At 71.7% G+C, this 43,573-nt stretch carries 33 protein-coding genes and 1 pseudogene; 23 read left to right on the top strand and 11 right to left on the bottom strand.

The window, feature by feature from the left end; all coding sequences use genetic code 11:
* The coding region (locus tag ADK36_RS39070; RefSeq protein WP_159391252.1) for an ABC transporter ATP-binding protein at positions 1-494 on the bottom strand (494 nt) is incomplete at its 3' end.
* A 261-nt stretch (positions 495-755) separates the two neighbouring features.
* Here ADK36_RS39070 and ADK36_RS39065 point away from each other — a divergent pair.
* Together ADK36_RS39065 and ADK36_RS49255 are read left to right on the top strand one after the other, a co-directional pair.
* Positions 756-1,454: a LuxR C-terminal-related transcriptional regulator gene (locus ADK36_RS39065; protein ID WP_048582863.1), complete on the top strand. Its 699-nt coding sequence runs from the start codon at positions 756-758 to the stop codon at positions 1,452-1,454.
* Positions 1,455-1,751: 297 nt separating this feature from the next.
* Complete coding sequence (locus tag ADK36_RS49255) at positions 1,752-2,504, top strand: hypothetical protein (RefSeq protein WP_053200978.1); 753 nt, start codon at positions 1,752-1,754, stop codon at positions 2,502-2,504.
* 139 nt (positions 2,505-2,643) lie between these two features.
* On the opposite strand, the gene ADK36_RS39055 is transcribed toward ADK36_RS49255, so the two are convergent.
* Complete coding sequence (locus tag ADK36_RS39055) at positions 2,644-3,552, bottom strand: LysR family transcriptional regulator (RefSeq protein WP_053200975.1); 909 nt, start codon at positions 3,550-3,552, stop codon at positions 2,644-2,646.
* Between the two features lie 134 nt (positions 3,553-3,686).
* Between ADK36_RS39055 and ADK36_RS39050 the strand changes: the two genes are divergently transcribed.
* The 3 genes and pseudogenes from ADK36_RS39050 to ADK36_RS47270 all read left to right on the top strand — a co-directional run.
* The gene (locus tag ADK36_RS39050) at positions 3,687-4,826 is read left to right on the top strand and encodes a diaminopropionate ammonia-lyase (protein ID WP_053200982.1); all 1,140 of its coding nucleotides are present in this window, start codon (positions 3,687-3,689) and stop codon (positions 4,824-4,826) included.
* Positions 4,820-5,467 (top strand): LysE family translocator, encoded by a 648-nt coding sequence (locus ADK36_RS39045; protein ID WP_053200973.1) that lies wholly within the window; start codon positions 4,820-4,822, stop codon positions 5,465-5,467. The genes ADK36_RS39050 and ADK36_RS39045 overlap by 7 nt, the downstream gene beginning before the upstream one ends.
* A gap of 133 nt (positions 5,468-5,600) precedes the next feature.
* A pseudogene (locus ADK36_RS47270) lies at positions 5,601-6,515 on the top strand (MFS transporter); the annotation flags it as partial.
* 53 nt (positions 6,516-6,568) lie between these two features.
* Here the strand turns inward: ADK36_RS47270 and ADK36_RS39040 are convergent.
* Positions 6,569-7,492 (bottom strand): LysR family transcriptional regulator, encoded by a 924-nt coding sequence (locus ADK36_RS39040; RefSeq protein WP_053200971.1) that lies wholly within the window; start codon positions 7,490-7,492, stop codon positions 6,569-6,571.
* A gap of 184 nt (positions 7,493-7,676) precedes the next feature.
* Between ADK36_RS39040 and ADK36_RS39035 the strand changes: the two genes are divergently transcribed.
* From ADK36_RS39035 to ADK36_RS39005, 7 genes are read left to right on the top strand one after another with little or no spacing between them, the layout of a single operon-like run.
* Positions 7,677-8,666 (top strand): fumarylacetoacetate hydrolase family protein, encoded by a 990-nt coding sequence (locus tag ADK36_RS39035; RefSeq protein ID WP_048586285.1) that lies wholly within the window; start codon positions 7,677-7,679, stop codon positions 8,664-8,666.
* Entirely contained in the window at positions 8,663-9,625 is a 963-nt protein-coding gene (locus ADK36_RS39030; protein WP_053200969.1) for a cyclase family protein, read from the top strand. The genes ADK36_RS39035 and ADK36_RS39030 overlap by 4 nt, the downstream gene beginning before the upstream one ends.
* Before the next feature lie 57 nt (positions 9,626-9,682).
* The gene (locus ADK36_RS39025; protein WP_048586283.1) at positions 9,683-10,819 is read left to right on the top strand and encodes an FAD-dependent oxidoreductase; all 1,137 of its coding nucleotides are present in this window, start codon (positions 9,683-9,685) and stop codon (positions 10,817-10,819) included.
* Positions 10,816-11,829: an amidohydrolase family protein gene (locus tag ADK36_RS39020; RefSeq protein ID WP_053200967.1), complete on the top strand. Its 1,014-nt coding sequence runs from the start codon at positions 10,816-10,818 to the stop codon at positions 11,827-11,829. The genes ADK36_RS39025 and ADK36_RS39020 overlap by 4 nt, the downstream gene beginning before the upstream one ends.
* A gap of 12 nt (positions 11,830-11,841) precedes the next feature.
* Complete coding sequence (locus ADK36_RS39015) at positions 11,842-12,780, top strand: VOC family protein (RefSeq protein WP_048586281.1); 939 nt, start codon at positions 11,842-11,844, stop codon at positions 12,778-12,780.
* Between the two features lie 13 nt (positions 12,781-12,793).
* Entirely contained in the window at positions 12,794-13,720 is a 927-nt protein-coding gene (locus tag ADK36_RS39010; RefSeq protein WP_053200965.1) for a fumarylacetoacetate hydrolase family protein, read from the top strand.
* Complete coding sequence (locus tag ADK36_RS39005) at positions 13,717-14,460, top strand: SDR family NAD(P)-dependent oxidoreductase (protein WP_053200963.1); 744 nt, start codon at positions 13,717-13,719, stop codon at positions 14,458-14,460. The genes ADK36_RS39010 and ADK36_RS39005 overlap by 4 nt, the downstream gene beginning before the upstream one ends.
* A gap of 57 nt (positions 14,461-14,517) precedes the next feature.
* Here ADK36_RS39005 and ADK36_RS39000 read toward each other — a convergent pair whose 3' ends face one another.
* Positions 14,518-16,989 carry a SpoIIE family protein phosphatase gene (locus ADK36_RS39000; RefSeq protein WP_053200961.1) on the bottom strand — a complete coding sequence of 824 codons (2,472 nt, stop codon included), beginning with the start codon at positions 16,987-16,989 and terminating at the stop codon, positions 14,518-14,520.
* 178 nt (positions 16,990-17,167) lie between these two features.
* Here ADK36_RS39000 and ADK36_RS38995 point away from each other — a divergent pair, with 178 nt between their 5' ends.
* The 3 genes from ADK36_RS38995 to ADK36_RS38985 all read left to right on the top strand — a co-directional run bounded on the left by ADK36_RS38995 (position 17,168) and on the right by ADK36_RS38985 (position 21,312).
* Entirely contained in the window at positions 17,168-19,234 is a 2,067-nt protein-coding gene (locus ADK36_RS38995) for a SpoIIE family protein phosphatase (RefSeq protein WP_048586277.1), read from the top strand.
* Between the two features lie 56 nt (positions 19,235-19,290).
* On the top strand, positions 19,291-20,070 hold the full coding sequence (locus tag ADK36_RS38990; protein ID WP_048586276.1) for an IclR family transcriptional regulator: 780 nt from the start codon (positions 19,291-19,293) through the stop codon (positions 20,068-20,070).
* Between the two features lie 105 nt (positions 20,071-20,175).
* Positions 20,176-21,312: a PP2C family protein-serine/threonine phosphatase gene (locus ADK36_RS38985; protein WP_199830346.1), complete on the top strand. Its 1,137-nt coding sequence runs from the start codon at positions 20,176-20,178 to the stop codon at positions 21,310-21,312.
* On the opposite strand, the gene ADK36_RS38980 is transcribed toward ADK36_RS38985, so the two are convergent.
* Positions 21,304-22,236, bottom strand: a complete 933-nt coding sequence (locus ADK36_RS38980; RefSeq protein ID WP_053200959.1) for a LysR family transcriptional regulator — start codon at positions 22,234-22,236, stop codon at positions 21,304-21,306. The genes ADK36_RS38985 and ADK36_RS38980 overlap by 9 nt on opposite strands.
* Positions 22,237-22,361: 125 nt before the next feature.
* Here ADK36_RS38980 and ADK36_RS38975 point away from each other — a divergent pair, with 125 nt between their 5' ends.
* Together ADK36_RS38975 and ADK36_RS38970 are read left to right on the top strand one after the other, a co-directional pair.
* Complete coding sequence (locus tag ADK36_RS38975) at positions 22,362-23,759, top strand: M20 family metallopeptidase (RefSeq protein WP_053200957.1); 1,398 nt, start codon at positions 22,362-22,364, stop codon at positions 23,757-23,759.
* A gap of 59 nt (positions 23,760-23,818) precedes the next feature.
* Positions 23,819-26,491 carry a SpoIIE family protein phosphatase gene (locus ADK36_RS38970; protein ID WP_048586273.1) on the top strand — a complete coding sequence of 891 codons (2,673 nt, stop codon included), beginning with the start codon at positions 23,819-23,821 and terminating at the stop codon, positions 26,489-26,491.
* A gap of 13 nt (positions 26,492-26,504) precedes the next feature.
* Here the strand turns inward: ADK36_RS38970 and ADK36_RS38965 are convergent, their stop codons facing one another.
* Positions 26,505-28,514 (bottom strand): flavin monoamine oxidase family protein, encoded by a 2,010-nt coding sequence (locus tag ADK36_RS38965; protein ID WP_048586272.1) that lies wholly within the window; start codon positions 28,512-28,514, stop codon positions 26,505-26,507.
* Positions 28,515-28,764: 250 nt separating this feature from the next.
* On the opposite strand from ADK36_RS38965, the gene ADK36_RS38960 reads away from it, so the two are divergent.
* From ADK36_RS38960 to ADK36_RS38945, 4 genes are all read left to right on the top strand, one after another.
* On the top strand, positions 28,765-30,264 hold the full coding sequence (locus tag ADK36_RS38960; RefSeq protein ID WP_048586271.1) for a family 43 glycosylhydrolase: 1,500 nt from the start codon (positions 28,765-28,767) through the stop codon (positions 30,262-30,264).
* 74 nt (positions 30,265-30,338) lie between these two features.
* Positions 30,339-31,748: a family 43 glycosylhydrolase gene (locus tag ADK36_RS38955; RefSeq protein WP_048586292.1), complete on the top strand. Its 1,410-nt coding sequence runs from the start codon at positions 30,339-30,341 to the stop codon at positions 31,746-31,748.
* Positions 31,749-31,827: 79 nt separating this feature from the next.
* A complete protein-coding gene (locus ADK36_RS38950; RefSeq protein WP_053200955.1) occupies positions 31,828-32,268 on the top strand; it encodes an Immediate-early protein 2 in 441 nt (146 codons plus the stop codon).
* Positions 32,269-32,340: 72 nt separating this feature from the next.
* Positions 32,341-33,612, top strand: a complete 1,272-nt coding sequence (locus ADK36_RS38945) for a lanthionine synthetase LanC family protein (protein ID WP_053200954.1) — start codon at positions 32,341-32,343, stop codon at positions 33,610-33,612.
* 62 nt (positions 33,613-33,674) lie between these two features.
* On the opposite strand, the gene ADK36_RS38940 is transcribed toward ADK36_RS38945, so the two are convergent.
* The 5 genes from ADK36_RS38940 to ADK36_RS38920 form a co-directional block, all read right to left on the bottom strand.
* Positions 33,675-34,826, bottom strand: coding sequence for an XdhC family protein (locus ADK36_RS38940; protein ID WP_048586269.1), 1,152 nt, complete (start codon positions 34,824-34,826; stop codon positions 33,675-33,677).
* A 76-nt stretch (positions 34,827-34,902) separates the two neighbouring features.
* On the bottom strand, positions 34,903-36,360 hold the full coding sequence (locus tag ADK36_RS38935; RefSeq protein ID WP_048586268.1) for an NCS2 family permease: 1,458 nt from the start codon (positions 36,358-36,360) through the stop codon (positions 34,903-34,905).
* 242 nt (positions 36,361-36,602) lie between these two features.
* Positions 36,603-38,987 (bottom strand): xanthine dehydrogenase family protein molybdopterin-binding subunit, encoded by a 2,385-nt coding sequence (locus ADK36_RS38930; protein WP_048586267.1) that lies wholly within the window; start codon positions 38,985-38,987, stop codon positions 36,603-36,605.
* A 5-nt stretch (positions 38,988-38,992) separates the two neighbouring features.
* On the bottom strand, positions 38,993-39,577 hold the full coding sequence (locus tag ADK36_RS38925) for a (2Fe-2S)-binding protein (RefSeq protein ID WP_048586266.1): 585 nt from the start codon (positions 39,575-39,577) through the stop codon (positions 38,993-38,995).
* Entirely contained in the window at positions 39,577-40,470 is an 894-nt protein-coding gene (locus tag ADK36_RS38920; protein WP_048586265.1) for an FAD binding domain-containing protein, read from the bottom strand. The genes ADK36_RS38925 and ADK36_RS38920 overlap by 1 nt, the downstream gene beginning before the upstream one ends.
* Positions 40,471-40,855: 385 nt before the next feature.
* Between ADK36_RS38920 and ADK36_RS38915 the strand changes: the two genes are divergently transcribed.
* Positions 40,856-42,532, top strand: a complete 1,677-nt coding sequence (locus ADK36_RS38915) for a PucR family transcriptional regulator (RefSeq protein ID WP_048586264.1) — start codon at positions 40,856-40,858, stop codon at positions 42,530-42,532.
* Between the two features lie 153 nt (positions 42,533-42,685).
* On the top strand, positions 42,686-43,462 hold the full coding sequence (locus tag ADK36_RS38910) for a hypothetical protein (protein WP_053200980.1): 777 nt from the start codon (positions 42,686-42,688) through the stop codon (positions 43,460-43,462).
* Positions 43,463-43,573: the final 111 nt, after the last annotated feature.

Below are 43,573 nucleotides of genomic sequence, written 5' to 3'. Positions count from 1 at the left end.
TCGAGGAAGATGATCCGCGGGCTGCCGACCAGCGTCATGGCGATGTCCAGGCGGCGCTTCATACCGCCGGAGTAGGTCGAGGCGGGCTTCTTCGCCGCCTCCACCAGGTCGAAACGCTCCAGCAACTCGGCCGCGGTGCGCTTGCCTTCACTGCGGGAGAGGTGGTGCAGGTCCGCCATCAGAAGCATGTTCTCCTCGCCGGTGATCAGCCCGTCCACCGCCGAGAACTGCCCGGTGACACCGATCGCGGCACGCACCGCCTGGGCCTCGCCGACGATGTCGTGCCCGGCGATCCGCGCCTGTCCCCCGTCGGCCGAGATGAGGGTGGACAGGATGTTCACCGCCGTGGTCTTGCCCGCGCCGTTCGGCCCGAGCAACGAGAAGATCGTTCCCGCGGGCACCCGGATGTCGATGCCGTCCAGGACGGTCTTGTCCCCGTAGGACTTGCGCAGCCCCATGGCCGCGATCGCGAGTTCGTGGTCCGTCGTCGTCATGCCGCAGAGCGTGCGGCCACGGCGGTTCAGTACGGCTTCAACTCGGTTTCAGCCGCCCGGCGACGTCGCCCGGCGGTGAAACCGCGCCTTCAAACGGGCGGACCGCTGAGCTTCCTCGACAACATCGAACGACAGCTTCGAACGCCATCGGGCCGTTTACCTACCCCGGCTTTACAAGCGCTACGGTAGCGTCGTGAACGAAACCGTTTCGTTCCGCTTGATAGACGGCCCGCCCGGCCCTCCGCCAGGGAGAAGACAGCCATGGTCTCCGTACTCGTGGTCAACGACCAGTCACTCCAGCGCCTCGCCCTGCGCATGCTCCTGGACCCCGAGCCCGATCTGAGCGTGGTCGGGGAAGCGGCGAGCGGGGCCGAGGCGGTCGGGATGAGCGCCACGCTCCGTCCCGACGTCGTCCTGATGGACAGTCACCCCTCCCGGGCGAACGACATCGACACCATCCGACGCCTCGCACGCCCGCACCGCGGGCCCCGGCTCCTCGAACTGGCGGACGCGACCCCGCACACGCCCCGCGTCCTGGTACTCACTCCCGCCGGCCACGAGGGATACGCCTACGCCGCCCTGCGCGCCGGCGCGGACGGATTCCTGCTCGAAGACGCCGCCCCCGAGGAACTCGCCTCGGCCGTCCGCGTCGTCGCCGCCGGGGACGCCGTCATCACCCCGGACCTGACCCGCGCACTCATCGACGCCGTCCGCCAGCAGCGCACCGGCCACCCCCTCCCCCGCACGTCCGACCTCGACGCCCTCACCGGACGCGAGCGCGACGTCCTCACCGCGGTCGCCTCCGGCTGGTCCAACGCCGAGATCGCCGAGCGGCTGTCCATCGCGCCGACCACCGTCAAGACGCACGTCAGCAACATCCTCGGCAAGATCGGCGCGCGCGCCCGTGTCCAGGCGGTGACCTTCGCGTACGAGTCGGGCCTCGTGCGGCCGGCGGCCTGACGCGGGGTGCGGGCCCGGGACACGGAGCCCGGGGGTCACCGTCGGCGCCTGCGGCTCCGCCGCCTCGTCCTCTCGCCGTCTCGCCCCCCGCCCTACCTCGGGCCAACTGGCCTCCTGCGCTACACCATCCGGTGGCTTATAACCGCCGCAGTGTTATTCATATCAGTCTATTTCCTATTCATTCCACTGTCCGGCTCTTGGTGCTGACCCCCCGTCACGAGGCCCTGAACCAAGTCGAGGAGAGTGGAAACAATGACTACATCGCCTAGATGGCGATCAGTTCTGGCGCCAGCCGCCATGGCTGCCGCGCTCGCCGCAGCCGCCCTGGCGAGCACGGGCACCGCCCACGCCCAGGACGACACCACCCCACACCCGCCGTACCCGGCCAAGCCCGCCTACCCGGCGCACGGGACCAAGCCGGCGTATCCGGTGCACCCGGTCAAGCCCGAGCACCCGGTCAAGCCCGAGTACCCGGTCAAGCCCGTCAGGCCCGAGTACCCGGTCAAGCCCGTCAAGCCTGACTACCCCGTCAAGCCCGACTACCCCGTCAAGCCTGAGCACCCGGTCAAGCCGGTCAAGCCCGCGTATCCGGAGAAGCCCGCCTACCCGGTCAAGCCGGTCAAGCCCGCCTACCCGGAAAAGCCCGCGTACCCGGTCAAGCCCGTCAAGCCCGAATACCCCACCAAGCCGGTCAAGCCCGCGTACCCGGAAAAGCCCGCCTACCCGGCCAAGCCCGTCAAGCCCGCATACCCGGAAAAGCCCGCCTACCCGGCCAAGCCCGTCAAGCCCGCATACCCGGAAAAGCCCGCCTACCCCATCAAGCCGGTCAAGCCCGCCTACCCCGAAAAGCCGGCCTACCCGATCAAGCCCGTCAAGCCCGCGTACCCCGCAAAGCCCATCCACCCGGTCAAGCCGATGTACCCGGTCAAGCCCGCCTACCCCGTCAAGCCGATGTACCCGGTCAAGCCCGCCCACCCCGTCAAGCCGGCGTACCCCGAAAAGCCGCACCACCCCAAGCACTCGTCCCACGGGAAGGGGCAGCACGGGTAGTGACGACGACGAGGCGGAGCTGATCCCGGCTCCTTAGGGGACGTCGCACGTCGATGAAAGCCGGGCCCGGGTATCCGGGCCCGGCACACGACTGTCCGGGGCGAGGAAAGGCAAGCCAAGCGTTGGAGGTACGGCGCCCCTAGCGGAGCGCAATCGCTCGGTGGAGTGCCTCCCGGCACGCCAGGATGGCGGGGTGTCGGTCGCGGCCACTGCGTACGACGGTGAAGACGCGGCGGGCGCGCCGGCCCCGGGGGAGTTGTCGTAGGGGGACGGTCGGGGGGCGTCCGTTCCACACGAGGTCGGGGAGGAACGCGGCGGCGTGACCGTGCTCGACCAGGCGGAGGTGGAGCAGGAGATCCGTGGTCTCGAACCGCACGTCGGGTTCGAAGCCGGCGTCGCGGCACAGGGTCATGGCCCAGTGCCGGGCGGCCGTGCCCTCGGGTTCCATCGCCCAGGGGTGGTCCGCCAGTGAGCGCAGGGCCGCCATCGGGGCGTCCGCGTCGGGGCGGGTGGCGCGTGGCGGCAGTGCGAGGTGCAGGGGGTCGTCGAGCAGGTCCTCCTGTTCGAGTCCGGCGGGCCGTGGGTTGGGGTTGCCGGGGTACTCCTCGGCTAGAACCAGGTCGAAGTCACGGGCTTGCAGGGCGGGCAGGGCCGTCTCCGGTTCCAGCTGTGTGACGTGGACGCGCAGATGCGGATGCCGGTCGCGCAGCAGCCCGAGCGCCGTAGGCACCAGTGCCAGGGCCGCCGTCTGGAAAGACGCGATACGCAACGTGCCGGTCAGATCGGTCAGGGACGCGGCGATGTCCGCCTCCGCCCGCTCCAGGCGTTCCAGAATCGCCTCGGTATGGGCGACGAGGATCTCCGCCTGCTCGGTCAGTCGCACCCGTCGCCCTACCGGTTCCAGCAGCCGGGCCCCGACCTCGGCTTCCAGCTGGGAGAGCTGCTGGGAGACGGACGACGGGGCGTAGGACAGGGCGGCGGCGACCGCGGCGAGCGTGCCGCGGTGCTTGAGTTCGCGCAGCAGGCGCAGTCGGTGAAGGTCGAACACCGCCGGACCGTTCCCCTCGCCCGAATCATCAGGAATTCCGATGACTATAGATCGAAAACATTCGCTGGACCGATCGCAGGAGACCGTCGGACCCTGATCATGTGTCCGACAACGACTCCTCCCAGCCGCCTCCCCTGCCGCCCCTGACTTCCCCGCGTCCCCTCCCCTTCGTCGTACGTCCCGCTGCCCGTACCTGGCGATGTGAACCCGCACCCGCCGACGTACGGGACTTTCACTCCGCACTGCCCGACTACTCACCCACCCCGCTGACCGAACTACCGTCACTCGCAACGGAGTTGGGGGTCGGGCGCGCCTTCGTCAAGGACGAGTCGTGCCGTCTGGGGCTGCCCGCGTTCAAGGCGCTCGGAGCATCCTGGGCCGTCCACCGCGCCCTTGCCGAACGGTCAGGAACCGGCGAGGAGCCCGCGCCCACACCCGCACCCGCACCCGCACCGGTCACCCTGGTTACCGCCACCGACGGCAACCACGGCCGGGCGGTGGCCCGCATGGCCCACCTGCTCGGGCAGCGCGCCCATGTCTTCGTCCCGCAAGGTGTGCATCCGCGGGCCGTGGCGGCCATCGTCGCCGAACAGGCCGAGGTCACCGAGGTCCCGGGACCGTACGACGAAGCCGTACGCCAGGCGGCTCGGGCGGCTGCGGCGCCGGACGCCGTTCTGATCCAGGACACCGGGTGGCCTGGGTATGAGCGGATCCCGGGGTGGATCGTCGAGGGCTACTCCACTCTCTGCACCGAGATCGACGAGCAACTGGCGGCGGCCGGAGTCGTCGAGGGGCCCGGCCTCGTCGCCGTACCGGTCGGCGTGGGATCCCTGGCCCAGGCCGTCGTCACCCACTACCGCAGCCGCCCGTCCGGTCGGCCGCCGGCGCTGTTGTCGGTGGAGCCGGAGGCCGCCGCCTGCGTCCTCGAAAGCCTCACCCTGGGCAAGCTCGTCAGCGTCCCCACCGGCGACACCATCATGGCCGGGCTGAACTGCGGCACCCCGTCCAGCGTCGCCTGGCCCCACCTGCACGGCGGGCTGGACGCGGCGGTCGCCGTCACCGACGCCGACAGCGCCCGTGCGGCCGCTCGCCTCGCCGCCCTCGGCGTCTCCTCGGGCCCCTGCGGGGCGGCGGCGCTCGCCGGTTCGCGTGCGGTGCTCAGCGATGTGGGGTCCGCAGAACGCCGTACGGCGTTGGGGCTCGACGCGGCGTCGGTCGTCGTGCTGTTGAACACCGAGGGCACGGCCGCCAACCCGCACTCCCCCACATGCTGACCCACCTCGCGGCAGCCCTCGGTGTCCTCGGCCTGTTGACCGTCATGCCGGGGCCGGACATGGCGGTGGTGACCCGCCGCGCCCTCATGGCCGGGCCGGCGGACGCCCTGCGGACCGTGGGCGGGATCGCGACCGGGCTGCTGGTCTGGGGCGCGTTGACGGCGGCCGGACTCGCGGCCGTACTGGCCGCCTCGCCCGCGGCCTATCTGGCCGTCAGGCTCCTGGGCGCCGGCTATCTGGTGTTCCTGGGAGCACAGGCGCTGTGGCAGAACCGTCATGCCGCAGCCACAGACACGGCCACAGCCAGGGACACGAACACGGACACGGCAACCCGTCGACCTTCCGTCGGCAACCCCTGGCGGACCGGCCTGATCAGCAACGTCCTCAATCCCAAGATCGCCGTCTTCTACACCGGACTGCTCCCCACCCTGGCCCCGCCCCCTCTGCCCACCGCCTGGGCCATGACGCTCCTCGTCCTCCTCCACGCCGCCCTCACGCTCGTCTGGCTCGGCGCTTACGTGCTGCTCCTGTCCAAGGCCGGGCCTCTTCTTCGGACACCACGGGTCCACCGTGCGCTCGGACGGACCACGGGCGTCGCGCTCGTCGGCTTCGGTCTCGTGGTCGTGGCCACTTCCCACTGAGGGCCTCCGGTGCGGTGGTGCATCCACGGCATGGATGAGCTGGATACGGGATTCGGATCGCTCGGAGGATGGTGGCCGGGGGCCGGCCGACTCATAGTCGTGCCTGTTCCCCGACCCTTCCCCTGGAGTCGCCATGCCCGGTTCCGTGTCCCCGACCCCGCCGACCGTCGCGGCCGACGACGCCGCTCCGTCGTCCGTCGCCGTGTCGGGCCCGGCCCATCTGTTGCGCGTCACCCTGCTGATGGCGGGCAGCTGTCTGCCCATCCTGGGCGCCGTACTGATCGCCCCGGTGCTGCCGAAGATGCAGGACCACTTCGCCTCGACGCCGGGCGCCAAGGTGCTCGTTCCGCTGGCGCTGACCGTTCCGGCGCTGTCGCTGGCGCTGCTGGCCCCGTTCGCCGGGGTGATCGTGGACCGGCTGGGCCGCGAGCGGCTGCTGATCGTGGCGACCGTGCTGTACGCCGTGTTCGGCACGGCGCCGCTCTGGCTGGACTCGCTGGGCGCCATCATCGCCGGCCGCGCGCTCGTAGGTGTCACCGAGGCCGCCATCATGACCTGCTGCACCACGCTGATCGGCGACTACTACTCCGGTCACCGGCGGGTGAAGTACCTCGCCCTGCAAACCATGTGCGCCTCCGCGTCGGCCACCGTCTTCTTCGTACTCGGCGGTGCGGTGGGGGCGGCCGGCTGGAAGGCGCCTTTCTGGGTCTATGCCGTGAGCCTGGTCCTCGCTCCGTTGATGGCCTCCGCTCTGCCCGGTCGGGCGGACCGTCCGGCCGGCACGGCCAACGAGCCCCACGAGCCCCACCAGCACCCGACCCACGCGTCCGCCGCCGGGACGCCGTCCGCGGTGGCGAGCCCGGGAGTACGTCGGCCCTTCCCTTGGCGGCAGTTGGCCGGCGTCTGCGCGCTCACCTTCTTCGGGGCGATGGTGTTCTACACGGTCCCGGTCGAGATGGCGTATCTGCTGGACGACCTGGGCGTGGTGAACTCGGGTGTCATCGGCCTGGCCACCGCGCTCGCGAGTGCCGCGACCGTGGCCGGAGCGACTGGCCTGACGGGCAACGCCCCGTGGGGCGCGGGGCGGTGCCGAGATACGGCTCACCGAGGGCCACCACCCTCCTCCATCAGCGTCGCCCCCACCTCCGCCGCCTTCTGCCGCAGCCAGATGTGCGCCGCGTCCTGTGCGTGCAGCGGGTGCCACCACAGCGCCGCCTGCACCGGTACGGCCTCGAAGGGACACGGCAGAACACGCACCGCCGCCGAGCGCACCGCCCGCCGGGCGAGGCGCTCCTGGATCATCGCGACCCGACGGGTCCCCTCGATCATGAACGGCAGCAACTGGAAGGTCTGGACGGAGACCTCCACGTGCGGGCTGATGCCGAGCATGCTCAACTGGCGGGCGGCCGGGGCGTCGTAGGGGCGCTGGTAGACGGCCCAGGGCAGGCGGGCCAGATGGTCGAGGGTGAGTTCGGCGCCCACCTCGGGGTGGTCCTCGGCGATCATGCACAGCCAGCGGTCCTGGTAGAGGTCGACGGCGGGGAAGCCGTCGATGACGCCGTGCGGCATCAGCAGCCCGTCGACGGTGCTCAGCAGGGCGGCGGTGTTCTCCACGACCGTGGGCGCCGGGTGCTGGAAGGTGAGCCGGATGCCGGGTGCCTCGTGGTGCACGGCGCGGGCGAGCGCGGCGCCGAACACGGCCGCGCCGTAGTCCGAGGCGAGCAGGGTGAACTCGCGGGTCTCGGCGGCCGGGTCGAAGTCGGCCTGGCTGGCGAAGACGCGCTCCAGGAGGTCGCAGGCGGTGGCGCTGCGGTCCCGCAACGCGACGCCGAGCGGCGTCAGTTCGTAGGCGTTGCCGGTCCGGGCGAGCAGTTCGTCGTCGAAGTGGCGGCGCAGCCGGGACAGCGCCGCGCTCATCGCCGGCTGGCTCAGTCCGATGCGCTCGCCGGCCCTGGTGACGTTGCGTTCCTCCAGCAGGGCGCGCAGGGCGACGACCAGGTTGAGGTCGAGTCGGGACAGGTTCACGGGGCACCACCTGGCGAGTGAGGGGGGCCACGGCATGGGCCACCCCCGTACATGGACTACCCATGGCGTCGGTTGTCCATGACGTCGACTATCCATGGCGTGGATTCAGCATATACAGAAGATTGATTTCCGTGATTCGAGGATGGGGGTCAGAGTGGACCGCACCCCAGCAGGAGGAAATCTGATGGCAACGCTCGTGCAACCGGCCGGCCCGTTCGCGCTCGGCACGTTCTCCGCCCTGGACGGGGATCGGGATCCGTTTCCCGGTCTGCTGGCCGAGGGCCGGGTGCTCGACCTGAACAGGGCCCTGGACTGGGCCCCGTCCGGTGTGCGGGCCGTACTGGAACGGTGGGAGGGCACACTCCCCCTGTTGCGGGCCCTGGCCGGCGACGACACCCATGACTGGCAGCCGCTGGAGAGACTGCGCGTGCACGCCCCCGTCGAGCCCCGGCAGATCTTCCAGTCCGGGGCCAACTACCGGCAGCACGTGATCGACCTGGAGGTCGCCCACCGCTCTCCCGACGACCCGCGCACGGTCGAGGAGGCGCGAGCCGAGATCGCCGCGGTCATGGACCGGCGGGCCGCCGAGGACCTGCCGTACGTCTTCATCGGCCTGCCCACCACCATCGCCGGGCCGTACGACGACGTCGTCCTCCCCTCCTGGGCCGAACAGCCGGACTGGGAACTGGAGTTGGCGGCCGTCATCGCCAAGCCGGCCTACCGGGTCCCCGTCGAGGAGGCGCTGGAGTGTGTCGCCGGGTACACGATCGCCAACGACCTCACCGACCGCGCCACCGTCTTCCGCCGGGACATGAAGGCCATCGGCACCGACTGGCTGCGCTGCAAGAACGCGCCGGGGTTCACCCCGCTCGGCCCGTGGCTCGTGCCGGCCGAGTCGATCGCCGATCCCGGTGATCTGCGGGTCACCCTCAAGCTCAACGGCGACACCATGCAGGACGAGTCCACCAAGGACATGCTCTTCGGCATCGCGCGGCTGGTGTCGTACATCTCGCAGACGGCCCGGCTTCTGCCGGGCGACCTCGTGTTGACCGGCAGCCCGGCCGGCAACGGCATCCACTGGGGACGGCTGCTGCGCGACGGCGACGTCATGGAGGGGTCGATCACCGGTCTCGGCGTGCAGCGCACCCGCTGTGTGGCGGAGGGCACGGCATGATCCTCGACCGGCACGACCCCGAGGGCTCCGTCGCCGGGGCCGCCAAGGCGTACTCCAACTGGGGGCGCTGGGGCGAGGACGACGTGCTCGGCACCCTGAACTTCCTCGACGAGGGCAAGCGCCGGGAGGGGGCCGCCCTGGTGCGGCGGGGTGTCAGCTTCTCGCTGTCGCAGCGGTTCGACATGGACGGGCCGCAGAAGGGCTGGCGGCGGCGCACCAACCCCGTGCACACGATGCTCGACACGGGCACCGACGCGGCGCTGGGCAACCAGGGCTTCCCGCACGGGATCGGCGGCGCCGACGACGTGATCGCGATGCCGTTGCAGTGCTCCACGCAGTGGGACGGGCTCGGGCACATCTTCGACCACGGCAACGCCTGGAACGGGCGGCCGGCCGAGAAGGTCGTCACCTCCGACGGTGACCTCGTCACCGGCGTCGAGCACATGGCGCCGTACGTCGCCGGACGTGGTGTCCTGCTGGATGTGGGCCGGGTCGTGGGCGGGGACGGCGAGTTGCCCGACGGGTTCGCGATCACCGAGGAGCATCTGACCGCGACCGCCGAGGCCCACGGCGTGGCCGTCGGCCGCGGCGACATCGTCGTCGTACGGACCGGGCAGCTGGCCCGGGTGCGCCGCGGCGGGTGGGGCGAGTACGCGGGCGGGCCCGCGCCGGGGCTGTCGTTCACCACGGCCGGCTGGCTGCACCGGACGGAGATCGCCGCGATCGCCACCGACACCTGGGGGTTCGAGGTGCGGCCCAACGAGTTCGAGAACGCCTTCCAGCCGCTGCACCAGGTCGTCATCCCCAACATGGGGCTGCTGATCGGCGAGATGTGGGATCTGGAGGCGCTCGCCGAGGACTGCGCGGCGGACGGTGTCCACGAGTTCTGGCTGACCGCCGCGCCGCTGCCGATCACGGGGGCGGTCGGCTCCCCCGTCAATCCCCTCGCCGTCAAGTAGCGCACCGCACCCCGCCGCCCGCCGCCGCGCGGCCCGACCTCGGGAGGTTTCCCCGACATGGCTGACAGCCCCTACCCCACCGTCCTCGTCATAGGCGGGGGCGCCTCCGGCAACGCCGTCACCGTCCTGCTGCGCCGTGCCGGCCTGGCCGTCGACCTGATCGAGGCGCGGCCCGACTGGAACGCCACCACCGGCTCCGGCATCACCCTCCAGGGCAATGCCCTGCGGGTGCTGCGCGAACTGGGCGTGTGGGAACAGGTGGAGGGCTCCGGGTACGCCTTCGGCTCGCTGGGTGTGACCGCCCCGGACGGCACCGTCCTGTTCGTCGCCGAGGACATCCGGACCGGCGGGGAGGACCTGCCGGCCACCCTCGGCATGCAGCGGCCCCGGTTGCAGCAGATCCTCATCGACGCGGTGCGCGCCTCCGGCGCCACGGTCCGTCTCGGCGTCACCGCCGAGACGCTGGAGCAGGACGCCGACGGTGTCTCGGTGCGCTTCAGCGACGGCAGTGCGGGCCGCTACGACCTGGTGATCGGCGCCGACGGGCTCAACTCGGCCACCCGCGCCGCGATCGGCATCACCGAGAGGCCCGAGCCGACCGGCATGGCCATCTGGCGCGTCGCCGCTCCGCGGCCGGAGCGTGTCGTACGCACCGACCTGGCCTACGGCGGACCGGCCTATATCGCGGGCTACACCCCGACCGGCGAGAAGAGCATCTACGCGTACGTCGTCGAAGGGTGCCGCGACCGCGCGGCCGTCCGCCCCGCCGACCGCGCCGACGAGATGCGCCGCCTGGCACAGCGGTACGGCGGAGCCTGGCCGGAGATCGCCCGGCACATCACCGACCCGGAGCAGGTCAACTACACCTGGTTCACCCGGATGCTGGTCGAGGGCTCCTGGCACCGCGGCCGGGTCGTGCTCCTCGGTGACGCGGCCCACTGCTGCCCGCCGACCATCGCGCAGGGCGCGGCCATGTCGTTGGAGGACGCCCTCGTTCTCGCCGAGCTGCTCACCGGCGGACGCCCCTGGGGCGACGAGCTGTTCCAGGCGTACTACGACCGCCGCGTCCCCCGGGTGCGGGCCGTCGTCGAGGCGTCCGTGCAGATCGGCCAGTGGCAGCTGGACGGTGTGCGCGACGCCGACGTCCCCGGGCTGATCGGCCGCACGATGAACCTCCTGAAGGAGCTGCCGTGACGGCGCCCACCATCGACGTCCACGCCCACCTCCTGCTCCCGGAGATCGAGGCGGCCGTCGCCGGTCACCCCGGCCTCGCGGAGGCGCGGGACCTCGACGCCCGCCGCAACGGGCAGGCGGCCCTCGCGGTCAACGGGCCCATGGTGGGCGCGCGGGTGCCGAAGCTGACGGACGTCGCCGTGCGGCTGGCGGCGATGGACGAGGCCGGCGTGGACATGCAGCTGGTGAGCCCGTCACCGAACCACTACCACTACTGGGCCGACGCCCGACTGGCCGACAGCATCTGCCGGTTGGCCAACGAGGGCACCGCCGCGCACTGCGCCAAGGCCCCCGACCGGCTGCACGGTCTCGGGCTGGTCCCGCTTCAGCACCCCGAGCTCGCCGTGGCCCTGCTCGACCACGCGCTGGACCAGGGGCTGAGGGGCGTCGAGATCTCCTCGCACGCTCCCGGGCCGGGCGGGACACCGGAGGTCGAGCTGTCCGATCCGCGGCTCGCGCCCTTCTGGGCCCGCGCGGAGGAGACCGGCGCCCTGGTCTTCCTGCATCCGTTCGGCTGCACGCTCGACGAGCGCCTGGACCGGTGGTACCTGTCCAACACCGTCGGCCAGCCCACCGAGAACGCCGTCGCCCTCTCCCACCTGATCTTCTCCGGCGCCCTGGACCGCCATCCGGGCCTGAAGCTGCTCGCCGCGCACGGCGGCGGCTACCTCCCCACCCACATCGGCCGCTCCGACCACGCCTGGCGGGCCCGCCCCGACGCCCGTGCCTGCTCCCGGGAGCCGAGCAGCTACCTGAAGCACCTGTACTTCGACTCCCTCGTCCATGACCCGCACGTCCTGCGGGAGTTGATCCACGTCGTCGGCGCCGACCGTGTCCTGCTCGGCTCCGACTTCCCCTTCGACATGGGCACCGACGACCCGCTGGCCGCCCTGCGCTCAGCGGGCCTTCCCGACCACGACTTCCACGCGGTGCGGGGCGGCAACGCCGCCGCCCTGCTGAACCTCGCCTGAGGAGGAACCCCCATGAGCAACCGCCTGCTCACCCACCTGCGCCACGTCGACCTGGCCGTACCCGACTACGACAAGCAGCTCGACTTCTACGCCGGCGTCTGGGGCCTGACCAAGGTCGCCGAGGACTCCGGCATCTCCTTCCTGGCCGCCGAGGGCAGCCCCGAGCAGTACGTCGTCCGGCTGCGCAAGGCCGACGAGAAGCGCCTCGACCTGGTCTCCTACGGCGCCGGCAGCGCGGCGGACGTGGACGCCCTCGCTGAGCAGCTCCTCTCCCAGGGCGTGCAGTTGATCTCCCAGCCGGGCAAGGTCGACACCCCCGGCGGCGGCTACGGCTTCCGCTTCTTCGACGTCGACGGCCGCACCATCGAGGTCTCGGCGGACGTCGAGGTGCGCCGGCACCGCAAGATCGAGGAGAAGGAGTCGATCCCGGTCAAGCTGTCGCACGTCGTCCTCAACTCGCCGGACCTGGACAAGACCCGCGAGTGGTACGAGACCCACCTCGGCTTCCGCCTCTCCGACACGCTCGGCCATCCGCACATCGGCGACGTCATGCACTTCATGCGGATCAGCAACCAGCACCACTCCATGGCCATCGCCAAGGGCCCGCACACCTCACTGCACCACATCTCCTTCGAGATGCGCGGGATCGACGAGTACATGCGCGGCTCCGGCCGGGTGATGCGCGCCGGCTTCAAGAAGATCTGGGGCCCGGGCCGGCACATGGCGGGCGACAACACCTTCACCTACTTCCTCGACCCGCACGGCAACACCGTCGAATACACCACCGAGCTGGAACTCCTCGACGAGGACACCTGGCACCCCCACGTCTACGACTTCTCCAAGCCCGAGGTCACCGACCAGTGGGGCACCGCCAACCCCATGAACGAACTGGTCACCAAGGAGTCCTTCAACGACCCCGACCGCGGCGTCTTCGTCGCCCCGCCGGTGTAAGGGGCGCCGACCATTGCGCATCGCCACTTACCTGTACGAGGGACGCCGTCGGTGCGGAGTCGTGGAGGGCACCGTCGTACGGGCTCTGCCGGACGGCACCTCACCCCTGAACGCCGCCGGCACCCGCCCCGTGGGGGACACCGTCCCGCTGTCGGACGTACGCCTGCTGCCGCCGCTCCAGCCGCCCACCGTGCGGGACTTCGTCACCTTCGAGGAGCACGTCGAAGGCGTACGGCGGTCCGTGGACGGAGCCGCCGGGGTGCCGGAGCGGTGGTACGCGGCTCCGACCTTCTACTTCGCCAATCCCTACGCGGTGTACGGCCCGCACGACGACATCCCCGTGCCGCCGGGGTCGGCCGTGCTCGACTTCGAGCTGGAGGTCGCCGCCGTGGTCGGCCGCGAGGGCCGCGATCTCACCCCGGAGCAGGCCCGCGACCACATCGTCGGCTACACGATCTTCAACGACTGGTCCGCCCGTGACCTGCAGTCGGCGGAGATGAAGGTGGGCCTGGGCCCCTGCAAGGGCAAGGACACCGCCACCACGCTCGGCCCGTACCTCGTCACCGCCGACGAGCTGGAGCCGTACCGGGACGCCGACGGTTTCCTGCGGCTGGCGCTCACCGCCTCGGTGAACGGCGAGGTGGTCGGCGAGGACCTGCTGTCCAACATGAGCTGGACCTTCGAGGAGATGGTCGCCTACGCCTCGCGCGGCACCTGGGTGCGCCCCGGAGACGTGCTGGGCTCCGGGACCTGCGGCAACGGCGGCTGTCTCGCCGAGCTGTGGGGCGTGCGCGGCCGGCCGGACCCGGCGCCGCTGAAGCCCGGTGACACGGTGACGCTCACCGTGGAGGGCATCGGTTCCGTGTCCAACACCGTGGCCCCGGGGGTGGATCCGGTGCCGGTACCGGCGGGCCGCCGCCGCGGCCGGGAGCGGCCGTGAGCGGCCTGCACCCCGAGCGGCTGCTCGGCAGGGTCGTGGTCGTCACCGGCGCGGCCCGCGGCCAGGGCGCCGCCGAGGCCCGGGCGCTGGCCCGCGAGGGCGCCCGGGTGATCGCCACCGACGTGACGGACGCACCCGGGTGCCGCCGCCTCGACGTCACCAGCGACGCGGAGTGGGCCGGACTCGCCGCAGAGCTCAGTGAGTCGTACGGCCATGTCCACGGCCTGGTCAACAACGCGGGGATCACCTGGCGTGCCCGCCTCGGCGACGTGCGCGCGGACGACTTCGACCGTGTCCACGCCGTCAACGTCACCGGACCGCTGCTCGGCATCCAGCATCTCGCCCCGCTGATGCCTGCGGGCTCGTCCGTCGTCAACGTCGGCTCGACGGCCGCGCTCACCGGCCACTACCCGGTCGCCTACACGGCCAGCAAGTGGGCGCTGCGGGGCCTGTCGAAGGCCGCCGCCCTGGAGCTCGGCCCGCGCGGCATCCGCGTCAACACCGTCCACCCCGGCTACATCGAGACCGAGATGACCGCCTCCGCGGCCCCCGCCTTCCGTGAGGCGAACATCCGCGAGACCCCGCTCGGCCGCACCGGCACCGTGGACGAGATCACCCCGCTCGTGGTGTTCCTGCTCTCCGACGAAGCGTCCTTCATCACCGGCGCCGAGATCGCCGTGGACGGCGGACTGACCGCGCACGGCGGCGTCAAGTCCGTCTCGGACGCGCTGCGTTCGTGAGACGACCGACCGCGGTGCGGACGGGCAGGGGTTGGGCGTCCCCGAGGGGCTGGGTCTTCACGGCATTTCCTGCTCGGCCCAGATGATCTTGCCGACGGTCGTGTAGCGGGCTCCCCAGCGATGGGCGAGCCGGGCCACCAGGAACAGGCCGCGGCCGCCCTCGTCCATGCTGCGGGCGTGGCGGAGCCGGGGGGCGGTGCTGCTGGCGTCGGCGACCTCGCAGGTCAGGCGGGAGTCGCGGATCAGGCGTAGGCGGATGGGGGGTTCGGCGTAGCGGATCGCGTTGGTGACCAGCTCGCTCACGATCAGCTCGGTCGTCATGGCGAGTTCGCCGAGGCCCCAGGACTCCACTTGGCGGGTCGCCCGGGCCCGGAGGTCGGCGACGGCGGCCGGGTCGACGGGCACCTCCCAGGAGACGACGTGCTCGGCGCCCAGGGCATGGGTGCGCGTCAGGAGGAGGGCGATGTCGTCGGGCTGGGGTGCGGGCACGAGCTGCCGGACCACGGACGAGCACAGCAGGTCGAGGTCGAGGTCCCGCCGGGACAGCAGGTCACCGAGCCGGGACATGCCCCGTTCCATGTCGCGGTCGGTCGCCGCGACCAGGCCGTCGGTGTAGAGGCCGAGCAGGCTGTTCTCGGCGAGTTCGATCTCACCGGCCTCGAACGCCATCCCGCCCAGCCCCAGCGGCGGCCCGGCGGGGAGTTCGGGGAAGGAGACCTGGCCGTCGGGCGCGACGACGACCGGGGGCGGGTGTCCGGCGCGGGCCATCGTGCAACGCCTGGTGACCGGGTCGTAGACGGCGTAGAGGCAGGTCGCGCCCAGGAAGCCGGTCGTGCCCTGGTGGGCCGCCTCGGTCGGCTCCTCGCCCGTCTGCTCCGCGCTCAGGCGGAGCACCAGGTCGTCGAGGTGGGCCAGCAGTTCGTCGGGCGGCATCTCCATGTCGGCGAGGGTCTGTACGGCGGTGCGCAGCCGGCCCATGGTCGCCGCCGCGGTGATGCCGTGGCCGACGACGTCGCCGACCACGAGGCCCACCCGGGCGCCGGACAGCGGGATCACGTCGAACCAGTCCCCGCCGACCCCGCCGGTCGGGTCCGCGGGGAGATAGGAGGAGGCCACCTCCAGTGCCGTACCGCCGGTGAGGGCCTGGGGCAGCAGGCTGCGCTGAAGGGTGACCGCCGCCGTGTGTTCCCGGGTGTAGCGGCGGGCGTTGTCGACGCACAGCGCCGCCCGGGCCACCAGTTCCTGGGCGACCAGGACGTCGTCGGGCTGGAACGGGACGGGGTTGAGCGACCGGATGAACGTGGTCAGGCCCAGGACGGTGTTCCGGGCCCGCATCGGCGCGGAGATCAGGGAGTGCAGTCCGAACTCGCGCATGCTGGCCGCCCGCGCGGGCTGTTCGGTGGTCCACAGCTCGTCGGACGGGTCGAGGACCGGGATGAGGATCGGCCCGCCGTCGATGAGGAGACGCGCGCCGTGCGGCGGAGGTACGAAGTCCACCCGCTCCCCGACCCGCGCCACCGCCTCCGGGCAGCCCTCGCGCACCGAACTCATACCGGCCCGGCGCATCACCGGCTTGGCGGGTGCCGGGCCCGCGTCGGTCAGCCATGTCCCGTGCCCCTCGGTGCTGAGCACCGGCTCCAGCAGGTCCACGACGACGAAGTCCGCGAAGCGGGGGACGGTGAAGTCGGCGAGCTCCTGCGCCGTCCACAGCACGTCCAGCGTCGTCCCGATCCGTGTCCCGGCCTCGCTGACCAGCGCCAGCAGCTGGCGGGCGGTCCACCGCTCGGTGACGTCCAGGACCATGTAGCAGACCCCGGTGATCGAGTTGTCGGCGTCGACGAGGGGGAAGAAGGACGTGGAGTAGGCGTGCCGGCGGTGCGGGTCGGCCCAACTCCAGCCCAGGTACTCGTAGTCGGTGACCGGGAGGCCGGTCTCCAGGACCTTGCGCATCAGGCCCTCGATCGTCTCCGCCTGAAGCCCCGGCAGCAGTTCGCTGAGCCGACGGCCGAGGCGCTGCTCGCGGGGGACGCCGCCGAGGCGTTCCAGGGTGTCGTTGAGCCAGACGTAGCGCAGCCCGGTGTCCATCACGGCCATGCCGACCGGGGAGCGGGTCAGGAAGCCGTCGAGGACGGACTGGCCCACCGTCCACTGCTGCCGCCGTTCCCGCGCCGAGATCAGAAAGCACTCGTCCGCGCCGATCCGGAAGGACGCGGAGACCCGCAGGTCGACATCGATCCGGCGGCCGTCACGGTGCCGTACCGGAATGAGGCCGCTCCACCCCACGCCGGCCCGGCAGCGCTCGGCGACCCCGGCCACCCGGACCGGATCGTCCGGCATCGCCAGCAGGCCCGCGGCGGAGGTGCCGACGGTCTCCGACGCCGGACGGCCGAGGAGTTCCTCCGCGGCCCGCGTCCAGCCGAGGACGACACCGCGTCCGGACACCACCGCCGCCGCGTCGCTGGACGCGTCGAAGAACTCGCTCGGTCCGGTGGACGTGGGCGCCCCCGGTCGTTCTCCCGCAGCAGCCATGGGTCCTCACGCAGCGTCCATGGGTCCCGTCCTCTACACGACCATGTTCCTGCTTGTGCGCCCGATCTGCACGGGCCGAAGGCCGTCGGTCCCGTCCGTCACCGTCACTGGGCAAGCCGGTGCGGGCGGAGGGAGCATGGAGGTGCCGGCCCTGCCGGCCGGTGGAGGAGGAGCCGGGATGACAGCTGGATCCTTCGAGTCCGACGGAGGCGGGTACGACCCGGAGCCGCCCCGTCCGACCGGCCTGCTCGATGTGCTGAGCGTGGCGGCGGTGGTCGTCGACGCCGGCGGGCGCGTGGTGTTCTGGACCCCGCAGGCCGAGGAGCTCTTCGGCTACACCGCCGAGGAGGCGCTCGGCACGCACGCGGCGCGGCTGTTCATCAGCCCCGACCAGCTGCCGGCCGTGGTGCAGCTGTTCACGGAGGTGCTGGAGACCGGCCGGAGCTGGGCCGGCACCTTCCCCGTGCGGCACAAGGACGGCAGCACCCGGCTGACGGAGTTCCGCAACATGCGGCTGCTGGACGATCTCGGTGACGTCTACGCCCTGGGCATCGCCGCCGACCACTCCCTGCTCCAGCGCGTCGAGACCGATCTGGCGCTGTGCGAGCGGCTGATCAACCAGTCCCCGATCGGCTTCGCCCTGCTGGACCCGGATCTGCGCTATCTGCTGGTCAACCCGGCGCTGGAGCGGATCGACGCCACCCCGGCCGAGGACCACGTCGGCCGCCGGCTGCGGGAGACCCTGCCGCTGCCCGACATCGACACCATCGAGTCCGCCCTGCGCCAGGTGCTCACCACCGGCACCCCGCTGCTCGACCAGTACCACGTGGGCCGCCCGCCGGCCGACCCCGACAACGAGCACGCCTGGTCGCTGTCCTTCTACCGGCTGGAGGACCCCGGGGGGCGGGTCCTGGGCGCGGCCATCTCGTTCGTCGACGTCACCGAGCGGCACCGCGCGGCCGCCGAGGCCGACCGGGCCCGGCGTCGCCTGGCCCTGATCGCCGACGCCTCCACCCGGGTCGGCACCACCCTGGAGGTGGAGCGGACCGCCCGCGAACTGGCCGACGTCGCCACGCCGGAGCTGGCCGACGTGGTCGCCGTGGACGTCCTGGACTCCGCGCTGGCCTGCCGCCGTATGCGCAAGCCGGACAACGGCCCGGAGCTGTTCCGTGCCCTCGCCCTCAAGGCGGCCTACCCGAGCGTGGCCCTGCGCGCCGCCGACCCGCCCGGTGACCTCGCCGCGTACGACGGGGACCGGCTGGTCACCCTGTGCGTGCACACCGCCCGGCCGGTTCTGGTGCGCCATGTCGGCGAGCGGGATCTGCCGCGCATCGCCCGGGACGACGAGGCCACCTCCTTGCTGGCGCGTGCGGGCGTCCACTCCTATCTCGCCGTGCCGTTGATCGCGCACGGCGAGGTGCTCGGCGCCCTCGACCTCAAGCGGACCCGCAATCCGGTGCCGTTCGACGAGGACGACGTCGTCCTGGCCGGTGAGCTGGCCAGCCGGGCCGCCGTGGCCATCGACAACGCCCGCTGGTTCCAGAGCGTGCGCAACACCGCGCTCACCCTCCAGCGCAGCCTGCTGCCCGACCACCCGCCGCACCACACCGGTCTGGAACTCGCCTCCCGCTACCAGCCCGCCCAGGCCACCAGCGAGGTCGGCGGCGACTGGTACGACGTCATCCCGCTGGACGACGACGAGACCGCGCTGGTCGTCGGCGACGTCATGGGCAACGGCATCGACGCCGCCGCCACGATGGGCCGGCTGCGCACCGCGACCTGCGCCTACGCGGACCTCAACCTCGATCCCGGCACCGTGCTCCAGCACCTGGACAAGATCACCTGCGATCTGGAGCACTACATCGTCACCTGTCTGTACGCGGTGTACGACCCCCGCACCCAGCGGTGCCACATCGCCAACGCCGGACACATGCCGCCCGCCCTGGCCCGCCCCGGCCACCGGCCGGAACTGCTCGACCTGCCCGCCGGTGCCCCGCTCGGCGTCGGCGGCATCCCCTTCCGGACCACGACGGTCGGCCTGGGGCCCGGCGATCTGCTGGTGCTCTACACCGACGGCCTCGTCGAGACCCGGCACCACTCCATCGACGACCGCCTGGACGTCCTCCTCGGCTTCCTCGACGAACCCCGCAGACCGCTGGAGGAGACCTGCGACCTCCTCCTGTACGGCCTGCGCCATCCCGACGACCACGACGACGTGGCGCTGCTCGTCGCCCGGGTGCTGTAGGCCGGGGCCGCCGGTCCCGTCTTGCCCGCGCCGTGCACCCGGCGCACGCTGTTCCTATGGGTGCTGAGCACAGCCCTACGCTCATCGGGTCGGTACAGCGCGCCTTCCGTCTGCTGGAGGCGATGAGCGCACACCAGAACGGCGCGCCGGCCAAGCAGCTGGCGCGGGAGACCGGCCTGCCCCTGGCCACGACGTACCACCTGCTGCGGACGCTGGTCCACGACGGATACGTACGCAAGCTCGACGACGGCGGGTTCATCCTGGGCGACCGCCTGGAGACGCTGCAGACGTCGGGGCAGGCCCAGTCGCTGCTCAGCCGGATCCGCCCCACGCTGGCCGCGCTGCGGGACGAGTTGTCGTCCGCCGCCTACCTCACCTTCTACGAGGAGGGGGAGATCCGGGTCGTCGAGATCGTCGACGGCCCGCGCGCGCCCCGGGTGGATCTGTGGGTGGGGTTCGAGGACGCCGGGCACGCCACGGCGCTGGGCAAGTCCGTCCTGCGCGAGCTGGACGAGGAGTCACGCAAGGACTACCTGTCCCGGCACGCGCTTCCCGACCTCACGCCCAGGACGATCACCGATACCCCGGAGCTGATCCGGCAGCTCGACTCCTCGCCGCTGGCCCCGGCGGTCACGGACATGGAGGAGTACTCCCTCGGCACGGTCTGTGTCGCGGTGCCCGTCTACAGCGGCAGCACACTCGGCTCGCTCGGTGTCTCGCTGCGGGCCGGCCGCCGGGCCCGTGTCGAGGAGACGCGCGCCCGCCTGGAGGAGGTCAGGGCGCGCCTGCTCCCGACCGCGAGCCGCGTGACCAGGGGCCTGTCGCTCACTATCTGAAATCCGTGTCCTTGTCCTGTCCGGGGTCGAACCGGTTTTCTTAGATAAATCGGACATTTCCTGGGCGTATGCCCCCCGCTCACAGGTGAGGACAGCCGACAAGACATGAGCAAGGCCCCGCACCACGGTCGTGACCACTGGTCGAGGCGACTGGTCGCCACCACGCCCGTACTGCCCATCCTGATCGTCGCCGCCATCGTGCTCGTCGATCTCGTCTGTGGGCCGGGAATGACCTGGCTGCCGCTGCTCGCCGTGGGCCCGGCGCTCGCCGCTACCACGAACGGGCCGCGCGGCGTCCTCTGGGTGGGACTGCTCACCGCCGTCCTGGGCGCGATCCTCGGCATCCACGACAACGTCGGGGAGCGCGAGCTGGCGGTGGTGCTGGCCGCACTGATGGCCGTCACCCTGGCGGGGAGCCTGGCCAGCGCGCTGCGCGGGCGGCGCGAGCGGGTGCTCGCGGCGGTCCGTTCCGTCGCCGAGGCCGCCCAGCACGCGCTGCTCCAGCCCGTACCGGCGACGGTGGGGCCGTTCCAGGTGGCCGTCCGCTACAGCGCCGCCGCGGCGGAGGCCCGGATCGGCGGCGACCTCTACGCGCTCGTGTCCACGCCCTACGGGGTCAGGCTGATCGTCGGCGACGTGCGGGGCAAGGGGCTGCCCGCGGTGGGGACCGCGGCTCTGGTGCTGGGTGTCTTCCGTGAGGCCGCCTACGACGAGCCCGACCTGTTGGCCGTCGTCGCGCGGATCGAGCGGAGCCTGGCGCGCAACCTGGGCAGCGACGACTTCGTGACCGCCGTGGTCGCCGGGTACCCCGGGGCCGGGCAGCTGGAGGTCGTCAACTGCGGGCACGCGCCGCCGCTGCTGGTCCGCGACCGTGTCGTCGTACCCGTCGAACCGGACCGCCCGGCGCCGCCCCTCGGTCTGCGCACCCTGTCGGGCGAGAGCCCCGCACTGCAGGTGCTGCCCTTCTCCGACGGGGACCAGCTGCTGCTCTACACCGACGGCGTCACCGAGGCCCGCGACCACGACCGTGAGTTCTATCCGCTCGCCGACGGGCTGGCGCGGCACACGTCCGACGAGCCGGTGCACACCGTGAGCGCGCTCCACGACGAACTGCTGGCCCATGTGGGCGGCCGGCTGCACGACGACGCGGCGCTGTTGCTGCTCCGGATGCCGGACTCGGCCGTGGCGACGGTCCCCCGGGCGGCGTCCGACACCGGGCGCATCGGGTCGTGCTCACCGTAGGTCCGTCGGCCGCCCCGACCGCACCATCGCCACGAGGGACTCCGTGAACCGGGCGGCCGGCCACGGCAGCCGACGACCCACGGCGGTCTGCACCTGAGCCTCGCGCTGCCGGAAGACCGGGTGGTCGACGCGGACATGCCTCACGCCCCCGGTCCCGGTGTCCCGCCCCTGGTCGTCCGGGTCTCCGACCGGATCCCCGACCAGGGCGAGGCCGCCTCCGGCGCGTACGAACTCGTACTGCGGGGCGAGGGAGTCGCAGACCAGGGCGGGGCGGACGGTGAGTCCTTCCAGCCGCACGCCGATGTCGAACAGCTCGCGTTGGCTGGTGCCCGGTGAGGCCAGCGCCAGCGGGTGGGCGCAGAGTTCCGCGAGCCCGACCCGGTCACGGGCGGCCAGCTCGTGACCGAGCGGGACCACGGCGGACACCGGCACCACGACGGCGCACTCCACGCGGACGTCGTGCTGCGGGCCCATCGCGTAGGTGACGGCCACGTCGGCGATCCCCTCGACCACCCGACGCGTCGCCTCCTGGCGGGGGACGACATCGAGGCGGAACGACACCTCGGGGTGCTCGCGCCGGAACCCGGCGATCACGCGGGGCACCAGACGGTGCGCGAACCCCTCCGTGCAGGCGACCGCGACACCGCGCTCCTCGGCGCCGCGCCCCGCCCTCAGCTCCTCGACCAGCGTGGCCGACTCGGCCTCGGCCCGGCGGGCGTGGACCAGCAGCCGTGCGCCGGCGTCGGTCAGGGCCATGCCGCGCGGCCGACGGTCGAACAGCGCCGTCCCGAGTCCCGACTCCAGCTTGGCGATCTGCCGGCTGACCGCCGACGGTGCGACTCCCAGCACCTGGGCGGCGTCGGTCACCGACCCGGCGCGGGCGACCTCCAGGAAGTACGCGAGGTTCACCGGCAGCAGCTGCATCGTCTCTCCAGCCTGAGATCGCGTTGCCGAAAAGGGAACGCGGCCCGTCACAAACGGCAATGGTCGCACGCCGGGATCCGGCCTACGCTGCTGAAGCGAAGCCGTCACCCCTGGAAGGCCGGTCCGTGGTTCCCGAGCAACTGATCCGTAAGGCCGAGGAGTTCGTCGACTCGGGGGGCTTCTTCGCCGAGCTCGCCTCGATGGTCGCGTACGCGACGGAGAGTGCCCGTCCGGAGGGCCGCCTTGCGCTGGACGCATACCTGGCCGAGGTGCTCGCGCCCGCGCTGGCGGGGCTCGGCTGCCGGGTCACCCGGTACGAGAGCGCGGGTTCCGCCGGTCCCTTCCTGCTGGGCACCCGGATCGAGTCACCGGACCTGCCGACCGTGCTGTGCTACGGCCACGCCGATGTCGTGGAGGGCCAGGCGGGCCGGTGGAGCGCGGGGCGTGATCCCTGGACGCTCACCGCGGAGGGCGAGCGCTGGTACGGGCGCGGCGCCGCCGACAACAAGGGGCAGCACCTGGTCAATCTCGCCGCGCTGCGGCTGCTGCTCGCCGAGCAGGGCGCGCTGGGCTTCAACCTGAAGTTCCTGTTCGAGTCGGGCGAGGAGATCGGTTCGCCCGGCCTCGCCGAGTTCGCGGCAACGCACCGCACCGAGCTGCGGGCCGACGTCCTGGTGGCCTCGGACGGACCGCGCGTGGACGCGGAGACGCCGACGCTGTTCCTCGGGACGCGCGGCGGCGTCCAGCTCCTCCTCGACGCCGATCTGCGGCCGGACTCGTACCACTCCGGCAACTGGGGCGGCGTCCTGCGCAACCCCGCCACCACGCTCGCCGGCGCGATCGCCACCCTGGTCGACGGCCACGGCCGGATCCGCGTACCGGCGTTGCTGCCGCCCGCCGTCCCGGACGCCGTCCGTGAGGCGCTCGCCGGGATCGGGGTCGCGGGCAGTCCCGGGGACCCGGTGCCGGACGCGGGCTGGGGCGAGCCCGGCCTGTCCGCCGCCGAGCGGCTCTACGCCTGGAACACCTTGGAAGTCCTCAGCCTGGGCGCGGGCGACGTCGACCACCCCGTCAACGCGATCCCCGGCCGGGCCCGGGCGGTGCTGCAGCTGCGGTACGTCGTCGGCACGGACGCCGGCGGAGCCGCGGAGGCGGTCGCCGCGCACCTCGCCGAGCACGGGTATCCGATGGTCGACGTCCGTCTGCTGGGCAGCTTCGCCGCGAGCCGTACGCCCCTGGACGACCCGTGGGCCGACTGGGCCCGTACGACGCTGGAGCGGGTCGCGGGCCGGCCGGCCGCCGTGCTGCCGAACATCGGCGGCTCACTGCCCAACGCCGTCTTCACGGACGTCCTCGGCCTGCCCACCCTCTGGCTGCCGCACTCCTACCCCGGCTGCCTCCAGCACGCGCCCGACGAACATCTCCTCGCGCCGATCGCCCGCGAGGGCCTCGTCCTGGCGACCGGCTTCTTCCACGCGCTGGGCCGCCCCACGGCCGACCACCCGGTGCCGGCCCGCGCCTGAGGACGCCCCGTCCGGACAACAACCATGCCCAGCCCGCCGAACGGTGTTAGAAAAGAGGCATGGCCGCAGTCCTCGGCCGCCTGCGGTCGCTGGTGAGCGCGCGTACCGTCGCCCGGCAGGTCTTCGTGCTGCAGGCGGCGATCGTCGTGCTCCTCGTCGTCGCCGCGGTGGTCGCCCTGGTGCTCCAGGTGCGCACCGACACCGAGCGGGAGGCCCGCAACCGGTCCCTCGCCGTGGCCGAGTCCTTCGCGCACGCGCCGGGTGTCGTGGACGCCCTCGCGGAACCCGACCCGAGCGTGGTGCTCCAGCCGCGTGCCGAGGCGGCGCGCGAGGCGACCGACGTGGACTTCATCGTCGTGATGAGCACGGCCGGGATCCGCTACACGCACCCCGACCCCGACCAGATCGGCAAGCACTTCGTCGGCACCATCGCACCGGCCGTGGCAGGCGGGGTCGTGCGCGAGACGTACACCGGAACGCTCGGGCCGTCCGTGCGGGCCGTCGTCCCCGTGGAGGACGGCGACGGCCGGGTCGTCGGGCTGGTGGCCGCCGGTGTGACGCTGGCCAGCGTCGGCGGGATCGTGGACGACCAGCTGCCGATGCTGCTCGGCTCGGCGGCGGGCGTGCTCGCCCTCGCCACCGGCGGGACCGCGCTGGTCAGCCGGCGGCTGCTGCGCCAGACGCATGGGCTGGAGCCCGCCGAGATGACCCGGATGTACGAGCACCACGACGCCGTCCTGCACGCCGTACGGGAGGGTGTGCTGATCCTGGACGGCGAGGGACGGCTGGCGCTGGCGAACGACGAGGCGCGCCGGCTGCTCGGGCTGGCCGCGGACGCGGAGGGGCGGCCCTGCCTCGCCCTGGGCATCGGCAGCGACCTCGCCGGGCTGTTCGCCTCCGGGCGGGACGCCACCGACGAGGTGCACCTGGCGCGGGGCCGGCTGCTGGCGGTGAGCCAGCGGTCGACCGCGCGGGACGGCGGGCCGCCCGGCAGCGTGGCGACGCTGCGGGACACCACCGAGCTGCGGACCATGTCCGGCCGGGCGGACGTGGCGCAGGAGCGGCTGAAGCTGCTGTACGACGCGGGGCTGGAGATCGGCACCACCCTCGATGTCACACGCACCTCGCAGGAACTGGCCGACTTCGCGGTGCCGCGGTTCGCCGACTTCGTCTCCGTCGATCTGGCGGATCCGGTGCTGCGCGGCGAGGAGCCGAAGGAGGGCCGTACCGACATGCGCCGGGTCGCCTTCCGGGGCGTACGGGAGGGCAGCCCGCTCTATCCGATCGGCAAGCTGATCCACTTCGCCCCGGACAGCCCGCAGGCCTTCGGCTTCGGCACCGGCGAGTCCGTGCTGGAGCCCGACATGCCCGCCTTCTCCGGCTGGCAGGTCCAGGACCCGGAGAACGCCCGCAGGCTCGTGGCGTTCGGAATCCACGCGATGCTCACGGTCCCGCTGCGCGCCCGTGGCGTGATCATGGGCATGGCCACGTTCTGGCGGGCCGACCGACCCGAGCCCTTCGAGCAGGAGGACATCTCCCTCGCCGAGGAGCTGGTCGCGCGTGCCGCCGTCAGCATCGACAACGCCCGCCGCTACACCCGCGAACACACCCTGTCGGTCACGCTCCAGCGCAGCCTGCTGCCCCGGGCGCTGCCCGACCAGAGCGGCCTCGACGTCGCCTACCGCTATCTGCCCGCGCAGGCGGCGCAGGGCGGCGTCGGCGGGGACTGGTTCGACGTCATCCCGCTGCCGGGCGCGCGGGTGGCGCTGGTCGTGGGGGACGTCGTAGGACACGGGCTGCACGCGGCGGCGACGATGGGACGGCTCCGTACGGCGGTCCACAACTTCTCCACGCTCGACCTCCCGCCCGACGAACTCCTCGGCCATCTGGACGAGCTGGTGGCCCGTATCGACCAGGACGAGGGCGGCGACGGCGAGATCGCGCCGGTCACCGGGGCGACCTGCCTGTACGCCGTGTACGACCCGTCCTCCGGGCTGTGCACCCTCGCCCGCGCCGGCCACCTCGAACCGGCCGTCGTCCACCCCGACGGCGACGTCGAGTTCCCCTCCGTCACCGGCGGCCCGCCGCTGGGGCTGGGCGGCAGCCTGCCCTTCCAGGCGACCGAGCTGCGGCTGTCCGAGGGCAGCGGGCTGGTCCTGTACACGGACGGGCTGGTCGAGGACCAGGGGCGGGACATCGACGAGGGACTGGAACTGCTGCGCAGGGCGCTGGCCGCGGCGCCGCCGACGCACGGCCGGACGCCGGAGGAGACCTGCAAGGCGGTCCTGGCGGCCATGCTGCCGGAGCGGCCGCGCGACGACGTCGCCCTCGTCGTCGCCCGGACCCGGATGCTGGCCGCCGACCGCTCGGCGACCTGGGACTTCCCGGACGACCCCGCCGCCGTGGCCCGGGTGCGCGCCGCCGCCGCCCGGACGCTGGACGCCTGGGGACTGGAGGAGGAGGCGTTCACGACCGAGCTGATCCTCAGCGAGCTGGTCACCAACGCCCTCCGCCACGCCACCGGCCCCATCCGGGTCCGCCTCATCCGCGACCGCGCCCTGATCTGCGAGGTCTCCGACGGCAGCAGCACCGCCCCGCACCTGCGCAGCGCGGCCACGACGGACGAGGGCGGCCGGGGCCTGTTCCTGGTGTCCCAGTTCGCCGAGCGCTGGGGCACGCGGTACACGACGACCGGCAAGGTGATCTGGACGGAACAGCCCCTGGGCGGCTGAGTCCTGCGGCGCCTCAGTCCCCGTGCGCCTCCAGCGCCGCCCGCACCCCTGATTCGAGGGCGCCCTCGATCCACGACGGCTTCACCGAGGTGTGGTCCCCGGCGAAGTACAGCGGCCCCTCAGGGGCGCGGATGGCTTCCAGCAGTTCCGTGTGCTGACCGGGCAGCAGCACGGACGCCTCCCCGTAGGCGTACGGGTCGCGCAGCCAGCTCTGGGTCCGTCCGGCGCCGGTGTAGAAGACCTCGACGCGCTGGCCGTAGACCTGTTGCAGGCCCCGTAGCGCGTGCGGGTATCGGGCGTCCTCGTCGAGGGAGTCCCAGCGGGAGGCGTCGTCGGCCCAGCTGTAGGAGGCGAGGACGACACCGCCCTTGCTGCCGTCGATCGGGTGGGAGGGGTTGATCATGAAGCGGTTGGAGTTGTCCGAGACGGACCCGCCGCCGATGATGTGCGCCGCCTCGGGCTGGTCGCGGGTGGCCCAGCGGTTGGCGGCGTAGTGGGCGCGTTGCGCGTCGCTGATGTGGCCGTCCGGGACGGAGGGGTGGACGCCGAGGAGGCTGCCGTCGGCGGGTGCCTTGCCCTTGCGGTAGTCGTCGTAGAGCCCGGGGCGTACGGCGTCCAGCTCCCGTTTCCAGTCGGCCTCGGTGAACTCCCACCAGCGCAGGCCGAATTCGAGCAGCACCTTGGTGGCGCTGTCGTAGTGCAGCTCGGCCACCGCTCGCCGCTTCTTGTACGACATCAGCGGGCTGACCTGCACCTGCCTGAGCCCCGAGAACGGCACGGTGACGATCGCGAGGTCGCCGGTGAACTGCTCACGCACGACCTTGCCGTCGCGCCCCTCGGAGACGGTGTCGATCCAGACGTGCGGGCCCTTGGCGCCGACGTGGGAGGTGTCGTCGGCGCCGGGACGGCCGGGGGCCCAGTACTCGATGTGCGTCGCGCGCCGGTCCAGGCGCAGAACGTCGGCGACCTGCTTCAGCAGCGCGTCCGGGAGGGTCGCCGTGCCGCCGACCAGCTCCCAGAACGCGGTGTCGGGGCTGATCAGGGACTGGCTGATGAAGCTGTGGATGAAGGAGAGCGGCAGCCGTGAGGTGAGGTTCTCCAGGGTGCCGACCAGGTCGATGGTCCGCTCGTCGAAGCCGGCCTCCTCGGTCAGGAAGCGGTACATCGACCAGTCGCCGTACTTCTGCACGACGCGCGCCCAGCCCTTGACCCGCTCGGGCATCGGCTTGTCGACGCGCTTGCCGTCCGCGCCGACGGTGCTGAACTCGTCGCGTACGGGGTCCAGGGCGCGGCGCAGGATGGTCGAGGAGGGGGTGTCCCAGTAGGTGCGGGGGACGCCGAAGGAGCGGTTGATCTTGCGGGGTGCCTCGGCGTACTCGGAGCGGCGCACGCGGACGCCGTTGACGTGCAGCCAGGCGTTGTTGACGGCCTTGCCCTCGCCGTCGACGTCGACGAGGTGGAACCGGCGGCGTTTGACGCCGAGTTGGTCGATCAGCTGCATCACCAGCGGATGGCTGCCGGGGATGCGCATGGCGCCGGCCTCCGCGTACTGGGCCGGGTCGGCGAACGCCTGCGCCGCCTGCTCGTGGCCGCCGGTGCGGAACGTCTTGATACGGCCGCCGACGCGGTTGCCGTTGGCCTCGACGAGCGTGACATGGTGCCCGGCCCGCTTCAGCAGCCAGGCGGCGACCAGGCCGGCCGGTCCGGCGCCGACGACGAGGACTCTCTTCGCGGTCTTCGTCTTCGCGCGCGGCAGCCCGGAGTCGAGGATCTTCCGGTACGTCGGTACGAGCGGCCGGTCGTGCTCGTCGACCACCAGCAGGGCTCGGGCGACCGCGAGGCAGGTGTCCCAGTCGGCGGTGGAGCGCGGCCGGCTGGGGGCCTGCTGGGGGACGGAGGGTGCGGAGGGTGCGGCGGCAGCCGCGGTGGGGGTTAACGCCAGGGCGGCCGTCGTGGCCGACGCGGTCGTGAACCGGCGCCGGGAGAAGGGAGTTGAGCCGGCGGGCGCGTGGTGATTGTCCATGTGCCCTGGATACGGGGTGGGCGAAGGGCCGGTGGGCCATCCCTGCGTTCATCACCTGAACGGGCAAGCGCATGATCGCGCACCCACGCCGGATGTGCGTCCGCACGCGGGTTTGTGAATCACGTATGACGAAACCGTTGACGGGAACATGGGCCACTTTTATCTTTCTGATCCCATCACGATCGGAATAACGAACTCCGTTCGATATTTCGGACAGATTTACGGACAGGAACGGTCCCCTATGCCTCGGATGTCGCACAAGCCCCTCAGGAAACGGCACAGATCACTCATCCTCTGTGTGCTCACCGCGCTCCTGGCCCTGGTGGCGACCACCCAGCCGGCGTCCGCTGCGGACGGCCGTCCGTACACGAACCCGCTGAAGTCGTTCAAGGGCGCCGACCCCTGGCTCCAGTACCACGACGGCAACTACTACCTGATCACCACGACGTTCACCGGCATCCTCGGCATCCGTAAGTCGCCGACCCTCGCGGGCCTCGCCACCGCGCCCAACGTGCAGGTGTACTCGGACACCACGTCGACCCGGAACACCAACATCTGGGCGCCGGAGATGCACCTGTTCAACGGCCACTGGTACGTGTACTACTCGGCCGGCCAGGCGGGCGTCGCCTGCTGCGACTCCCAGCGCACGCATGTGCTGGAGAGCGCCGGCACGGATCCGATGGGGCCGTACACCTACAAGGGCTCGCTCACCGGGTCCAACCTCACGCCGGGCGGCTGGCTGATCGACGCGAGCGTGCTCCAGGCCGACAACAAGCTGTACCTGGTCGGCAGCGGGTTCATCAACGGCAGTACGCAGAGCCTGGTCATCGCGCCGTTGAGCAACCCGTACACCCTGGCCAGCAACACCTTCACGATCATCTCCAGTCCGACCCTGGACTGGGAGCGCTCCGGCAGCCCCGTCAACGAGGGCCCCGAGCCGCTGTACCACAACGGCCGCACCTTCCTGACGTACTCCGCGAGCTTCTGCGGGACCCCCGACTACAAGCTCGGCCAGCTGGAGCTGACCGGCTCCGACCCGCTGAACCCGGCGTCCTGGACGAAGAAGCAGACCCCCGTCTTCCAGCGCAGTGACGCGAACAGCGTCTACGGCCCCGGCCACAACGGCTTCTTCACCTCGCCCGACGGCACCGAGAACTGGATCGTCTACCACGCCAACTCCGCGTCGAACGGCGGCTGCGGCAACGGCCGGACCACCCGCGCCCAGAAGTTCACCTGGAACGCCGACGGCACCCCGAACTTCGGCACCCCCGTCGCCCTCGGCACCACGCTCCCCGGCCCGTCCGGCGAGACGGCCGCGACGCCGACCTCGTACAGGCTCGTCAACCGCAACAGCGGCAAGTGCCTCGACGTGAACGGCGGGAACACCGCCGACGGCACCAACATCTTCCAGTGGAGCTGCACCGGCGGCGCCAACCAGAAGTGGAAGGTCGAGGACCTCGGCGACGACACCAACCGGCTGGTCAACGTCGCCACCGGCAAGGTGATGGACACCGCGGAGTGCTCCGCCACCGACGGCGCCGACATCCGGCAGTGGTCCTGGCTGAACAACAAGTGCCAGCGCTACCGGCTCGTCTTCACGGCGGGCGGCGACTACGTCCGGATCGTCAACGAATCCACCGGCAAGGTCGCCGACGTGGCCGACTGCTCGACCGCGAACGGCGCCGACGTACGGCAGTGGGCGTGGCTGAACAACAACTGCCAGCAGTGGCGACTCGTACCCACGACCTGATCCTCCCCCGACCCTTCCCGCACTGGAGAAGCACCTTGAGACGCAACGCCCTACGGCTGCTCACGGCCGTCCTGATGGCCCTCGCGGCCTGCCTCGCCGGGCCCGGTCCCGCAGCCGAGGCGGCCGTGCCCGCCTCCCCCGCCGTGACCTTCACCAATCCGATCGCGCTCCAGCGCGCCGATCCACACATCTTCAAGCACACCGACGGTTTCTACTACTTCACGGCGACCGTTCCGGCGTACGACAAGATCGTCATGCGCCGGGCCACCACTCTTCAGGGGCTCTCCACCGCCCCGGAGACCACGATCTGGACCAAGCACGCAAGCGGTGAGATGGGCGCCCACATCTGGGCCCCGGAGATCCACTTCATCGACGGCAAGTGGTACGTCTACTTCACCGCCGGCTGGTCCACCGACAAGTGGCGGATCCGGCCGTACGTCCTGGAGTCCAGCTCCGCCAACCCGCTCACCGGCACCTGGACCGAGAAGGGCCGCATCTCACTGCCGCTGGACACCTTCTCGCTCGACGCCACGACGTTCGTGCACAACGGCACCCGCTACCTCAGCTGGGCGCAGAACGACCCCGCCGTCGGCGCGGGCACCAACATCTACCTGGCCCGGATGTCCAACCCCTGGACCATCACCGGCAGCCCCGTGATGATCGCCCGGCCCACCCACGCCTGGGAGAAGGTGGGCGCGACCGTCAACGAGGGCCCCGCCTTCATCCAGCACGGCAGCAAGGTCTTCATGACCTTCTCCGCCAGCGCCACCGACGCCAACTACTGCCTCGGCCTGCTGACCGCCGACGCCACCGCGGACCTGATGAACCCGGCGTCCTGGACCAAGAACCCCCAGCCGGTCTTCAAGAGCAACGCCGCCACCGGCCAGTACGGTCCCGGCCACAACAGCTTCACCACGTCCGAGGACGGCAAGTCGGACATCCTCGTCTACCACGACCGCGACTACAAGGACATCAGCGGCGACCCGCTCAACGACCCCAACCGCCGCACCCGCTTCCAGAAGGTGTACTGGAAGGCCGACGGCACCCCCGACTTCGGCATCCCGGTGGCCGACGGGGCCACGCCGCAGCGCTTCTCGTCGTACAACTTCGCGGACCGTTTCATCCGGCACTGGGAGTACCGCGCCCGTATCGAGGCCAACGTCTCCCCGCTCGCGGACTCGCAGTTCCGCGTGGTCACCGGCCTGGCCGGCAGCGGCACGGTCTCGCTGGAGTCGGCCAACTTCCCGGGCTACTACCTGCGGCACAAGAACTTCGAGGTGTGGGTGGAGAAGAACGACGGCACGACGCAGTTCGCGTCCGACGCGACCTTCTACAAGCGAGCCGGGCTGGCCGACTCGGCAGGCGTCTCCTACGAGTCGTACAACTACGCCGGCCGTTACATCCGGCACTACGAGTACCTGTTGCAGGTGCAGGCACTGAGCACGGCGACGGACCGGGCGGACGCCACGTTCTACGCCCAGTGATCCGCAGGCCCCGAGGCGGCCGTCGTCGTCCCGGCGGCCGCCTCGGGGCCGACCAGCCCTGATTCCCTAAGATCGCCGCGTGGCCAACTTCCTGCTCGAACGCACGGTTCCGCTCCCGCTCGACGAGGCGTGGTGCCGCCTGACGGAGTGGCCCCGCCATGCCCGGGCCGTCCCCCTGACCCGCATCACGGTCACACCCCCCGAACCGACCCACGAGGGCACCCTCGTCGTCGCCCGCTCCGGAATCGGCCCGCTCTCCTTCGCCGACCCGATGGAGGTGACGGTGTGGCAGCCTCCCGGGGAGGACTCACCGGGGCTGTGCAGGCTGGAGAAGCGGGGCCGGGTGGTCACGGGCTGGGCCGAGATCGAGGTACGGCCCGGGCCGGGCGGGCGTGCGCGGGTGGTGTGGCGGGAGGAGATGGCGGTGCGGTTCGTGCCGGGGGGCTTGGACGGGGTTGTCGAACGGGTGGGTCGGTACGTGTTCGGGCGGGCTGTGAACCGGCTGCTGCGGGGGGCGTGACGGGCATCGGACGAGGGGTTCGATGCCCGGCGCCGGTGCGGTCCCGGAAGGGGTCGTGTCAGAGTGGACGGTATGACGCAGACTGCGGCAACTCATCTGACACCGGACGAAGTTGAGGCGCTGGCCGTGGACGGACTGCGGTGGCTGCTGTCCGGCGCGCGGGACACCGGGGACGACGGCGGCATCGGCTGGCCCGTCAGGCCCTCCGCCGACGAGCTCGAACCCATGCTCTACCACGGCACGGCCGGAATCGTCCCGGTCCTCCTGGAGGCATGGCGGCACTTCGGCGACGACTCCTACGCGGACGCCGCCCTGCGCGCCGCCCGCGGGCTGGCGGCGTCCGTCGAGCACGTGGCGGACGACTCGCTCTACTTCGGCCGCACCGGAATGGCCGTGGTGTTGCGTGCCGTCCACGACGACCTGGGCGACGCAGCCGCGGGCGACGCCGCGGACCGGGCCCTGGAGCTGGTCCGGTCGCGCTTCGACGGGACGCGCTGGGGCTATCTGGTCGAGCTGATGGGCGGCAACGCGGGCATCGGCCTCGGAGCACTCCTGGCCGGAGCGGAGGAACTGGCCGTCCAGGCGGTGGAGCCCTACGCCCGCACGGCCGAGCAGACCCCTGCCGGGGTCCGGTGGCAGCACCGGGCCGACGCCGCCCCGAGCATGCACCACATGTCGCACGGCACGCTCGGCATCGCGTACGGACTGGCCGCGGTCGGCCACGCGACCGGCCGCAAGGACCTGGTCGAGCTCGCGCTGGCCGGTGTCGCCGACGTCGTCTCCCGTGACGAGGGCGGGCCGGAGGGCTTCCTCGTTGCGCACTCCGACCCGCACCACGGCGCCGAGCGGACCGCACGCCTCAACTACGGCTGGTGCCACGGCCCGACCGGTGATGCCCAGGTCTTCCGGCTGCTGAGGGACATGTTCGGCGACCCCACCCCCTGGCCGGCCCTCGCCGAACGCTGCTGGCACACCGTCCGGCACTCCGGACTGCCGCGCCGGCTGCACCCCGGCTTCTGGGACAACAACGGCCGCTGCTGCGGCACCGCGGGCGTCCTGGCGCTGGCCTGCGACCGCATCGCCGAGCAGGGCGACTCCCCCGAGTTCGCCCAGGTCCTCGTCGCCGACATCGCCGCCCACGCAACCCGCGACGCCGACGGCGCCCGCTGGTCGAACGTCGAGCACCGGGCCGACCCGAGCGACCTCGAACCGGAGACCGGGTGGGCGATGGGCAACGCGGGCATCGTGCGGGAACTGCTGCGCTTCGTACGGGTCGTCCGGGGAGGCGAGCCCGACTACGCGTTCACGTGGCCCGATCAGCCGGCGGTGCGTCGTCGTCGCTAGCGCGTCAGGGCGATCACCTCGCCGTACGACGGCTCAGGCCGGCTCAGGCCGGTCGGGACGGCTCACGCCACCGACCCGATCCGCCCCACCGCCGACGACGTCGTGTCGTGGTGGATGGGAGTGTGCGCGCCGGTGAGGGAGACCCCGCTGCCGCCCCGCCGGTCGGCGACGATCTCCGAGGCGATCGACAGGGCCGTCTCCTCCGGCGTACGGGCGCCGAGGTCCAGCCCGATGGGGGACCTGAGCCGCGCCAGTTCCAGCTCGGTCACCCCGACCTCCCTGAGCCGCTCGTTGCGGTCCAGGTGAGTCCGGCGCGAGCCCATCGCGCCGACGTACGCGACCGGCAGGCGCAGCGCGAGCTGGAGCAGGGGTACGTCGAACTTGGCGTCGTGGGTGAGGACGCACAGGACGGTCCGGGCGTCGACGGACGTCCGCTCCAGGTACTTGTGCGGCCACTCCACGACGATCTCGTCGGCCTCCGGGAAGCGGGCCTTCGTCGCGAAGACCGGGCGGGCGTCGCACACGGTCACGCGGTAGTTCAGGAACTTGCCGATGCGCACCAGCGCCGACGCGAAGTCGATGGCACCGAAGACGATCATCCGGGGCGCCGGGACCGAGGACTCGACCAGCACCGTGAGCGGGGCACCGCAGCGCGAGCCCTGTTCGCCGATCTCCAGGGTGCCGGTACGGCCCGCGTCCAGGAACGCCGTCGCCTCCGCCACGACCGTGCGGTCCAGTTCGGGGTGGGCGCCGAAGCCGCCGTCGTAGGAGCCGTCGGGGCCGACGAGAAGCGCGCGGCCCCGCAGCTCGTCCGGGCCCGACACGATCCGTGCGACCGCCGCCGCCTCCCCGCTCGCGGCCGCCCGCAGCGCGGCCGCGAGAACCGGGCGGTACGGGTCGTCGGCCCGTACCGGAGTGACGAGGATGTCGATGACGCCCCCGCAGGTCAGGCCGACCGCGAAGGCGTCCTCGTCGCTGTAACCGAAGCGCTCCAGGACCGTCTCGCCGTCCTGCAGCGCCTGTTGGCACAGCTCGTACACCGCGCCCTCCACACAGCCGCCGGAGACCGAGCCGATGGCCGTGCCGTCGGCGTCCACCGCGAGCGCGGCACCGGGTTGCCGGGGAGCGCTGCCGCCGACCGCCACCACGGTGGCCACGGCGAAGTCACGTCCCTGCTCGACCCACCGGTGCAGCTCTTCGGCGATGTCCAGCATCTCTCGGTCTCCTTAACAGCGGTTGTGGGGAAGGCGGTTCACCCTGACCGGCGCACCGGCCAGGGCGCAACACGCCCTAGTGCACGCCCATCCAGCTCTCAATGGGATTGAGGGCGAAATAGACGATGAAGATGCCCGTCAGGGCCCACATGAACGCCCCGATCTCCCGCGCCTTGCCCTGAGCGATCTTGATGGCGACGTACGAGATGACACCTGCCGCGACACCGGCCGTGATCGAGTACGTGAACGGCATGAGCACGACGGTGAGGAACACCGGGATCGCGGTGGCCCGGTCGGCCCAGTCCACGTGCCGCGCGTTCATCATCATCATGGCGCCGATCACCACCAGGGCCGCTGCCGCCACCTCGCCCGGCACGATCGCCGTCAGCGGGGTGAAGAACAGACAGGCCGCGAAGAACAGGCCGGTGACGACCGAGGAGAGACCCGTGCGGGCACCCTCGCCCACACCGGTCGCCGACTCGACGAACACCGTCTGGCCGGAGGCGCCGGACACACCGCCGATCGCACCGCCCGCACCGTCGATGAACAGCGCCTTGGACAGGCCCGGCATCCGGCCCTTGTCGTCGGCGAGCTTGGCCTCGGTGCCGACGCCGATGATCGTCGCCATCGCGTCGAAGAACCCGGCGAGCACGAGTGTGAACACGATCATGCCGACGGTCATCGCGCCGACCTCGCCCCAGCCGCCGAACTCGACGTTGCCGAAGATCGAGAAGTCCGGCATGGAGACGGCGCTGCCGTGCAGTTCGGGAGCGCCGCCCGCCCACTGCTTGGGGTCGATGGCGCCGAAGGCGTTGAGGACGACGGCGAGGATGGTGCCGCCGACGATGCCGATCAGGATCGCGCCGGGGATGCCGCGCGCCTGGAGCATGAAGATCGCGAGCAGGGTGACGGCGAAGAGCAGCACCGGCCATCCGGCCAGTTCACCGGCCGGGCCGAGGGTGACCAGGGTGGACTCGCCCTGGTGCACGAAACCGGCCTTGGCGAAGCCGATCAGCGCCACGAACAGGCCGATGCCCATGGTGATCGCGTGCTTCAGCGCCAACGGGATCGCGTTCATGATCATCTCGCGCAGGCCGGTGACGACCAGCAGCATGATGATCACGCCGTACATCACGCACATGCCCATGGCCTGCGGCCAGGTCATCTGCGGGGCGACCTGCGAGGCGAGGACGCCGGAGACGGACAGGCCGGCGGCGAGGGCGAGTGGCACCTTGCCGAAGAAGCCCATCAGCAGCGTGGTGAAGGCCGCCGCGAACGCGGTCGCGGTGATCAGGGCCTTCTGGGCGAGAGTGTCCCCCGCCGCGTCCTTGCCGGACAGGATCAGCGGGTTGAGCAGGAGGATGTACGCCATCGCCATGAAGGTGGTGACGCCGCCGCGCACCTCGCGCGCGATCGTGGATTCTCTCTTGGTTATGTGAAAGTACCGGTCGAGCCAGGACCTGCCGGCCGGGACGCGGGTGCCTTCTCCCGCGTCTTCGGCTGTGGTCGCCGGCTCCAGTGACTGCTGGGTCATGTGGGGCCTACTCCCAAGGTTCAAAGGGGCACCCGCGTACTGCTTCTGGGGATTGCGGGATTTGGGAAGGTGCTTCGGCCGCACGACCCGGGGGACGGCCCGAGACGAACGAACAGGATCTCTACTGCGGGTAGTTGCTTGCTCTCCGAGTGCCGCGAGCGGTGCGGTACTCGGTTACTCCGGGCGGCGCGGCGAAGTGTGACGTTCCCGGCGCCGCCCGGAGAGTTCCTACTGGGGTTTCCTTACGCCGTGCCGGTGAGGTGTTCCGGCCGTACCGGCGTCCGGTTCAGCTCCAGCCCCGTCGCGTTCCGGATCGCCGCGAGGACGGCCGGGGTCGACGACAGGGTGGGGGCCTCGCCGATGCCCCGCAGCCCGTACGGGGCGTGGTCGTCGGCGAGTTCGAGCACGTCGACGGGGATGGTCGGCGTGTCGAGGATGGTGGGGATCAGGTAGTCCGTGAAGGACGGGTTCCTGACCTTGGCCGTCTTGGGGTCGACGATGATCTCCTCCATGACCGCCACGCCGAGACCCTGGGTCGTACCGCCCTGGATCTGGCCGATGACGGACAGCGGGTTGAGCGCCTTGCCGACGTCCTGGGCGCAGGCCAGCTCGATCACCTTCACCAGGCCGAGCTCGGTGTCGACCTCGACGACGGCGCGGTGCGCGGCGAAGGAGTACTGGACGTGGCCGAAGCCCTGGCCGGTACGCAGGTCGAAGGCCTCGGTCGGCCGGTGCCGCCACTCGGCCTCGACCTCGACGGTCTCGCCTTCGAGGACGTCCGCCAGGTCGGCGAGGACCTCGCCGCCGTCGGTGACGACCTTGCCGCCCTCCAGGAGCAGTTCGGCCGTCGCCCAAGCCGGGTGATAGGAGCCGTACTTGCGGCGCCCGATCTCCAGGACCTTCTCGCGGACCAGCTCGCAGGAGTTCTTGACGGCGCCGCCGGTGACGTACGTCTGGCGCGACGCGGACGTCGAGCCGGCGCTGCCCACCTGCGTGTCTGCCGGGTTGATGGTGACCTGCGTGACGCCCAGCTCGGTGCGGGCGATCTGCGCGTGGACGGTGACACCGCCCTGGCCGACCTCCGCCATGGCCGTGTGCACGGTCGCGACGGGCTCGCCGCCGATGACCTCCATGCGCACCTTGGCGGTGGAGTAGTCGTCGAAGCCCTCGGAGAAGCCGACGTTCTTGATGCCGACCGCGTAGCCGACACCGCGTACGACGCCTTCACCGTGCGTGGTGTTGGACAGGCCGCCCGGCAGCTGCCGTACGTCCGCGCCCTCGCTGCTCTCCCACTGGCGCTCCGGCGGCATCGGCATCGCCTTGACGCGGCGCAGGAGTTCGGCGACCGGGGCCGGGGAGTCGACCGGCTGCCCGGTCGGCATGATGGTCCCCTGCTCCATGGCATTGAGCTGGCGGAACGCCACCCGGTCCAGGCCGACCGCGTCGGCGAGCTTGTCCATCTGCGCCTCGTAGGCGAAGCACGCCTGGACCGCGCCGAAGCCGCGCATGGCGCCGCAGGGCGGGTTGTTGGTGTACAGGGCGATGGCCTCGATGTCGACGTCGTCGACCACGTACGGGCCGATCGCCAGCGAGGAGGCGTTGCCGACCACGGCGGGAGACGCCGAGGCGTAGGCGCCGCCGTCCAGCACGATCCGGCACTTCACATGCGTGAGCTTGCCGTCCTTCGTGGCGCCGTGCTCGTAGTAGAGCTTGGCGGGGTGGCGGTGGACGTGCCCGAAGAAGGACTCGAAGCGGTTGTAGACGATCTTGACCGGCTTGCCGGTCCGCATCGCCAGCAGGCACGCGTGGATCTGCATCGACAGGTCCTCGCGGCCGCCGAAGGCGCCGCCGACGCCGGACAGCGTCATGCGGACCTTGCTCTCGGGCAGGCCGAGGACCGGGGCGATCTGCTTCAGGTCGCTGTGCAGCCACTGGGTGGCGATGTAGAGGTGGACGCCACCGTCCTCGTCCGGCACGGCGAGTCCCGACTCGGGACCGAGGAACGCCTGGTCCTGCATGCCGAAGGTGTACTCGCCCTTGACCACGAAGTCGGCCCGCTCGGCGGCCGCCGCGGCGTCACCGCGGAGGATCGGCTGGCGGTGCACGATGTTCGGGTGCGGGACATGACCGATGTGGTGGTCGTCGCGGCCCTCGTGGACGAGGATCGCGTCCGGGGCGGTCGCGGAGGCCTCGTCGGTGATGACGGGCAGCTCGCGGTAGTCGACCTTGATCTTCGCCGCGGCACGACGCGCGGTCTCCGGGTGGTCGGCGGCGACGATGGCGACCGGCTCACCGTGGTGGCGTACCTTGCCGTGCGCCAGGACCGGGGTGTCCTGGATCTCCAGGCCGTAGTTCTTCACCTCGGTCGGCAGGTCGTCGTACGTCATGACGGCGTAGACACCCGCCATGGCCAGCGCCTCGCTCGTGTCGATGGACACGATCTCGGCGTGCGCGACGGTCGACCGGAGGATCTGCCCCCAGAGCATGTCCTCGTGCCACATGTCGGACGAGTACGCGAACTCGCCGGTGACCTTGAGGGTGCCGTCCGGACGGAGCGTCGACTCGCCGATGCCGCCCTTGGTCTGGGACCCCTGGGTGATCTTCGTGGGAGCGCCATTGGTTGGCATGTCGCTCAGACCGCCTCTCCCTGCCGGGCGGCCGCGAGGCGGACCGCGTCCATGATCTTCTCGTATCCGGTGCAGCGGCACAGGTTGCCCGACAGGGCCTCGCGGATGTCCGCGTCGGTCGGGTTGGGGTTGTTCTCCAGCATCTCGTCGGCGGCGACCAGCAGACCCGGCGTGCAGAAGCCGCACTGGACGGCGCCGGCGTCGATGAACGCCTGCTGGATCGGGGAGAGCTCGGTGCCCTCACCGGTCTGCGAGTCCTGCCCCTTGGCCGCCCACTGCTGAGCGTCCTGGAGCGACGTACCGCAGGCACCACTCGCGCAACCACCGTGCTCCGCGCGCTGCTTGGCGAAGTCGGCGAGCCCCTCGACGGTGACGACCTCACGGCCCTCGACCTGCCCGGCGGCGACCAGACACGAACACACCGGAACCCCGTCCAGCCGGACGGTGCAGGAACCGCACTCGCCCTGCTCACAGGCGTTCTTCGACCCCGGCAGACCGAGCCGCTCCCGCAGCACGTACAGCAGGGACTCGCCCTCCCACACGTCGTCGGCTTCCTGCGGACGTCCATTGACAGTGAAGTTGACGCGCATCAGGCGACTCCCTCCGTGCGGGCGGCGGTGCCGCGGTACGACTCCCAGGTCCAGGTCAGCGTGCGGCGCGCCATGACGCCGACCGCGTGGCGGCGGTAGCTCGCCGTGCCCCGGACGTCGTCGATCGGGTTGCAGGCGCCGGAGCACAGCTCCGCGAACTGCTTGGCGACCGACGGCGTGATGATCTTGCCGTTGTCCCAGAAGCCGCCCTCTTCGAGCGCGGCGTTCAGGAACTCCTCGGCGGCCTTGGCCCGGACGGGCGTAGGAGCGGCCGAGCCGATCCCGGTACGCACGGTCCGCGTCTCGGGGTGCAGCGCGAGCCCGAAGGCGCACACGGCGATGACCATGGCGTTCCTGGTCCCCACCTTGGAGTACTGCTGCGGCCCGTCGGCCTTCTTGATGTGCACGGCCCGGATCAGCTCGTCGGCGGCCAGCGCGTTGCGCTTGACGCCCGTGTAGAACTCGTCGATCGGGATGAGGCGGGTGCCGCGCTCGGCCGACTCGACCTCGACCTCGGCGCCTGCCGCGAGGAGGGCGGGGTGCGCGTCGCCGGCCGGGGAGGCGGTGCCGAGGTTGCCGCCTACGCCGCCGCGGTTGCGGATCTGCGGGGAGGCCACCGTGTGCGAGGCGAGGGCGAGGCCCGGCAGCTCGGCGCGCAGGTGCTCCATGATGCGGGTGTACGGGACGGAGGCCCCGAGCCGCACGCTGTCCTCGCCGACCTCCCACTCGGTGAGGTCGCCGATGCGGTTCAGGTCGAGGAGGTACTCGGGCCGGCGGTGGTCGAAGTTGATCTCGACCATCACATCGGTGCCACCCGCAATCGGCACAGCGGTGGGGTGCTCGGCCTTCGCGGCGAGCGCCTCCTCCCAGCTGGCGGGGCGAAGGAAGTCCATGACCGGCTCTCTTCTTCGTCTCGTGGGTCGTACGGTTTGAGCCAGATCAGGTGCGGCGGGCCCGGCTCGTTCATGTGCTGTTAACGCGGATTGACGTCAGTACACAGCGCCGTCCTCCACCGGGGTCAGTCACGGAAACCATGAAGGAGTTGGCTGGCCAGGGCGGGCATCTTGTAGATTCGTATGAACGGAGGTCACCAGTAACCTCCTGGCTTTCCTCTGGAAACATCGGCCACGGCCCTGTGACCTGGGACACCGTCCGAAAGACGACGAGCACCGCCCCCGGCGCCGCTCATCGGCCCGCCAGACCGGGCCTCACCCACATCCCCATCAAGCTCATCAAGATTCATCGTAGATTTCGAGACAAAGAACGGCGGCGACGAGAATGCGGCTGCGCGCACTGCTGGACACCGACGCGCTGGGCCTCAAGCTGCTCGGCGGCGAGGACGAGCTGGACCGCACCGTGCGCGGTGTGATGACCACCGACCTCCGGGACCCCAGCCGCTACCTCTCCGGCGGCGAGCTGGTGCTCACGGGGCTGGCCTGGCGCCGCGACGCCGCGGACTCCGAGCCTTTCGTCCGCCTCCTGGCCCAGGCCGGCGTGGCGGCGCTGGGTGCCGGTGAGGCCGAGCTCGGCGACATCCCCGACGACCTGGTGCTGGCCTGCGCCCGCCATCGCCTCCCCCTCTTCGCGGTGCACGAGTCGGTGGCGTTCGCGACGATCACCGAGCATGTCGTACGGCAGGTCAGCGGCGAGCGCGCCGGGGACCTGGCGGCCGTCGTCGACCGGCACCGCCGGATGATGACCTCGGGCCCGGCGGGCGGCGGCCCCGACGTGGTCCTCGACCTCCTCGGCTCCGACCTGGACCTGCGGGCATGGGTGCTGTCGCCGACGGGCCGGCTCATCGCGGGCTCCAAGGTCGGCGGCCCGGCGCTGGCCCCCGAGGTGTGCGCGAAGCTGGCGGCGGAGCATCTGACGGCGGCCCGCACGGGCCGCCGCGGCCCCCACCGCCTGCCCCTCGGCAGCACGCAGTACTCCCTCTTCCCGATCCGCAGCACGGGCCGCTCAGCACAGGCCGCGCGGGACGTGCGCGAGACGGTGCTGTCGGAATGGCTGCTGGCCGTGGAGGCGGACGCGAGCGACTGGCCCGAGGAGCGCCTGGACCTCCTCCAGGGCGTCACCCAGCTGATCGCGGTGGAACGCGACCGGCGCGACGCGGCACGCACGGTCCGCCGCCGCCTCGCCCAGGAGGTCCTGGAACTGGTCCAGACGGGCGCGGCACCCGCCGAGATCGCCGCCCGCCTCCGCGTAGCGGCCCCGGTCCTGCTGCCCGGCCTCGGGGCGGCCCCGCACTGGCAGGTGGTCGTCGCCCGAGTCGAGTGGGAGGGCGGTGACATCGAGGAGGAGGGCCCGATCGCCCAGTCACTCCTGGAGGAGATCCTCGTCGACCCGCTCGCCACCGGCCCGGAACCGTCCGACCGCATCGCCGTGGCCCACACGGGCGACGAGGCGATCGCCCTGGTCCCCCTCCCGGCGGTCTCGTCGGAACACGACGGCTCGGAAACCGGCATCCTCGCGGACGCGCTCCTGGACTCCGTCCGGGACGCCCTGTCGGCGGGCCTGGACGGCGACGGCCGGGTCACGCTCGGCGTGAGCGCGGCGGTGCACTCGGCGGAGGGCCTGCGCGGCGCCCTGGAGGAGGCCCGGCACGCCCGCCGGGTGGCCGCGGCGCGCCCCGGCCGGGTCTGCGCGGCGGGCCACCAGGAACTGGCCTCGCACGTCCTCCTCCTCCCCTTCGTCCCGGACGACGTACGCCGGGCCTTCACCGCGCGTCTCCTCGACCCCCTCCGCGACTACGACCGCCGCCACCGCGCCGAGCTGATCCCCACCCTCGAAGCCTTCCTCGACTGCGACGGCTCCTGGACCCGCTGCGCGACCCGTCTCCACCTGCACGTCAACACACTGCGCTACCGAGTGGGCAGGATCGAGCAGTTGACGAGTCGGGACCTCTCCCGGCTGGAGGACAAGCTGGATTTCTTCTTGGCATTGCGCATGAGTTGACCTCTCCCGGCTCCCCCGCCGGATGACACCAAGTGCCGCCGCTGTCCCACGACTTTGTGAAATCCTTCACCCACCCTCTTGGCCGAACCCGGCGATCCGTGCTGAGATGCCGCCACCACTCAACAGCTCGATGGCGTGCTCGGGGAGGGCGAGGTGGCGTATACCGCCATGTCTGGTAACGGAACGACCGCCGGCGACGATCCACTCCAGACCGCGGTATGGCGGCTGCGCTCACGCGCGTGCTGGGCGGACGCGGCGGCCCTGCTACAGCCGGTCACCGCGGCTGCCGCGCTCCAGCGGGCCGCGCTGCTGGTGGAGCGATGTCTCTACACCGAGCAGGGCTGGGAAGAGGCCGAGGACGCGTTGCGTACGGCCGAGGCGCTCGCCCACAGTGACGACGAGCGGGGCGCGGCAGCTTGTGAACGCGGGCAACTTGCCTACGCGGCGACGCTGCACTCAGTGCGCGACCGGGCCGACGAGGCGCGGGCCGCGTTGGGGCGGGCGGCGGCGCTGATCCCTCCGGGGGCGGCGGGGAGGGCACTGCTGGACTTCCGCCGCGGTCTCCTGGCGGAGAACCTGGCCCGCTCGCCCCAGGCGGCCCGCGCGGCATACCGCCGAGCCCACGCGGGCGCGACGGCCCACGCCGACCCGCTCCTGCTCTCCTTCACCTGGCGTCACCTTGCCGGACTCGCCCTGCGCGACGGCGAGTTGGCGGAGGCCCGCCACGGGTTCGCCGAGTCGCTGCGCATCCGTGAGGAGCTGGGCTACCTGGTGGGTACCGCGCCCGCGTTGGCGTCCCTGGCCGACGCGGAGTCCGAGCCGGAGGCCGCCCGGCTCCGCGAGGAGGCTCGCCGCCTGTTCCGCCTCCTGGGCGGCGTCCCGACATGGCTGGCCCGCCAACTGGCCCCGATGCCCCCCGCAGCGGCGTAGGCCCACCCCGCTTCCCTCGCCCCCGCCGCCCCTACCCGTCCCATCCCCAGGGGCTCCGCCCCTTCAACCCCACCAGGGGGCTCCGCCCCCTGGACCCCCATCGGCCCTGAA

The organism is Streptomyces viridochromogenes (assembly GCF_001270495.1).
Lineage (GTDB): Bacteria > Actinomycetota > Actinomycetes > Streptomycetales > Streptomycetaceae > Streptomyces > Streptomyces viridochromogenes_A.
This window is presented reverse-complemented; position numbering and strand designations above follow the sequence as displayed.

What these genes read in the sequence shown, in the direction of transcription:
- ADK36_RS39065 (WP_048582863.1), top strand. Translation starts at nt 756, where the DNA reads ATGGTCTCCGTACTCGTGGTCAACGACCAGTCACTCCAGCGCCTCGCC.
- ADK36_RS49255 (WP_053200978.1), top strand. Translation starts at nt 1,752, where the DNA reads ATGGCTGCCGCGCTCGCCGCAGCCGCCCTGGCGAGCACGGGCACCGCC.
- ADK36_RS39045 (WP_053200973.1), top strand. Translation starts at nt 4,820, where the DNA reads ATGCTGACCCACCTCGCGGCAGCCCTCGGTGTCCTCGGCCTGTTGACC.
- ADK36_RS39035 (WP_048586285.1), top strand. Translation starts at nt 7,677, where the DNA reads ATGGCAACGCTCGTGCAACCGGCCGGCCCGTTCGCGCTCGGCACGTTC.
- ADK36_RS39030 (WP_053200969.1), top strand. Translation starts at nt 8,663, where the DNA reads ATGATCCTCGACCGGCACGACCCCGAGGGCTCCGTCGCCGGGGCCGCC.
- ADK36_RS39025 (WP_048586283.1), top strand. Translation starts at nt 9,683, where the DNA reads ATGGCTGACAGCCCCTACCCCACCGTCCTCGTCATAGGCGGGGGCGCC.
- ADK36_RS39015 (WP_048586281.1), top strand. Translation starts at nt 11,842, where the DNA reads ATGAGCAACCGCCTGCTCACCCACCTGCGCCACGTCGACCTGGCCGTA.
- ADK36_RS39000 (WP_053200961.1), bottom strand. Translation starts at nt 16,989, where the DNA reads ATGGCTGCTGCGGGAGAACGACCGGGGGCGCCCACGTCCACCGGACCG.
- ADK36_RS38995 (WP_048586277.1), top strand. Translation starts at nt 17,168, where the DNA reads ATGACAGCTGGATCCTTCGAGTCCGACGGAGGCGGGTACGACCCGGAG.
- ADK36_RS38990 (WP_048586276.1), top strand. Translation starts at nt 19,291, where the DNA reads ATGGGTGCTGAGCACAGCCCTACGCTCATCGGGTCGGTACAGCGCGCC.
- ADK36_RS38985 (WP_199830346.1), top strand. Translation starts at nt 20,176, where the DNA reads ATGAGCAAGGCCCCGCACCACGGTCGTGACCACTGGTCGAGGCGACTG.
- ADK36_RS38980 (WP_053200959.1), bottom strand. Translation starts at nt 22,236, where the DNA reads ATGCAGCTGCTGCCGGTGAACCTCGCGTACTTCCTGGAGGTCGCCCGC.
- ADK36_RS38970 (WP_048586273.1), top strand. Translation starts at nt 23,819, where the DNA reads ATGGCCGCAGTCCTCGGCCGCCTGCGGTCGCTGGTGAGCGCGCGTACC.
- ADK36_RS38965 (WP_048586272.1), bottom strand. Translation starts at nt 28,514, where the DNA reads ATGGACAATCACCACGCGCCCGCCGGCTCAACTCCCTTCTCCCGGCGC.
- ADK36_RS38960 (WP_048586271.1), top strand. Translation starts at nt 28,765, where the DNA reads ATGTCGCACAAGCCCCTCAGGAAACGGCACAGATCACTCATCCTCTGT.
- ADK36_RS38955 (WP_048586292.1), top strand. Translation starts at nt 30,339, where the DNA reads ATGGCCCTCGCGGCCTGCCTCGCCGGGCCCGGTCCCGCAGCCGAGGCG.
- ADK36_RS38945 (WP_053200954.1), top strand. Translation starts at nt 32,341, where the DNA reads ATGACGCAGACTGCGGCAACTCATCTGACACCGGACGAAGTTGAGGCG.
- ADK36_RS38940 (WP_048586269.1), bottom strand. Translation starts at nt 34,826, where the DNA reads ATGCTGGACATCGCCGAAGAGCTGCACCGGTGGGTCGAGCAGGGACGT.
- ADK36_RS38935 (WP_048586268.1), bottom strand. Translation starts at nt 36,360, where the DNA reads ATGACCCAGCAGTCACTGGAGCCGGCGACCACAGCCGAAGACGCGGGA.
- ADK36_RS38930 (WP_048586267.1), bottom strand. Translation starts at nt 38,987, where the DNA reads ATGCCAACCAATGGCGCTCCCACGAAGATCACCCAGGGGTCCCAGACC.
- ADK36_RS38925 (WP_048586266.1), bottom strand. Translation starts at nt 39,577, where the DNA reads ATGCGCGTCAACTTCACTGTCAATGGACGTCCGCAGGAAGCCGACGAC.
- ADK36_RS38920 (WP_048586265.1), bottom strand. Translation starts at nt 40,470, where the DNA reads ATGGACTTCCTTCGCCCCGCCAGCTGGGAGGAGGCGCTCGCCGCGAAG.
- ADK36_RS38915 (WP_048586264.1), top strand. Translation starts at nt 40,856, where the DNA reads ATGCGGCTGCGCGCACTGCTGGACACCGACGCGCTGGGCCTCAAGCTG.